The 56960-nt window shown below is 59.6% G+C and carries 54 protein-coding genes (1 of these 54 running past the window's edge); 24 read left to right on the plus strand and 30 right to left on the minus strand.

Annotation, left to right across the window (positions count from 1 at the left end; all coding sequences use genetic code 11):
• Positions 1-198 precede the first annotated feature (198 nt).
• From Q1A75_RS08670 to Q1A75_RS08680, 3 genes are all read left to right on the plus strand, one after another.
• Complete coding sequence (locus Q1A75_RS08670) at positions 199-423, plus strand: hypothetical protein (protein ID WP_299547727.1); 225 nt, start codon at positions 199-201, stop codon at positions 421-423.
• 63 nt (positions 424-486) lie between these two features.
• Entirely contained in the window at positions 487-1650 is a 1164-nt protein-coding gene (locus Q1A75_RS08675) for a radical SAM protein (RefSeq protein WP_299547723.1), read from the plus strand.
• Positions 1647-2768: an HEXXH motif-containing putative peptide modification protein gene (locus Q1A75_RS08680; protein ID WP_299547720.1), complete on the plus strand. Its 1122-nt coding sequence runs from the start codon at positions 1647-1649 to the stop codon at positions 2766-2768. The genes Q1A75_RS08675 and Q1A75_RS08680 overlap by 4 nt, the downstream gene beginning before the upstream one ends.
• 74 nt (positions 2769-2842) lie before the next feature.
• On the opposite strand, the gene Q1A75_RS08685 is transcribed toward Q1A75_RS08680, so the two are convergent.
• From Q1A75_RS08685 to Q1A75_RS08730, 10 genes are all read right to left on the minus strand, one after another.
• A complete protein-coding gene (locus Q1A75_RS08685; RefSeq protein ID WP_299592082.1) occupies positions 2843-3802 on the minus strand; it encodes a polysaccharide deacetylase family protein in 960 nt (319 codons plus the stop codon).
• Positions 3803-4177: 375 nt separating this feature from the next.
• Positions 4178-4441, minus strand: a complete 264-nt coding sequence (locus Q1A75_RS08690) for a hypothetical protein (protein ID WP_299547714.1) — start codon at positions 4439-4441, stop codon at positions 4178-4180.
• Positions 4442-4559: 118 nt separating this feature from the next.
• Entirely contained in the window at positions 4560-5546 is a 987-nt protein-coding gene (locus Q1A75_RS08695) for an ABC transporter substrate-binding protein (protein WP_299547712.1), read from the minus strand.
• 27 nt (positions 5547-5573) lie between these two features.
• Positions 5574-6413, minus strand: coding sequence for an ABC transporter permease (locus Q1A75_RS08700; RefSeq protein ID WP_299547709.1), 840 nt, complete (start codon positions 6411-6413; stop codon positions 5574-5576).
• Positions 6410-7342 (minus strand): ABC transporter permease subunit, encoded by a 933-nt coding sequence (locus tag Q1A75_RS08705; protein WP_299547706.1) that lies wholly within the window; start codon positions 7340-7342, stop codon positions 6410-6412. The genes Q1A75_RS08700 and Q1A75_RS08705 overlap by 4 nt, the downstream gene beginning before the upstream one ends.
• Positions 7343-7411: 69 nt before the next feature.
• Positions 7412-8194 (minus strand): ABC transporter ATP-binding protein, encoded by a 783-nt coding sequence (locus Q1A75_RS08710; RefSeq protein WP_299547703.1) that lies wholly within the window; start codon positions 8192-8194, stop codon positions 7412-7414.
• The gene (locus Q1A75_RS08715; RefSeq protein WP_299547700.1) at positions 8191-8835 is read right to left on the minus strand and encodes a DUF2268 domain-containing putative Zn-dependent protease; all 645 of its coding nucleotides are present in this window, start codon (positions 8833-8835) and stop codon (positions 8191-8193) included. The genes Q1A75_RS08710 and Q1A75_RS08715 overlap by 4 nt, the downstream gene beginning before the upstream one ends.
• On the minus strand, positions 8835-10295 hold the full coding sequence (gene hydA / locus Q1A75_RS08720) for a dihydropyrimidinase (protein WP_299547697.1): 1461 nt from the start codon (positions 10293-10295) through the stop codon (positions 8835-8837). The genes Q1A75_RS08715 and hydA overlap by 1 nt, the downstream gene beginning before the upstream one ends.
• Positions 10296-10362: 67 nt before the next feature.
• The gene (locus Q1A75_RS08725; RefSeq protein ID WP_299547694.1) at positions 10363-10683 is read right to left on the minus strand and encodes a hypothetical protein; all 321 of its coding nucleotides are present in this window, start codon (positions 10681-10683) and stop codon (positions 10363-10365) included.
• Complete coding sequence (locus Q1A75_RS08730) at positions 10680-11930, minus strand: Zn-dependent hydrolase (protein ID WP_299547745.1); 1251 nt, start codon at positions 11928-11930, stop codon at positions 10680-10682. The genes Q1A75_RS08725 and Q1A75_RS08730 overlap by 4 nt, the downstream gene beginning before the upstream one ends.
• A 159-nt stretch (positions 11931-12089) precedes the next feature.
• Between Q1A75_RS08730 and Q1A75_RS08735 the strand changes: the two genes are divergently transcribed.
• Complete coding sequence (locus tag Q1A75_RS08735; protein WP_299547691.1) at positions 12090-12701, plus strand: TetR family transcriptional regulator C-terminal domain-containing protein; 612 nt, start codon at positions 12090-12092, stop codon at positions 12699-12701.
• Positions 12702-12730: 29 nt separating this feature from the next.
• Here Q1A75_RS08735 and preA read toward each other — a convergent pair whose 3' ends face one another.
• Together preA and Q1A75_RS08745 are read right to left on the minus strand one after the other, a co-directional pair.
• Positions 12731-14035, minus strand: a complete 1305-nt coding sequence (gene preA / locus Q1A75_RS08740) for an NAD-dependent dihydropyrimidine dehydrogenase subunit PreA (RefSeq protein WP_299547688.1) — start codon at positions 14033-14035, stop codon at positions 12731-12733.
• 15 nt (positions 14036-14050) lie between these two features.
• The gene (locus tag Q1A75_RS08745; RefSeq protein ID WP_299547685.1) at positions 14051-15373 is read right to left on the minus strand and encodes an NAD(P)-dependent oxidoreductase; all 1323 of its coding nucleotides are present in this window, start codon (positions 15371-15373) and stop codon (positions 14051-14053) included.
• 292 nt (positions 15374-15665) lie between these two features.
• On the opposite strand from Q1A75_RS08745, the gene Q1A75_RS08750 reads away from it, so the two are divergent.
• Entirely contained in the window at positions 15666-15872 is a 207-nt protein-coding gene (locus tag Q1A75_RS08750) for a cold-shock protein (protein ID WP_299152221.1), read from the plus strand.
• A gap of 209 nt (positions 15873-16081) precedes the next feature.
• On the opposite strand, the gene Q1A75_RS08755 is transcribed toward Q1A75_RS08750, so the two are convergent.
• Both Q1A75_RS08755 and Q1A75_RS08760 read right to left on the minus strand, forming a co-directional pair.
• Positions 16082-16696 carry an SOS response-associated peptidase gene (locus tag Q1A75_RS08755; RefSeq protein ID WP_299547680.1) on the minus strand — a complete coding sequence of 205 codons (615 nt, stop codon included), beginning with the start codon at positions 16694-16696 and terminating at the stop codon, positions 16082-16084.
• A 2-nt stretch (positions 16697-16698) separates the two neighbouring features.
• The gene (locus Q1A75_RS08760) at positions 16699-17334 is read right to left on the minus strand and encodes an arylesterase (RefSeq protein WP_299547677.1); all 636 of its coding nucleotides are present in this window, start codon (positions 17332-17334) and stop codon (positions 16699-16701) included.
• Positions 17335-17384: 50 nt separating this feature from the next.
• Between Q1A75_RS08760 and Q1A75_RS08765 the strand changes: the two genes are divergently transcribed.
• The 4 genes from Q1A75_RS08765 to Q1A75_RS08780 all read left to right on the plus strand — a co-directional run bounded on the left by Q1A75_RS08765 (position 17385) and on the right by Q1A75_RS08780 (position 22075).
• A complete protein-coding gene (locus Q1A75_RS08765) occupies positions 17385-18077 on the plus strand; it encodes an ABC transporter ATP-binding protein (RefSeq protein WP_299547674.1) in 693 nt (230 codons plus the stop codon).
• On the plus strand, positions 18074-20602 hold the full coding sequence (locus tag Q1A75_RS08770; RefSeq protein WP_299547671.1) for an FtsX-like permease family protein: 2529 nt from the start codon (positions 18074-18076) through the stop codon (positions 20600-20602). The genes Q1A75_RS08765 and Q1A75_RS08770 overlap by 4 nt, the downstream gene beginning before the upstream one ends.
• A 67-nt stretch (positions 20603-20669) precedes the next feature.
• Positions 20670-21539 (plus strand): inositol monophosphatase, encoded by an 870-nt coding sequence (locus Q1A75_RS08775; RefSeq protein WP_299547668.1) that lies wholly within the window; start codon positions 20670-20672, stop codon positions 21537-21539.
• Positions 21536-22075, plus strand: coding sequence for a gamma-glutamylcyclotransferase family protein (locus tag Q1A75_RS08780; RefSeq protein WP_299547665.1), 540 nt, complete (start codon positions 21536-21538; stop codon positions 22073-22075). Before Q1A75_RS08775 ends, Q1A75_RS08780 begins: the two co-directional genes overlap by 4 nt.
• Here Q1A75_RS08780 and Q1A75_RS08785 read toward each other — a convergent pair.
• The 3 genes from Q1A75_RS08785 to Q1A75_RS08795 all read right to left on the minus strand — a co-directional run bounded on the left by Q1A75_RS08785 (position 22055) and on the right by Q1A75_RS08795 (position 25331).
• Positions 22055-23389 (minus strand): MATE family efflux transporter, encoded by a 1335-nt coding sequence (locus Q1A75_RS08785; protein WP_299547742.1) that lies wholly within the window; start codon positions 23387-23389, stop codon positions 22055-22057. The genes Q1A75_RS08780 and Q1A75_RS08785 overlap by 21 nt on opposite strands.
• A 129-nt stretch (positions 23390-23518) precedes the next feature.
• Positions 23519-24844 carry a glutamate--tRNA ligase gene (gene gltX, locus Q1A75_RS08790; protein WP_299547662.1) on the minus strand — a complete coding sequence of 442 codons (1326 nt, stop codon included), beginning with the start codon at positions 24842-24844 and terminating at the stop codon, positions 23519-23521.
• Between the two features lie 31 nt (positions 24845-24875).
• On the minus strand, positions 24876-25331 hold the full coding sequence (locus Q1A75_RS08795) for a DUF1801 domain-containing protein (protein ID WP_299547659.1): 456 nt from the start codon (positions 25329-25331) through the stop codon (positions 24876-24878).
• A 100-nt stretch (positions 25332-25431) separates the two neighbouring features.
• On the opposite strand from Q1A75_RS08795, the gene Q1A75_RS08800 reads away from it, so the two are divergent.
• A complete protein-coding gene (locus Q1A75_RS08800; protein ID WP_299547656.1) occupies positions 25432-26361 on the plus strand; it encodes an MBL fold metallo-hydrolase in 930 nt (309 codons plus the stop codon).
• 67 nt (positions 26362-26428) lie between these two features.
• On the opposite strand, the gene Q1A75_RS08805 is transcribed toward Q1A75_RS08800, so the two are convergent.
• From Q1A75_RS08805 to Q1A75_RS08815, 3 genes are all read right to left on the minus strand, one after another.
• A complete protein-coding gene (locus Q1A75_RS08805; protein WP_299547652.1) occupies positions 26429-27238 on the minus strand; it encodes a PHB depolymerase family esterase in 810 nt (269 codons plus the stop codon).
• Positions 27239-27321: 83 nt separating this feature from the next.
• Positions 27322-28353, minus strand: a complete 1032-nt coding sequence (locus tag Q1A75_RS08810) for a Hint domain-containing protein (RefSeq protein ID WP_299547649.1) — start codon at positions 28351-28353, stop codon at positions 27322-27324.
• A gap of 101 nt (positions 28354-28454) precedes the next feature.
• Positions 28455-30113 (minus strand): NAD+ synthase, encoded by a 1659-nt coding sequence (locus Q1A75_RS08815; protein WP_299547646.1) that lies wholly within the window; start codon positions 30111-30113, stop codon positions 28455-28457.
• Positions 30114-30341: 228 nt separating this feature from the next.
• Here Q1A75_RS08815 and Q1A75_RS08820 point away from each other — a divergent pair, with 228 nt between their 5' ends.
• Positions 30342-31730 carry a 2-isopropylmalate synthase gene (locus Q1A75_RS08820; protein ID WP_299547739.1) on the plus strand — a complete coding sequence of 463 codons (1389 nt, stop codon included), beginning with the start codon at positions 30342-30344 and terminating at the stop codon, positions 31728-31730.
• Complete coding sequence (locus Q1A75_RS08825; protein ID WP_299547643.1) at positions 31717-32415, plus strand: hypothetical protein; 699 nt, start codon at positions 31717-31719, stop codon at positions 32413-32415. The genes Q1A75_RS08820 and Q1A75_RS08825 overlap by 14 nt, the downstream gene beginning before the upstream one ends.
• A 10-nt stretch (positions 32416-32425) precedes the next feature.
• On the opposite strand, the gene Q1A75_RS08830 is transcribed toward Q1A75_RS08825, so the two are convergent.
• Genes Q1A75_RS08830 through Q1A75_RS08840 form a run of 3 tightly spaced genes read right to left on the minus strand, consistent with a single transcriptional unit; the run spans position 32426 to position 37367 of the window.
• Positions 32426-34618, minus strand: a complete 2193-nt coding sequence (locus tag Q1A75_RS08830) for a hypothetical protein (RefSeq protein WP_299547640.1) — start codon at positions 34616-34618, stop codon at positions 32426-32428.
• Positions 34615-35700, minus strand: a complete 1086-nt coding sequence (locus tag Q1A75_RS08835) for a phosphatase PAP2 family protein (RefSeq protein WP_299547637.1) — start codon at positions 35698-35700, stop codon at positions 34615-34617. The genes Q1A75_RS08830 and Q1A75_RS08835 overlap by 4 nt, the downstream gene beginning before the upstream one ends.
• A gap of 38 nt (positions 35701-35738) precedes the next feature.
• Positions 35739-37367 (minus strand): hypothetical protein, encoded by a 1629-nt coding sequence (locus tag Q1A75_RS08840; RefSeq protein WP_299547634.1) that lies wholly within the window; start codon positions 37365-37367, stop codon positions 35739-35741.
• Positions 37368-37537: 170 nt separating this feature from the next.
• Here Q1A75_RS08840 and Q1A75_RS08845 point away from each other — a divergent pair, with 170 nt between their 5' ends.
• Positions 37538-37747, plus strand: coding sequence for a hypothetical protein (locus Q1A75_RS08845; RefSeq protein ID WP_299547631.1), 210 nt, complete (start codon positions 37538-37540; stop codon positions 37745-37747).
• A 251-nt stretch (positions 37748-37998) separates the two neighbouring features.
• Here the strand turns inward: Q1A75_RS08845 and Q1A75_RS08850 are convergent, their stop codons facing one another.
• Together Q1A75_RS08850 and Q1A75_RS08855 are read right to left on the minus strand one after the other, a co-directional pair.
• A complete protein-coding gene (locus tag Q1A75_RS08850; protein ID WP_299547628.1) occupies positions 37999-39525 on the minus strand; it encodes a cryptochrome/photolyase family protein in 1527 nt (508 codons plus the stop codon).
• On the minus strand, positions 39522-40184 hold the full coding sequence (locus Q1A75_RS08855) for an SDR family NAD(P)-dependent oxidoreductase (RefSeq protein ID WP_299547625.1): 663 nt from the start codon (positions 40182-40184) through the stop codon (positions 39522-39524). Before Q1A75_RS08855 ends, Q1A75_RS08850 begins: the two co-directional genes overlap by 4 nt.
• Positions 40185-40477: 293 nt before the next feature.
• Here Q1A75_RS08855 and Q1A75_RS08860 point away from each other — a divergent pair, with 293 nt between their 5' ends.
• Both Q1A75_RS08860 and Q1A75_RS08865 read left to right on the plus strand, forming a co-directional pair.
• Positions 40478-42049, plus strand: a complete 1572-nt coding sequence (locus Q1A75_RS08860; RefSeq protein ID WP_299547622.1) for a 2-isopropylmalate synthase — start codon at positions 40478-40480, stop codon at positions 42047-42049.
• 96 nt (positions 42050-42145) lie between these two features.
• On the plus strand, positions 42146-43915 hold the full coding sequence (locus tag Q1A75_RS08865) for an FAD-dependent monooxygenase (protein ID WP_299547619.1): 1770 nt from the start codon (positions 42146-42148) through the stop codon (positions 43913-43915).
• Here Q1A75_RS08865 and Q1A75_RS08870 read toward each other — a convergent pair.
• Complete coding sequence (locus Q1A75_RS08870; protein ID WP_299547616.1) at positions 43912-44505, minus strand: YceI family protein; 594 nt, start codon at positions 44503-44505, stop codon at positions 43912-43914. The two genes, Q1A75_RS08865 and Q1A75_RS08870, sit on opposite strands and share 4 nt — an antisense overlap.
• Before the next feature lie 257 nt (positions 44506-44762).
• Here Q1A75_RS08870 and Q1A75_RS08875 point away from each other — a divergent pair, with 257 nt between their 5' ends.
• The 9 genes from Q1A75_RS08875 to Q1A75_RS08915 all read left to right on the plus strand — a co-directional run bounded on the left by Q1A75_RS08875 (position 44763) and on the right by Q1A75_RS08915 (position 53202).
• Complete coding sequence (locus Q1A75_RS08875; RefSeq protein WP_076629964.1) at positions 44763-45809, plus strand: rod shape-determining protein; 1047 nt, start codon at positions 44763-44765, stop codon at positions 45807-45809.
• Between the two features lie 147 nt (positions 45810-45956).
• Positions 45957-46847: a rod shape-determining protein MreC gene (gene mreC, locus Q1A75_RS08880; protein ID WP_299547613.1), complete on the plus strand. Its 891-nt coding sequence runs from the start codon at positions 45957-45959 to the stop codon at positions 46845-46847.
• On the plus strand, positions 46844-47386 hold the full coding sequence (locus tag Q1A75_RS08885) for a rod shape-determining protein MreD (protein ID WP_299547610.1): 543 nt from the start codon (positions 46844-46846) through the stop codon (positions 47384-47386). The genes mreC and Q1A75_RS08885 overlap by 4 nt, the downstream gene beginning before the upstream one ends.
• A complete protein-coding gene (gene mrdA, locus Q1A75_RS08890) occupies positions 47383-49326 on the plus strand; it encodes a penicillin-binding protein 2 (protein ID WP_299547607.1) in 1944 nt (647 codons plus the stop codon). The genes Q1A75_RS08885 and mrdA overlap by 4 nt, the downstream gene beginning before the upstream one ends.
• Positions 49323-50471, plus strand: a complete 1149-nt coding sequence (gene rodA / locus Q1A75_RS08895) for a rod shape-determining protein RodA (protein ID WP_299547604.1) — start codon at positions 49323-49325, stop codon at positions 50469-50471. The genes mrdA and rodA overlap by 4 nt, the downstream gene beginning before the upstream one ends.
• 2 nt (positions 50472-50473) lie before the next feature.
• The gene (locus Q1A75_RS08900; protein WP_299547601.1) at positions 50474-50947 is read left to right on the plus strand and encodes a hypothetical protein; all 474 of its coding nucleotides are present in this window, start codon (positions 50474-50476) and stop codon (positions 50945-50947) included.
• A gap of 106 nt (positions 50948-51053) precedes the next feature.
• A complete protein-coding gene (locus Q1A75_RS08905) occupies positions 51054-51464 on the plus strand; it encodes a VOC family protein (RefSeq protein WP_299547598.1) in 411 nt (136 codons plus the stop codon).
• On the plus strand, positions 51461-52393 hold the full coding sequence (locus Q1A75_RS08910) for a glyoxylate/hydroxypyruvate reductase A (RefSeq protein WP_299547595.1): 933 nt from the start codon (positions 51461-51463) through the stop codon (positions 52391-52393). The genes Q1A75_RS08905 and Q1A75_RS08910 overlap by 4 nt, the downstream gene beginning before the upstream one ends.
• Positions 52394-52485: 92 nt before the next feature.
• The gene (locus Q1A75_RS08915) at positions 52486-53202 is read left to right on the plus strand and encodes a class I SAM-dependent methyltransferase (protein ID WP_299547592.1); all 717 of its coding nucleotides are present in this window, start codon (positions 52486-52488) and stop codon (positions 53200-53202) included.
• Between the two features lie 8 nt (positions 53203-53210).
• Here Q1A75_RS08915 and Q1A75_RS08920 read toward each other — a convergent pair whose 3' ends face one another.
• The 4 genes in view from Q1A75_RS08920 to coaBC are tightly spaced (at most 52 nt apart) and all read right to left on the minus strand, a layout consistent with a single transcriptional unit that may run on beyond the window.
• Positions 53211-55223, minus strand: coding sequence for a M3 family metallopeptidase (locus tag Q1A75_RS08920; protein ID WP_299547590.1), 2013 nt, complete (start codon positions 55221-55223; stop codon positions 53211-53213).
• Positions 55224-55260: 37 nt separating this feature from the next.
• On the minus strand, positions 55261-56319 hold the full coding sequence (gene moeB / locus Q1A75_RS08925) for a molybdopterin-synthase adenylyltransferase MoeB (protein ID WP_299547588.1): 1059 nt from the start codon (positions 56317-56319) through the stop codon (positions 55261-55263).
• Positions 56319-56780, minus strand: a complete 462-nt coding sequence (gene dut, locus Q1A75_RS08930; protein ID WP_299547584.1) for a dUTP diphosphatase — start codon at positions 56778-56780, stop codon at positions 56319-56321. The genes moeB and dut overlap by 1 nt, the downstream gene beginning before the upstream one ends.
• Positions 56781-56832: 52 nt before the next feature.
• On the minus strand, positions 56833-56960 hold the 3' end of the coding sequence (gene coaBC / locus Q1A75_RS08935; protein ID WP_299547581.1) for a bifunctional phosphopantothenoylcysteine decarboxylase/phosphopantothenate--cysteine ligase CoaBC. It continues 1066 nt past the right edge of the window; 128 of the gene's 1194 nt are visible here — the last part of the coding sequence; its start codon lies off the right edge, out of view; the stop codon is at positions 56833-56835.

The following is a 56960-nucleotide window of genomic DNA, read 5'->3' on the forward strand; positions in this document are numbered from 1 at the left end:
TGAGAATAGCAGCCTAAATGAACCCCTGATCCATCTTAAACCGGCTGCAAATTGGTCGAAAATCTAGGACCACCTCTCAAAGCCCCAACCGGTTGGGTTGTCTCACAAATCCAATCTTGCGGCCGCAGCCTACGAAAAGAGCCAAAAATATGTTAGAATACGCTTATTGAAACAACGAATATTAAAGGAACTGATGACATGGCCGACCTTGATCGTAAGAACCTAAAATTTGATGTTGATACCGCTTCTTTGGCTGACCTTCAAAAAATTCAAAGCATGATTATGGGCCGTATTGTGCAGGACATTCAGGCAAAGGCTGATCCCACCGCGATGTATGACAGCCACGGCTCCAATCATACAAATCACTCGGACGCAGTTGCAGCGGCCGCCTTGGCGGCGCGAGTGAACCCCGGAAACCGCTAACCGGATTGGTCGGGCCAGATAGCTGATCTGGTTCGGCCCAAATTTTTTTAAAGGTTGATCGATATGAATAGCACGTCCTTTCGGGCAGTGCCTGATCGCGCGCCGTTGCGTTGGATAATTTTGAAGATCCATCAGCGTTGTAATCTCAATTGCTCTTATTGCTACGTGTACAACCGAGGCGATGATAGCTGGAAATCGCGTCCCAAGCAGATGGGAAACGATGTTATTGATCAGGTCTGCAAACTCATCGTCGAGCATTGCGCACGATACACAATTGACGAGTTTGTCATAGAGCTTCACGGTGGCGAACCCATGCTCGTGGGCAAGACCAGGTTTGTCGAGATCATCAATCGGATCCGCACTGCCTGCGCGCCCCTGTCCATCAAATTCCTGATGCAGACCAATGGCACACTGCTGGATCAGGAGTGGAGCGATATTCTGGCAGAACACGCGGTTGCCGTAGGTATCAGTGTTGATGGCCCTGCCGAATTCGCGGACCAGAAGCGGTTCTACCACAATGGCAAAGGCTCAACCAACGATGTGTTGCGTCGCCTTTCGTCGGTGAAGTCCCATCCGGATAGGCCGTTTACGCATGGCTGCCTGGCCGTGATCGACCCGACGATCCCGGGCGCAGATATGATAGACTGGTTGGTGGAAAACGACATAATGTTTGCCGACCTGTTGCTTCCTCTTGGCAACCGAGCCAACCCGCCTGACGGATGGACCGGCCCCGAGCCCTATACAAAGTATATGCTGGACGCGTTCGAGCGTTGGTGGGCGCTGGACGGAGATGCACCGCATATCCGTTTCTTCGAGATGATGATCCGCGCGCATCTGGGGTACAAACCTGAACTTGATGCATTGGGCGGAGACCTTGGTGCCTTATGTGTCGTGGAAACCAACGGAGCCATCGGCATCTCGGATGTGATCAGCGTGTGCGGTGGGTATAGCGGCACTGATCTCATCACCATCTGGGACACCAGTCTGGATCAGCATGTTGACAAGCTTGACGTCGACCTTGTTCAGGCGCCGTGCGCCGCTTGCAAATCATGCCCGGAGTTCACGGCCTGTAACGGAGGCTACCTACCTCATCGCTGGGATGGGACAGGTTTCGACAACACCTCGCTCTACTGCGAGACACTTTCTGCCCTATCTGCGCGCATCAGGGAGGCAATCACCTCTTCCCTGCCTGCCAGCATGATCAAAACAAAAGAGGTTGCAGCATGACCTCCCCGAACTTCTCGGCTTTTGAATGCTTTGCCTGCGCCGACAATGCCCGTTCTGACCCTTTGTTCGGTCTGGTCGTCCAAGGCTATGCAAACTCTGTAATATCCAGAATGATCGAGGATCCAAATCACAACAGTCTGGCCCCCGCACTTGAGGGTTGGATGAACCGGTTGCAGCCATTGAGCGCAACATGGCACGCCAGTATCTCAAAACTTGGAAGGCGTATCTTTGACGAAGGCCGAGGTTGCGATCAAGAGCGCGTGGGAAGGTTGCTGCTGGATCTGAGCGACAGATTGGACAAGGTAGACTTTGCTTTTGAACTGAAGAGCGGGCTGCCCATTGTGCATCACGGTCGGATACACAAGGCGAAAGGTCCGGTGCGTCTGGTCAAAGAGAATGGACAGGTTGCGGTCCATGGTCTGGATGCAGGTTTGCCACTCTCCTCAGACGGGTCAATCGCAATGGTCGAAACCAGACAAACGGTAGAGTCATTGTGCCGCGATGGTGCGCCGGCCGTGCCGCTGAATCTATCAAAGATTGCCGATTACGGATGGGCAGCCGAGGTGTCCGAGGGGATAAGCCTGATGTCTAAGGTCAACCCAAGTTATGAGATTTGGGTTCGGCGCCTTCTCAGCACATTAATCCTGACAGAACGGCTGGAAAACCGCACCTGTTCGGGCAGTTGGTCCGACACATCAGGAACGGTCTACATGTCCCAACCCAATTCGTTGCTCGAAGTAGGAGAGGTGCTGATCCACGAATGCGCTCACCAACACTTTCACCTTGCCTGCCGGGTTTTCCCCATGAAAACCGATACGGAAAACGGTCGATATTTCTCGCCTCCCGTTGGTCGTGAACGACCGCTTGATATGATACTGATCGCCTATCATGCGTTTGCCAACGTACTGACCTATTACGAATGCGCGTTCGACATGTCACTCGGCGACCAACTTTCTCACAATAGGTACAGGAGTTTTAGTCAAGAGGTCGCCGTGCTTGAAAGCTATCTCGACAATAACAAGGGCCTATCGGAATTGGGGCGCACCATTTTCTCAACGCTTCGCACGTGCAGACAAGAGCGCATCTGCGCGATGCCGGGCGTAGCCGCGGATGCCTAAGTGGGAAGTTATCTGTTGTCGGCCATGCGCGCTAGGCCGGGTTTCACTTTGCGAGTGATCGGTCAGCGATCCGCTTATGGCACAAGCCCGCGTTCTTCAAACAAGGCGCGAAGATAAGACTCGTCCTCCGCAATATGAACCAACTCCCTCGGGGCGCGACCCGCCGCATGCGCCAAGGCGCTGACGCGACCTTGTCCACGAAACAGTGTGTTGGGCACCTTGTCCGCGATCTCATCCTGGTAGGCTGCGTCCAGTGGTATGATATCCCACCCGGCGTCCCGCAGCCCTAAGACGAGATCATATATGAACAGGGCCGCAATATCATTTTCATGAAGCAACAGAACGTGGCGGGGTGATCGAGCTAATGTTTCCTGTGCAATTGAATCATAGAATTCAACAGTGTCCACCAGCAGTTCAACATATGTCTGGCCCAGAACACTCAGGTCCAATGGGTGGTTCGCCGCAACGGCTTCATCTACCAAAGCCTGAAGATACCAATCATAGTTGTCGACGGTGATGTAACCGTTTCGCAGGCCTCTCTCGGCCAAGCCATCTTCGACAGCAGCCTGCTTTATTCTGTCGTCACCTTCTTGCAAGTACGGGTAACGGAAGAGGTCCAAAGTGTTTTCAAAGCTGGCCAAGGCTTCCGACGCCACATCAACATCCGCCAAAAATTCTTCTGCGCTTGTTCGACTCAGTGAGGGATGCGTATCGGTATGATTGGCCAGAAAATGACCTGCGGCCTGATACGCGCGGAGACGCTCGGCACCATTTTCCGCTTTCGTGATGTTACCTGCTAGAACAAAGAATCCTGCGCCTTCAACACCTGCACGGGCCAGCTCAGCGATCAACCGCGATGTCCTATCCGTCCCACTGAGCAGTGTCCCGTCCAATCGTGGTGCATCATCAAAACTAAGGGCGATCTCGCGTCGTTCCTCATTAGCTTGACTGGTTTCCTGAGAAGCCGCTGCCCCGATTGCCGTAACGTGCATGACAACAATGATGGCACCCAACGCACCGGCGAGTCTGTGCAAAGCTTCGTTTCTTATTTGACAGTGAAACATTGATATGGCTCCACTGCGCTTGAACCGATCTATTTCTCCGGAGGGGAGTTTTTCATATTAGCGCGATGACAAGTCCAGAAATTGAACATGGCGAGCAGGAATGCGTTGGCAATAGGCAAATGGAAATCCCGGTTACCTGCTACAAGGGGACAGACTGCCCATTTCGAGCAGCGGGGATTAGTTTTCGGTTCGCAAGGCGCACTGCACTAGCGACCCCAAGCCGCCAGGTCACTTAGAATGAGTGAGCGGAGTGGATGTTCGGACAAAACGTAGCCCGATAGATTCTTGTGTCAGAGCCACATCACCGCATTTCACCATCGAAACGCAAGGGAGCCCGGGCGTGAACTACAGCAAGTAGGCCCAGACAAAAACTACAGGCAACATGCATGTAAACGCGATCATAAATAGCTTCGCCGCATGGCTAACCTTGGCGAACCGACCATTGCCAAGTGCACTTTCGCCGTAGTTCATGGCGGCCGCCATCACGACATATCCTTGGCGTTCCCGTCCCATCTTGGCGCGATTGATCGACGCCATTGCCGCGTGATAGCGGGCGTCCTGGCGTGCTTGTTCATCAAGGCTCGGTTGCAGATTTTCCATATGTGTCATGTGATGCGCACTCCTGTTGTCGGATCACGACATGGAGCGTGCAACGATCAAGTCCACATTCTGCGACAAAAAAGGCCAGCCCATAGGCTGGCCTTTGCTTGCAAGGTAAAAACGGATTCTATTTCAGTGCCTTATCGGTGATCTGGTGCGTCCACGCGCCCTCGGGTGCAGCAGAAATCACAGGGTCCGACCCGCCAGACAGCAGCGATTGCACTGTCCGCTCGTAGTCCGCAGGCAACAACGCCCCGTTTGATCCGGCTGTCAGCTTGGCAACCTCGCCCATCATACGCTTCTGGTGCTTTTCGGTCTGCGCTCCGGTCTCGTCGTACTCCAGCACGATATCGGCAGCTTCGTCCGGGTTTTCCTCGGCATATTTCCAGCCCTTCATCGAGGCGCGGACAAAGCGCACCATCTTGTCCTCAAAAGCCGGGTCGGTCAGGTTTTCTTCAAGCACATAGAGCCCGTCTTCCAGCGTGGCGACGCCATTGTCTTCGTACTTGAAGACAGTCAGGTCGTCGGGCGACAAGCCCGCGTCGATCACCTGCCAGTATTCGTTGTAGGTCATGGTTGATACACAAGCCGCCTGTCCGTTCAGTATCGGGTCGACGTTGAAGCCCTGCTTCAGCACTTCGACACCCGCATCCGAGCCGTCGGTGGGGATCTCAAGCTGGCTCATCCAGGACAGGAACGGGAATTCGTTGCCAAAGAACCAGACACCCAGCGTCTTGCCCGGGAAGTCTGCCGTTGTCTCAACGCCCGCGTCCTTGCGGCAGGTCAGCATCATGCCGGACGACTTGAACGGTTGCGCAATATTGACCATCGGCAGGCCCTTTTCACGGGCAGCCAAGGCGGCTGGCATCCACTCGACCGTCACATCGGCACCACCACCGGCCAGCACCTGCGTAGGCGCGATGTCAGGACCGCCAGGCTTGACGGTGACGTTCAAGTCTTCCTCACCATAGAACCCTTTTTCCAGCGCCACATAGTAGCCCGCGAACTGGGCTTGTGTGACCCACTTCAGTTGCAGCGTGACATCATCTGCCGCCATGGCCGCACTGGCAACGAGCGATAGTGCCGCGGCTCCGAATGTTGCTTTGATCTTCATGATACCCTCCAAGGTGATTGCAGTTTTTTATGCGCGTTGTGACGGGTGCCAGAAGGTCACCCGCTTTTCGATCCAGGCCACGATGCCATAGAATGCCGTGCCCGCCAAAGCTGCCACCGCGATCTCAGCCCAGACAAGGTCAATGCTCAAGCTTCCCACGCCGGTCGAGATGCGGAAACCCATACCGCGTGTGGGGGAGCCGAAATATTCGGCAACAATGGCCCCGATCAGGGCCAGCGTGGTGGCGATTTTCAGGCCGTTGAAAACGAACGGCATTGCCGCGGGCAATCTCAGGCGGAACAGGGTTTGCCAGTATCCGGCTGCATATGTCCGCATCAGATCGCGTTGCATGGCCGAGGCTTCGTTCAAACCCTGCACCTTGTTCACGAGGATCGGAAAGAAGACCATGACCACCACAACCGCTGCCTTCGACTGCCAATCGAAGCCGAACCAGTTCACCATGATCGGCGCGATGCCGACGATGGGCAAGGCCGCGACAAAGTTGCCAATGGGCAGAAGCCCCCTTGTCAGGAAAGCTGACCTGTCGATCAGGATTGCCGCGACAAAGGCAGCGATGGCCCCGATGGCAAACCCGCGCAACGCTCCCTTGACTACAGTCTGCCGGAAGTCGATCAACAATATATCGGTGGACCCGGCAAATGTCTGTGCCACGGTCGACGGCGCGGGCAGGATCACAGGCGAGATGCCAAAGCCGCGCACCAGCGCCTCCCAAACGACCAAAAGGGTCACGCCAAAGATCACCGGGACAGCAATGCGGACGACCCTGTTGTCGCTTCGGCGCGCAAGCCAAGTGTTCAGTGCCCAACCACCCAGCCAGACCAGCAATGCAAGGACAAGCCAACTCATGTCGCCATCCCCATGCGTTTAAGGGTCAGCCGCTGGATCAGATCAAGCAGTGTCACTAGCGCGCCCGCCAGCACGGCCGCCGCGAACAACGCTGACCAGATAGCAAGCGGTGTCCCAAACTGGTCCCCGATCAGGATACGGGCGCCTAGACCGCTGATGGCGCCCGTGGGCAACTCGCCTACAATGGTGCCGACCAATGCGGCCGCGATCCCGACTTTGAGAGAGGTAAAGAGATAGGGCACCGAAGCCGGTAGTCGCAAGCGCAGGAAACTTTGCAAGCTATTGGCGTTGTAGGTCCGGAGCAAGTCAAGCTGGGACGATTGGGGCGCACGCAGCCCTTTTACCATTCCGACCAACACCGGGAAGAAACACAAATAGGCCGAGATAATCGCCTTGGGCACCCCGCGACCCTCGATCCCCAACTGGGACGACAGCACGATGATCATGGGGGCCAAAGCCACAATGGGAATGGTCTGGCTGATGATGGCCCAGGGCATCAGGCTAAGTTGCGCGGTACGGGAATAGACGATTGCCACAGCTCCCACGATACCCAGAAGTGTGCCAAGCGCAAAGCCCCACAGCGTTGATTGCAAGGTGATCCAGCCATGGTAGATCAGCCCGCGTTTGGACCATGGCCGCCCCTTGGCAATCATGGCACCTGTGGTCTTCCACAACTCCTGACCCACCTGTGCCGGTGTCGGCAACCGCGGGCGCTCAAGCGCATAGCCCAGTCCAACATGCTTGGAATTGTCCAGCATCAGGCGCCACACCGAGATCTCACGCCGCGGCACGGATCCTTCGGGCACAATAGCGTCCCCGGCCCGCTCGGCCTGATCCAGCGCCACCCGCACGTTCATGGGCGCCACAGCCAGATACCAGATGCCAACAATCACGGTCAAAACAGTCAAGACAGGCAGCAATGATCGCATCAAGACATCCCCTGCTTCATCTCGCCAAACAGACTTTCCCCGTGGAGTGGCTGTCCACCAGGCCGACGCTCAGTCATAGGCATGGCCCGCCCGCAAACCATCTCGCACCCTGTGCGCGATTTCCAGAAATTCGGGGCTTTCCCTGATATCCAGCGGTCTTTCTTTTGGCAGCGTGCTTTCAATAACATCCGTGATGCGGCCCGGTCGTGGCGACATCACCACGATCTTTGTCGACAGATATACCGCCTCGGGGATCGAGTGGGTGACAAAGGCGATGGTCTTCTCCGTCCGGGCCCAAAGCTGCAACAGCTGCTCATTCAAATGATCCCGCACAATCTCATCGAGCGCACCAAAGGGTTCGTCCATCAGCAGAATGTCGGCATCAAAGGCCAAGGCACGGGCTATCGATGCACGTTGCTGCATCCCGCCTGACAACTGCCACGGAAACTTCTTCTCGAAGCCTGATAGCTCTACCAACTCCAATGTTCGCGCCACGCGTTCGGCTTGCTCGACCTTCGAATATCCCATGATCTCAAGCGGCAGCGAGATATTCCGCCCGATCGTCCGCCAAGGATACAGCCCCGCCGCCTGAAACACATAGCCATAAGCCCGCGCCTTGCGCGCCTCTTCGGGCGTGGTGCCGTTCACGGTGATGCCGCCGCCTGTTGGTTGTTCCAGATCGGCCATGCAGCGCAGAAAGGTGGTCTTGCCACAACCCGACGGGCCGATGAACGATACAAAATCGCCCTTCCCGATATCCAGCGACACACCTTTCAAAGCGTGAACCGGGCCATCATTTGTTTGAAAGGTCAGATCGAGCGCGTTGGCTTGAATTACGGATTTTTCAGTCACTGTAGAGCCAGTCGTGCAGACGTTTTGAAATGTGGTGCGGGCGCTTGAGTCAAAGCAACGATGTCCTCGTCCATATGATCAATGTGGTAAGTGACAATACGATATCCTAAGCGATAGCCTGTCCAAGCCGGGTAGCGCCCAGCTCCAAAGAACCACGCGGCATGGTCATAACTCTTGTCCCAGCCTTCAAGCACATCATCAACCGGCGTGACATCGCCGTCGCGTGACATTTCCCAGGGTTCGGGTGGAGAGCCAAAGAGCTCACGGACAAATACGCCAGCAAGACCTTCGCTGGTCAGCGCTTCACCTAATGTTGACCCATAACCAGGGCCACGCCCGCGCAACACGTGATTGATTTCATGGGCCAATGTACGCTCAAGCGGTTCGCCAAGGTTGTCTTCGAACGCTGCACACTCTGGATCGAAGGTCAGGTGGATCAACCACCCGGTTGGCGCGTACCCCACATGGCCACGTTCTCGGATCACGCGCGCGCCATCCTGAACCACAATGTCGACAGCACCGACATCTACATGTGCTGACACGCGGCTATGTGTCCGATCTATTGCGGCTTCGATTGTGCTGCGCCATGGCTCCAACCTTCCGCGCGCATCCGCAACATGGATATGCCAAGGTGACCCCATCAAATCCCCGCCGGAATATTCAGTGGATCGCGCTCGATCATCTTGGGTGCGGTCAGCGCCTTCCACTTCGACAGCGCCACTGAAGCGCTCGGGAACGCAGGGCGCGGCACGAATTTACCCCGTCCTGGTGCGGGTTGCGAGTTCTGCCCCCAGGCCCAGATCACCTCGCCCCGGCTCAGCGTATAGCGCGACTGCGCTTTCACTTCGAACCCCTCAAACACGTTATAGTCCAGAACCGAATGGTGGTTGGTGGGCGAGATGGTCTTTCTAATCTTTGGATCCCAAACCACGATATCTGCGTCCGCACCTTCGACAATCGCGCCCTTCTTGGGATAGATATTCAGAATCTTCGCAACGTTCGTGGATGTGGTTGCAACAAATTCGTTTGGCGTCAGACGCCCTGTTTCCACACCTTCGGTCCACAGCACCGCCAGCCGCTCCTCCAACCCGTTCGACCCGTTAGGAATGATGCGGAAGTCATCGCGACCCGCGCGCTTCTGCTCGGTGTTGAACGCCGCATGGTCTGTCGCCACAACCTGCAGCGACCCCGCCTGCAAACCGGCCCAGAGCGAATCCTGATGTTCCTTCGACCGGAAGGGCGGCGACATTACGCGACGGGCAGCGTGGTCCCAATCGGTGTTGAAATACTCGCTCTCATCCAGCGTCAGAAACTGGATCAGCGGCTCGCCATAGACACGCATCCCTTTCTGCCGGGCGCGCCGGATCGCCTCGTGCGCCTGCTCGCAAGACACGTGTACGATGTAAAGCGGCACGCCCGCCGCGTCGGCGATCGTAATGGCGCGGTTGGCCGCCTCACCCTCAAACTCGGGTGGGCGAGAATAGGCGTGGCCCTCCGGCCCCGTGATCCCCTGATCGAAATACTTCTGCTGCATCTCGGCCACCAAATCGCCGTTCTCGGCATGGACCATGGGTAGCGCACCCAACTCGGCGCAGCGCTTGAAGGACGCGAACATCTCGTCATCCTCGATCATCAAGGCGCCTTTGTAGGCCATGAAGTGCTTGAAGGAATTGACGCCCATGTCGACGGCATCCTTCATCTCGTTGAAGATGCTCTCGTCCCAGCCGGTGATGGCCATGTGATAACCAACATCAGAACAGATCTGCGGCGCGGACTTGCGGTGCCACTCATTGATGGCGTTCTTGATCGACCCATCGGCACCCGGCAGGCAGAAATCGACGATCATCGTGGTCCCGCCAACGGCGGCGGCCCATGTGCCAGACTCAAAGGTCTCGGCTGCGGTGGTGCCCATAAACGGCATTTCCAGATGGGTGTGCGGGTCTATCCCGCCGGGGATGACATAGGCACCTTCAGCGTCGATATACTCGTCACCCACCAAATCCTCGCCAATCTGCTTGATGGTCTCACCTTCGACCAGCACATCCGCTTTCCACGTCCGGTCCGCCGTACAGACCATCCCGCCCTTGATCACCTTGGTCATGTCATCTCTCCTCTGTCAGCCGTTTCTTCTGACTGAAAATACCACGGGGTCTGGGGCAGCGCCCCAGTCAAACAGAAGCAAAACACCCCAACGCCGGCCCATGCACCCCAATATCCAAAGGCCCGAAATCACTCTCCACACATAGCGAAAAGTACCCTGCGCGGGGCAAGTATACCACGCGATAGGCGCCATCGCTGCGCGTCACGGTCCAGCAGCGCTGCGTGATGCCACCGCTAAAATTCACCGTCGTCTCAAACGGCTGCACCAGAGCGTCCGCAAAGGCCTGAACAAGCGTTCGCTCCGCCTCCGTCCCGCGCGGCGCATCCAGCGATTCCGCGGCCACCAGATCGGCGATGCGGTCGGCAAGGCTGAGGTCCGGGTCTATCACCCGACGATCTCCGCCGTTTCCACAACTGCATGCATCAGAACGTCGGCACCGGCTGAGGCCCACTCCTTGGATATCTCTTCCGCTTCATTGTGGCTGAGGCCATCCACGCAAGGGCACATGACCATTGCGGTGGGTGCCACCTGATTGATCCAGCACGCATCATGCCCGGCCCCCGAAATGATGTTCTGGTGGCTGTAGCCCAACCGCTCGGCGGCGTCGCGCACGGCAGTCACACACCCATCGTCAAAGGCCACGGGATCGAAGCCGCCGACCTTCTCAAAGGTAATCTCGAGCCCCATCTCGGCCGCAATCCTCTTGCCTTCGAGGCGCAGCCGCGTCTCCATATCCTCGATCACCTCAAGCTCGGGTGAACGGAAATCGACGGTGAACACAACCTTGCCTGGGATCACGTTGCGCGAGTTCGGATAGACGTCGATATGACCCGCGGCGCCCACCGCATGGGGTTTGTGCGACCACGCGATCTCATCAACCTTCTCTAGCACGCGCGCCATGCCGAGCCCCGCATTCCTACGCATCGGCATCGGCGTCGAGCCGGTGTGGCTGTCCTTGCCGGTGATCGTGACCTCAGTCCAGCTCAGCCCCTGGCCGTGGGTGACAACGCCAATGTCCTTGTTTTCGGACTCCAGAATGGGCCCTTGTTCGATATGCAGCTCGAAAAACGCGTGCATCTTGCGGGCGCCAACCTCTTCGTCACCGCGCCAGCCGATGCGCTTCAACTCATCACCAAACTTCTTGCCCTCCGCATCCGCGCGGTCATAGGCCCAGTCCTGTGTGTGGATGCCGGCGAACACCCCGGACGACAACATCGCGGGGGCGTAGCGCGTGCCTTCTTCGTTGGTGAAGTTGGTAACAACGATCGGATGCTTCGTCTTAACGTCCAAGTCGTTGAGCGTTCGAATAATCTCCAGTCCGCCAAGCACACCAAGCACGCCGTCATATTTGCCACCGGTGGGCTGTGTATCGAGGTGGCTGCCCACATAGACCGGCAGCGCATCCGGGTCTGCGCCCTCACGTCGTGCGAACATGTTGCCCATCTGGTCCAGGCCCATGGTACACCCTGCCGCCTCGCACCACGACTGAAACAGCGCGCGGCCCTCAGCATCTTCATCCGTAAGAGTCTGGCGGTTGTTGCCACCGGCCACCCCCGGTCCGATCTTGGCCATCTCCATCAAGCTATCCCACAGCCGATCTCCGTTGATCCGAAGATTTTCGCCCGGTGCCGCCATGTGATGTCCCCTTTTGCCGATGGTCATCCACTTTTTGACCAATTGGTAAAGCTACGATTGCCAGCCAACGCTTTTCTGTCAAGAACTGCTTTGAACAGAATTGCCCAAGCGACACGCATCTGCCTAGACTTGCAGCAGACCTAGACACTAGGATCAACCATGCCCGACGGTACGTCGAAAAAACCCAGCCGCATTCAGATGCGCAACCGCAGCCTGATCCTTGATGCTGCACTAGATGTCTTTTCGGCCCATGGGTATCGCGGCGCAACGCTTGACCAGATTGCGGAAGCGGCAGGTCTTTCGAAGCCCAACATCCTTTACTACTTCACCGGTAAAGAAGAGATACACGTCACCCTGCTGAACCAGTTGATGGAGACGTGGCTGGACCCTCTGGTCGAGATGGATGCCGCCGGCGATCCGCTGACCGAGCTTTTGGACTACGTACAACGTAAGCTCGACATGTCCCGTGATCTGCCCCGCGAAAGCCGCCTTTTCGCGGGCGAGATCCTGCAAGGCGCACCAAGGATGCTGCCACATTTGCGCGCAGATCTGAAACCACTCTTGAACGAGAAATGCGCCGTCATTCAGACTTGGATGAATGATGGTAAACTCGCACAGGTCGACCCGCGCCATCTTGTGTTTTCGATCTGGGCCACCACACAGCACTACGCCGATTTCGACACACAAGTCCGCGTACTTTTAGATGACGATCCACATGACAGCGCCGCGCAGTTTCTGGATCAAATGTATCGCAGTCTGCTCACGCCTTGAAAACGTCCCGAGATTTGTGGTCCGAAGTATTACTCCGCCGCAGTGGCTGATGGATTGTTGGGGTGTGTGGTCCAGTTGGCATAGTCTGGCTCAACCAACTTGCCCGTACGGGGGTCAGTAAGGCCCGGCTCCATCGCTTCCATAGTGATACAGTGCTCGACCGGGCACACGTTGACACACAAGTTGCACGCCACGCATTCATCGTCGATCACTTCGAACACGCGATCCTCCGACATCGAAATCGCCTGGTGCGAGGTGTCTTCGCACGCCGCATAACAGCGGCCACAAGACATGCAAAGATCCTGGTCGATCTTCGCTTTACTCACGTAGTTTAGGTTCAGATACTGCCAGTCCGTCACGTTCGGGACAGCACGGCCTACCAGTTCATCCACAGATGCGAAGCCCTTGTCGTCCATGTAGTCAGACAGGCCCGAAATCATCTCTTGCACGATCTTGAAACCGTAAGTCATGGCCGCCGTGCAGACCTGAACATTGCCAGCGCCAAGGGCAAGAAACTCCGCCGCGTCCTTCCAAGTGGTCACCCCTCCAATGCCGCTGATAGGCACATCACGCAGCGAAGGATCACGCGCGATCTCGGCCACCATATTCAGGGCGATAGGCTTCACCGCCGGACCACAATAGCCTCCGTGCGCACCTTTGCCATCAATCGTGGGTTCCGGCGAAAACAGATCCAGATCTACAGATGTGATCGAGTTGATCGTGTTGATCAGCGACACGGCGTCGGCGCCGCCCGATTTAGCGGCAGAAGCTGGCTTGCGAACATCGGTAATGTTTGGTGTCAGCTTGACTATCACGGGCATGCGCGTGTGTTTCTTCACCCACCGCGTCACCATCTCGATGTATTCAGGCACCTGCCCCACAGCAGACCCCATACCCCGTTCAGACATCCCGTGCGGGCACCCGAAGTTCAGCTCAACACCGTCCGCACCTGTCTCCTCGACGAGCGGCAGAATGCGAGCCCAGGGATCTTCCTCGCACGGAACCATCAGCGACACGATCATAGCCCGGTCAGGGTAATCCCGTTTGACCGCTTTGATTTCCTGAAGGTTCACCTCAAGGGGGCGATCCGTGATCAGTTCGATGTTGTTCAGACCTAAAAGCCGCCGATCCGCGCCATAGATGGCTCCATATCGCGGGCCATTGACGTTGACGACGGGCGGTCCCGCCTCGCCCAGCGTTTTCCAGACAACACCGCCCCACCCAGCCTCGAATGCGCGACGGACATTGTATTCCTTGTCGGTCGGCGGAGCCGAAGCCAGCCAGAACGGGTTGGGGGACTTGATCCCGATGAAATTGCTTTGAAGGTTTGCCATCTATCTCTCCTCCGGTCAGCCCATCAGGCTTGCATGAATATCCATCGCCGCATCGCGCCCTTCGGCCACGGCCGTCACTGTCAGGTCATCACCACCCAAGGCGCAGTCGCCCCCGGCCCAGACACCGTCGACCGACGTGCGGCCGGAACCCGTCACGGCAATCTTACCCATTTCCAGATCGGGCAGCCCGTTGCTTTCCAACGTCTGGCCAATGGCACGCAACACCTGATCCGCAGGAATGCGCACGGTTTCACCAGTGCCAGCCATGTCGTCAGTCACGTACTCGAATTCGATCTCTCGCACCGCGCCATTGCCGTGCACAGCCTTGGGCACCACGTTTGTCATAATCCGCACCCCCTTGGAGGCCGCAAGATCCTGCTCAAAAACGCTCGCGTTCATCCGGTCGCGGCCACGCCGGTAGGCGAGCGTCACATTCAACGCGCCCAACAGCTTGGATTGGACGGCAGCGTCGACAGCCGTCATGCCCCCGCCGATGACCACAACATCGCGTCCAACGGGCAGCGCGCCCAGATCGGATGACTGCCGCACATCGGCAATGAAGTCGACGGCGTCCGAAACACCCGCCTTGTCACCACCTTCTACATCCAGCGCATTCACGCCCCCCAACCCCATCCCAAGGAAAACCGCGTCGAAATCCGATTGTAACTGATCAAGGGTTACATCCGCCCCCAGTGCCTTGCCATGCTCAAGCGTGATGCCACCGATCTGAAGCAGCCAGTCGACTTCTGCCTGCGCGAAGCCCTCGGGCGTCTTGTAAGCCGCGATGCCATATTCATTCAGCCCCCCGGGCTTGGGCCGTGCATCATGGACAGTCACGTCATGACCCAGTATCGCGAGCCTGTGCGCACAAGAGAGGCCTGCCGGACCCGCTCCCACCACGGCCACCGTCTTGCCGGTGACCGTAGCGCGGGAGAACGGGTGGATGCCCTGTTGTTGCAAATGATCCGTCGCATACCGCTGCAGTTGACCGATCTTGACCGGTTTGCCCTCGGCCATCTCGCGCACACATGCTTCCTCGCACAGCGTTTCGGTCGGGCATACGCGGGCGCACATACCACCCATGATGTTCTGGCTCAGGATCGTCTTGGCGGCAGCGTCAGGCGTGCCGGTCGCGATCTGACGGATGAAAAGCGGAATGTCGATGTCGGTTGGGCACGCCGTGATGCAGGGGGCATCATGACAGAAGTAGCAGCGATCGGCCGCGACAAGCGCCTCATGCGGATCAAGGGCCGGATGCAGTTCCGAAAAATTCTCGGAATATGCTGCATCATCCAGACGGCCCGCCGCCACACCCGGTGAGAAAGGAGATTGCGTCATGTCCGCTCCATCGCAACAATCATTTGCCTGAAACGGTCTCACAGGTTCAAAATTTTATCAACTGGTAAAAAAGTGAACTCCGCCCGTAATGCACACGTTTGCACAAAGAAGCGGCACTTTGCCGGAATCCGAAAAGCCTTGGGGAAAGCCTTGCAATGCAGCAAAACGGTGCCATATGTCGCCGTGCTACATCATCTATCGACCCACTGCTCCTATCGGCTCAGTCACTCGATCTCATGACAACGCCACGGCTGCCGCATGTCGCGGGCAGCACCACATAGGAGTAACGACGATGGCCAACGGCACCGTCAAATGGTTCAACACCACCAAAGGTTACGGCTTTATTGCACCCGAAGATGGCGGCAAAGACATCTTTGTTCACATCTCGGCAGTCGAGCGTTCGGGTCTCACTGGCCTGGCCGACAACCAAAAGGTCACCTTTGACCTCGAAGCTGGTCGTGACGGCCGCGAGAGCGCGGTGAACATCGCTCTGGCCTGATTGGCCGCGCGATACGGGAATTTTCGGGCGGTGCATCCCCATGGTGCGCCGCCCTTTGTTTTGGGACCGAAGACACTTCGAGCAGGGGCTTGAAGACGCACTGCGCCTGTGCCTGTCGCCCAGTTTCTTCTGGTGGAAAATACCGCGGGGAGTCGCGACAGCGACGGGGCAGAGCCCCTAAAGAATGGCGTCGCGCAGCGGCAATCGGATCATGGTTCGCCCCAGTTCACTCCAACTGCCTCTTCGATACTCAACCGCCCAGCTGGCCATGGCACCATCAACGCCTTTGCAGCACCCAGATCGTCCCCCAGCCACACATCCATATCCTCACGTCTCAACAATACGCCCATGCGATGATGGATCGGGGCCACATCGGCATTCGGCTCACAGGTCACGGCGGCCACCTGCGGCACCTGCAAGCCACCCGGCGCTGTCCAGACATCCGTGATCGCTGCAAAATACAGGAACCCGCCCCCTTTGGGCGCAATCCGCCAAGCCGTCTTCTTCCGCTTCTCTCCGGTCCATTCGTACCAACCATTGACCGGGATCACGGCGCGGCCGACGCCATCAAACGCCGACTTGTCAAAAACTGTCTCTGACCGTGCGTTGATAATCTGCTCCATCACCGGGCGGCCGCGGGCATTCACACGCCCAACCGGCACGATACCCCACCGCATCCGTTTCAATACACCGTCAAATACAATGATCTCCTGGCTGGGCGCGATGTTCTGGCGGGCGGGTTCATTGTCGACTGTCCCCGCGGGGACACCAAGCGTGTCACTCAAATCTGACACGGGATCCGTGAAGAAAAACCGCCCCGGCATGTCTATTCAACCCGCGCAATAAGGGCCTGTACGCTTGGTCCCAGCCCCTCGACGATCTGTGCAACACCTTCGGCATTCGGGTGGACACCGTCGGACTGCATGAAAGAGCGCGCATCAGCCGGATCGATCTCTGAACCTCCGAGACCTGTAAAGAAGCTGTCGACATAAAGCGTATCGAACTCCTCGGCGATTTCCGGGTACATAGCGTCAAACGCCTGTTTGTAATCGGGGCCATAGTTGCCCGGCGCTTGCATCCCCACAACCAATACTTCCACCCCGGCATCACGTGCGGTTTGCACGATGCCTTCCAGGTTGGCGCGGCTGACCTCTGGCCCGATCCCGCGCAACAGATCGTTGCCTCCAAGCGTGACAATCATCGCGTCCACCTCTGGCGTCAGCGTCCACGCAACCCGGCTGAACCCGCCTTGGGTCGTATCGCCAGACACGCCAGCATTGATCAGGGTGACATCATGGCCGGCATTCGCCAACCATGCCTCGAGCTGCGGTACAAAACCCTGTTCGATCGGCAGACCATAGCCTTGGGTCAGGCTATCGCCCAACGCTGCAATGGTCACCGGTTCGGCCCACACCATCCCAGCCAACAGACTTACGACAATTGCACCTGTCACCTTGCCCATGTTGATCCGATCTCCATATGACCCCGTAGACGATATAAAGGCGACCGAGCATGTCCGATCCAGCCCTATCACTAAAAAATGCAGCACTCAGCCTCGATGGCAATGCCGGTCGGGTCGATATCCTGCACGGCATAACCATAGAAATAGGCAAGGGCGAAACAGTCGGGCTGGTGGGCCCGTCAGGGTCCGGCAAATCATCCTTGCTCATGGTTATGGGTGGGTTGGAGCGTGCGACCGGCGGCTCCGTCTCCGCACTTGGCCAGGACCTGACACACATGAACGAAGACGCACTTGCCCGTTTTCGCCGCGGTCATATGGGCGTTGTCTTTCAAAGCTTTCACCTGATCCCGACCATGACCGCTCTTGAAAACGTGGCAACACCGTTGGAACTGGCTGGTGCTCGCGACGCATTCGACCGGGCCGAGGCAGAGCTGGAAGCCGTGGGTCTTGCCCATCGCAGCGGTCATTATCCCAGCCAGATGTCTGGTGGCGAACAACAGCGCGTTGCACTGGCACGCGCCCTGGTCACGCGACCGGAAATCCTGCTGGCAGATGAACCCACCGGGAACCTTGACGGTGCCAATGGACAAGCCATCATGGACCTTCTTTTTGCCCTGCGCGACCGGCACGGTGCAACGCTGGTGCTGGTTACCCACGCGCCCGAGCTTGCATCACGCTGCGACCGCGTGATCCGCCTGGCCGATGGCCGGATCGAAGGGCCGGTGAAGGCCGCCGCGGAATGAGCATCGCAACATCTGCCCGCTTTGCCCGCCGCGAATTGCGCGGGGGCCTGCGCGGCTTTCGCATCTTCCTGGCCTGCCTCTCCCTTGGCGTGGCTGCCATCGCAGCCGTCGGATCTGTCCGCTCCGCCATTGAGGCCGGGCTGGAGCGCGAAGGCGCAGCCTTGCTGGGTGGCGATGCCGAACTGGACTTCACCTACCGCTTTGCCACGGACGTCGAACGCGCGTGGATGGAAAATGTCGCGGACAACGTTTCAGAGATCGCCGATTTCCGTTCCATGGCAGTCGTCGACCAGAACGGGGATACGGAACGCGGGCTGACGCAGATCAAGGCGGTCGATGGCGCCTATCCAGTGGTCGGCACTGTGGACCTGGACCCTGAAATTGAACTGCCCGACGCGCTTGCTGGCGCAGATGGCCTGCCTGGCGCTGTTATGGAGCGCGCGCTGATTGATCGACTGGGCCTGACGACTGGGGATTCTTTCCGCCTTGGCACGCAAGACTTCGTGCTGATGGCGACGCTGGTCCGCGAACCTGACAGCGCGGCTGGTGGCTTTGGTCTAGGACCGCGCACCATCGTGCTGCGCAGCGCGCTTGAGAACGCGCAACTGCTCGCACCCGGGACGCTGTTCAACTCCAAGTACCGTCTTGATCTGTCCGACAACACAGACCTTGCCACGCTCGAAGAAGAGGCGCGCGATCAATTCGAAGCCACCGGCATGCGGTGGACAGACGCGCGCAACGGCGCCCCCGGAGTGGCCGAGTTCGTGGACAGGCTGGGTGCCTTCCTCGTCCTCGTGGGGCTTTCGGGCCTGGCTGTAGGCGGAGTGGGTGTATCGGCGGCGGTGCGTGCCTATCTGGCGGGCAAGACATCCGTCATCGCGACGCTGCGCACGCTCGGAGCTGAGCGACGGACCATCTTCCAAACCTATTTTATACAGATCGGTGTGCTGTCCTTGCTGGGCATCGCCATCGGCCTTGCCTTGGGCGCACTTACTCCCCTCGCCCTTGCCCCTATTATCGAAGCGCGGCTGCCGATCCCTGCCAGTTTTACGGTCTACCCAGCTCCACTGATCGAAGCGGCGATCTACGGACTTCTGACAGCCTTTGTTTTTACCTTGTGGCCGCTGGCCCGGGCTGAAGATGTGCGGGCCGCCACCCTGTTTCGCGATGCGCTGGACAAGACCCGGTTACTGCCCCGGCTGGGGTACCTGCTTTGGATGGGGCTTGGCCTTGGTGCGCTGATTGGTCTTGCCGGTGTGTTCTCGGGCACGTGGCGGCTGACCCTTTGGACTGCAGGCGGCATCGCATTTGCGCTTTTCCTACTCGCCCTTGCGGCCACCCTGATCCGCTGGCTGTCGCGCAAGATCGCGCCCCGGGCCAAGGGACGCCCAGCCCTGCGATGGGCGCTTGGTGCCATCTCGGGAACTCGCGAAGGTGCCGCCTCTGTCGTCTTGTCCCTGGGCCTTGGCCTGTCAGTCCTTGCCGCGGTTGGGCAGATCGATGGCAACCTGCGCAACGCCATCACCGGAAACCTGCCCGAGGTCGCGCCCAGCTACTTCTTCGTCGACATCCAGCGCGACCAGATGCTGGGCTATACTGAGCGTTTGGAAAGTGACCCAGCCGTCAGCCGTATAGACAGTGCACCGATGCTGCGGGGGATCATCACGCAGATCAATGGACAGCGGGCCGCCGATGTCGCAGGCGATCACTGGGTGCTGTCTGGCGATCGGGGCATCACATATTCCGAAGCACCTTCTGAAAACACGCGTATCACGGCGGGCGAATGGTGGCCCGAAGGCTACACCGGCGCGCCGCAAATCAGCTTTGCCGCCGAGGAAGCCGAAGAGATGGGCCTGTCCATCGGAGACAGTATGACCATCAACATCCTTGGCAGAGATATCATGGGCACGATCACATCGTTCCGCGAGGTCGACTTTTCGACCGCTGGCATCGGGTTCATTCTGTCCATGAACCCATCCGCTTTGCAGGGCGCGCCCCACACCTTCATCTCGACCGTTTATGCCGAGGACACCGCCGAAACCCAGATTCTGCGCGATATCGCAAATGCTTATCCCAACGTGACCGCCATCCGCGTCCGTGACGCCATCGACCGTGTAAGCGAAGTCCTCTCCGGCCTCGCGGCCGCGACGTCCTATGGCGCTGCGGCCACGCTGCTGACCGGGTTCCTCGTCCTGATCGGGGCGGCTGCGGCAGGCACGCAGGCACGTACCTACGAGGCGGCGGTACTGAAGACGCTGGGGGCCACCCGCCAAAGCATCCTGATCAGCTTCGCCACACGCGCCGCACTTTTGGGCCTTGGAGCGGGCACAGTGGCCCTGGCTGCCGGGATCGCAGGAGGTTGGGCGGTCAGCACTTACGTAATGGAAACCGATTTCACGGTGATCTGGCCGTCTGCCCTTGCGATCATCATTGGGGGCATCGCAGCAACGCTCGTGGCTGGCCTTGCCTTCGCTTGGGGCCCGCTGGCGGCACGCCCGGCACACGTGTTGCGGGGACGTGAATGAGTCACGTTGCGGCACCGCAGCAAAGCATGGCAAACCAAGCACAAGTATTGGAATCGAGGACGTTGTCATGACTGATCAGTTGCCCATGCCCGTGACCGCCCCCCTGTCTCAGGCCCAGAAAACACAGATCATCAACCTGATCCGTCGCGCCGCGCGTGCAGAAATCATGCCGCGCTTCCGCCGCCTCGATGCGGGAGAGATCGACACCAAACGGGATGAAACAGACCTTGTGACCCAAGCCGACACGGCAGCCGAGGCCATGATTACCCGCGGCCTCCAAATGGCGTTCCCCCACGCATTGGTGATCGGGGAAGAGGCGGTGTCAGCAAAGCCTGATCTACTAGACGGTGTAGGGGAGGCGGAGCTAAGTTTTATCATCGATCCGGTCGATGGCACCTGGAACTTTGCCAAAGGCATGCCGTTGTTCGGCACGATGGTGTCGGTGTGCCGGTTCGGGCAGCCTGTGTTCGGCCTGATCTATGACCCGGTCGGTGACGATCTGATCCTTGCCGACAACACGTCGCCCGCGCAATGGCAGACCCAGACTGGACGTATGCGGGCGATCCAAACGGCCATGACCAAACCTCTGAACCAGTTGGCGGGCTACGCCCACATCCGTCTTATGCCGCCCGCGGATCGCGCTCTGATGTGGACCAAGGTCGGCGCGATTGCCTTTATCGGATCGTTGCGCTGCTCGGCCCATGAATACCGTTTGTTGGCGACCGGTGCCGTGGACTTTGTCCTGTCTGGCCACCTCAACAGCTGGGACCACGCGGCTGGCGTGTTGATCTGTCAGCAAGCAGGCGGCAAGGCCGCGATGCTGGATGGATCGGACTACAATGCGACGGTCAAAACGGGTTACCTGCTTGCGGCTTCGTCACCAGAAGTCTGGGGCGTAGCTGCGGCGCATTTTGCCGACCTGATGTCTGACACATGACACCTTGGTTTTTTGGTTATGGCAGCCTCGTCAACCGTGCCACGCATGACTATCCGCACGCCCAGCATGCAACCTTGGAAGGCTGGCGACGCATCTGGGTTCGCACCGCGTTGCGCGAGGTTGTTTTCCTGTCCGTGCACCCAGTGCAGGGGAACCGTATCGACGGATTGATCGCTTCTGTCCCTCGCGCGGATTGGGCCGCGTTGGATCAGCGCGAAACAGGCTATGACCGGATCGATGCAACCCGCTCCGTTCAACACAAGGCCGCGGCCAGCGACATCGCGGTATATCAGGTCCCAACCGCTGCCCAACGCAAGGATGGCGATCATCGCATTCTGCTGAGTTATCTGGACGTCGTCGTACAAGGGTTCCATCGCGAGTTCGGAGAAGCGGGCGCAGAGCACTTCTTTGCCACGACCGATGGGTGGGACACACCCTTGCATGATGACCGCGCTGCACCACTGTACCCTCGCGCACAACAGCTGACGGTGGCGGAACGTGCACTCACTGACAAGCTACTTGCGCAGGTTCAATAGGGACAAAAGCCGACCCTCGCGGCCAAAACTGTCACGGGTAACCGCCTCACCGTCGGCTGCGATCACTCGCGAAGCCAGCACCCACGAAACAGCGCCAAAGACGACACCCGCCAACGCCTGCCCGATCAGCACACCCGGCGCTCCGAAAAGCTGCGCACCCAGCCAGACCAGCGGGATCATCGCAACGGTGTTGCGGCCCCAATTCATCCCTGTGGAATAGAACGGGTGCCCGAGGTTGTTGAACGCGGCATTGGACACGAACAGCACTCCGTTGAAGAAGAAGAGCAGCGCCAATGGTCCACAAAACAGAAACAACAGCTCGCGCGTCAAGCCGGTTGCGGTAAAGAGATCAGCGATCGGGCCACGCAATACGAACAGAACGCCTGCAATCACGAAAATCATGACCCCGGCAAAGATAAGCGCCGCATTGAATCCGGTCTGCACCCTGTCATGTCGCCCAGCACCATAGTTCTGCCCCAGTATCGGGCCGACAGCCCCCGATAAGGCAAAGATCACGGCAAAGGAGAGGGGCATAAGACGACCTATAATGGCCATGCCCGCCACCGCTTCCACACCATATTGCGCCATGGATCGGGTTACGATGGCCTGCCCTACGGGTGTCGCGAACTGGGTCAGGATGGCTGGAAACCCAATTGTGACAAGCGGCCAAAGATCGCGCGCCATCCCGCGCAGATTGGGGCGGGGCAATCCGCCGTGATGGCGTAAGATCGGCAACAGCGCGGCTATGCCAATGGCGACACGCGCCGCGACGGATGCCAGCGCCGCGCCGGTCAGGTCCAGCCCCAAACCAAAGATCAGGATCGGGTCCAGAACGGCATTTACCCCACCACCCCAGATCGTCGCCATCATGGCTCTGCGTGCATCGCCATGCGCCCGCAAGATCGCGCTGCCCATCATGCCAGCCACCAGAAACGGCAGGGAAGGGACGATGATGCGCAGATATCCTTCAGCCAATGTCGTCGTCTCACCCGTTGCTCCGATCCAAGCTACGAAGGCTGGAATGTTCCACCAGACGAACACCGAAAACAGCACGCTAAAACCAATGCCATAGGTCAGGCCATGCGCACTCCGCGCCCTTGCACGGCCTATATCCCCCGACCCCAGATCGCGCGCCACCAGCGCGCCTACCGCAATTGCCATGCCGATGGAAAACGAGGTGGTAAAAAACAGGATCGACCCGGCATAGCCAACGGCCGCAGCAAGTTCGGCCTTGCCCAGCATCGAAATGAAAACCATATCGATGAAGTCGACCAGGAAAACAGCCATCAACCCGATGGTCGAGGTCAAAGACATCAATGTCACATGCCGTAACAGCGATCCGGACAGGAACTTGGCCTGAGTCTCAGCTACAAGCCCGTCTCTTCTCTGTTCCCCAAAAATCTCCCTCGGAGGGTCGCTTTTTCAAAGCGCCCTCCGCCGGGATCATGCGCGGGCCTTCACAACCTGCAAAAGCGGCATGAGTGAGCCCATGTCAGGCCCATGTCGTTGCCCGGTCAGGGCAAGGCGTAAGGGCATGAACAGGCCACGCCCCTTGCGACCCGTCGCCGCTTTTACCGCTCCGGTCCACGCGCTCCATGTGCCATCGTCAAATGGGCCCTCGGGCAGAAGGGTCATGGCCTCAGCGACGAAATCCTTGTCCTCATCTTCGATCACCGGCTCAGCCCCGTTGCGGCACAGCGCCCACCATGTGGCAATGTCAGCTCGCGTGTCTATGTTTTCGCGGATCACGGACCAGAACGCCTCCTGCTGATCGGCAGGCACCCCCGCAGCATCAAGGTCGGCCTTCACCGCCTCAACCGAAAGGGTCTGCAAATAACGGCTTGTCAGTGGCGCAAGGTCAGCCACGTCGAATTTGGTTGGCGCGGTGCCGAAACGGCCAACATCAAAGCCTTCGATCAGACTTTCCATGTCGGTGCGCAACTCTATCGGGTCCGACGACCCAAGACGGGCCAGCAGGCTGAGGATCGCCATTGGCTCCATGCCGCCAGCACGCAGGTCGCGCAGCGCCAGTGTGCCCAGACGCTTCGACAACGCCTCGCCCTGCGGGCCTGTCAAAAGCGAATGGTGGGCAAAGCGCGGCGCGGTGCCGCCCAGCGCCTCGATGATCTGGATTTGCGTTGCTGTATTGGTCACATGGTCCGATCCGCGAACCACATCCGTCACACCCATTTCGGTGTCATCAACAACGGACGCGATGGTGTACAGCACCTGACCGTCCCCACGGATCAGCACCGGGTCGGATACGCTTGCAGCATCAATGCTGACATCCCCGATAATGCCGTCAGTCCATTCGATACGCTCATGATCCAGTTTGAAGCGCCACACGCCCTGCCCGCGCTCGGCACGCAGGGCGGCCTTTTCCTCATCGCTCAGCGCCAGGGCAGCCCGGTCGTACACCGGCGGCTTGCCCATGTTCAGTTGCTTCTTGCGCTTAAGGTCCAGCTCGGTTGGTGTCTCGAACGCCTCGTAGAAGCGCCCAATCTCGCGTAGCTTGTCAGCAGCGGCAGCATAGCGATCCAGACGGTCCGACTGCCGCTCAACTCGGTCCCAATGCAGACCCAGCCATTCCATGTCCTGTTTGATCGCATCGACATATTCTTCCTTTGACCGCTCGGGGTCGGTATCATCGATACGCAGGATGAATGTCCCACCGGCCTTGCGCGCGATCAGGTAGTTCATCAAGGCTGTCCGCAGGTTGCCGATATGTAGGTAACCGGTGGGGGACGGGGCAAAACGGGTGGTGGTCATGGCGATCTCCGGACTCTTGCCGCCTGCCTTGTCACAGGGGCCGCGCCTTGTCCAGTTCGGCCCGTGACCGCACCGGCCAGTGGGTTGCAAGATCGCGCAATCCCGCCGTAATCAGTTCGCCCAGAACATCCGGATCCACGCGTTCAAGTCGCGTGATGTAAAGACAGGACTTGCCTGTCGCATGCGGTCCGAGCCGATCAAGTATGGGGGTGAAATCCGCGTAGCCGGGCATGATGTAGATGCTGAGCCTCGCCTTGCGTGGGGCAAATCCGGTGGCCATCCACGTGCCTGACCGACCAGAGGCATAGGTGTAGTCATAAGCCCCATATCCCACGATGCCGCCGGTCCACACCTGCGGTTCAAACCCGGTAAAACGGCGAAACAGCCCATCCAGTTGGCGCGCCTCATTGCGTCGGTTGTCAGGCTCGACACCCGCCACCCACTGGGAAAAACTGACCGACAGAACCTTGGTTTTAGCGGCAGCCATGGCACCTCTCGCAAAAATGAACAGACCACCCTGCGTTGTGACGCGTGACTATGAGACATGCGCGCTATGTTGAGAGTCTCTGACAGGAAGGATAGCACCCATGTCCACATCCCCCAAATTCAACCGTCGCACCGCGCTGATGGGCGCGGCAGCCTTGCCATTGGCAGCGGCCACGGCCACGCAAAGTCGGGCCGCAGCGCCCATGCTGGGCGTGTCACAGGCCCCGTTCCGCCGCGTTAAAGTCGGCAATTTCGAGGTGACAACACTGCTGGCAGGCACGCGTTCGATTGACGGGCCGCACGATATCTTTGGCCTGAACGTGGACGCTGACACGTTCAACAGCATCTCGGCTGAGGCTGGTCTGTCCACGGATGCCGCACAGTTTTTCTTTACCCCCACGCTGGTCAACAACGGCTCGGAACTGGTGCTGTTCGACACCGGTCTGCAAGGCGCGGGCACCGTTGCGGCGATCGAGGCAGCAGGCTACACCGCCGATCAGGTGGACAAGGTGGTCATTACGCACATGCATGGCGACCATATCGGTGGGATCTCGACCGACGGCACGCCAACCTTTGCCAATGCCTCCTACATAACCGGCGCGGTCGAGTTTGACGCGTGGTCTGGCACGGACAACGAAAACTTCGATGGCAAGATCGCCCCTCTGGCCGAACAGTTCACCATGCTGGACGATGGTGGATCGGCGGCGTCTGGAATCACGGCCATGGCTGCCTTTGGGCACACGCCCGGGCACATGGTGTATATGGTCGAGGACGGCGGCACGCAGCTGGTTATCGGCGCAGATTTCGCCAACCACTATGTCTGGTCACTGGCACATCCCGATTGGGAAGTACGGTTCGACATGGACAAGGCTGCTGCTGCTGCTACGCGGAAACAGCTGTTGGACATGATGGCGACGGACCGCACGGCGTTCGTCGGCTATCACATGCCATGGCCCGGGATCGGCTACGTGGTGGGCAATGGCGACGGTGGTTACCGTTACGAGGCGCACAGCTATCAGCTTATGCTGTGAGCGGCGGGGCGGAGGACACCTCCGCCTTACAGTTTTTCCAGGTTAGAGGCGGACCAACAGGTCCGCCTTACACTTTTCCAGCGGCACTCAGACGATCCCAAGCATAGCTCAGAAAGCTGCGCCGAAAGGAATGTCCGCCAGGGAACGTGCAGAACTCCAGCACATTGCCATCCACATTGGACTGACGCTGGCAGGTCAGATCGTTCAATGCCTCCGCGCCATCGATGGTGCCAAAATCACCCTCTGCCCGGTACATAGAAAGGACTTCGGCCACATCTCCCTGCTTCGTGTCCGCGATCTCTCGACCCGCAAGGGGCACCGTATTGTCGGCAGTGCCGTGGATATGGATCACGCTCGCAGGCGCCACGCAACTCTTGGGCGGGCCTTGCCAGAACGTTCCCGAGACTGGCGCAAAACCCGCAAACAGATCTGGGCGCTTGCAGGCCAGTTCCCACGTCACCATGCCACCCGCTGAAAAGCCCGACATCATGATACGCGCTTGATCAACGGAAAAACGCGTCGTCACGTCAGACACAACCGCGTCGAAATAGGCCATCTCGGCCTCTCCGGTACTGTCCATGGCGCTGGGAACACCGGGAATGTCCCAATCCGGTCCAGCCGATTTCACTGCGACAAGGGCCAACCCCATGTCCGACACCATGCGGCGCATGTTCGTGTTGCGCATGATGCCCTGCGCCGACCCGCGATAGCCATGGGCGAAGATGATCGCGCCCACTGGCGTCGCACCATCATGGTTCTCGGGCATTGCGATGCGGTAATATCGGTCGCCCAGCAGGCAATCCGTATCAGGGCCACAGGCCAGCGCAGGGGATGCGCCCAACAAAGCGAGAAAAAGGACAGAAAACCGATTGATCATTGCATACACTCCCAGCGACAGCGGTCGCTGACACAATGGCAAGCCCACCAGCTTGCACAATTCACATGCGCGTGTTGGCGGGTTCAGGCCGCATAGAAGAAACTGGGAGGATGGGTCGTTTCATCGCGTAGCTTCAAACCAAGCCATTTGCGGATCAGCAATGCGTCACCCTTGCGCAACGCGCGGCGCGCCATGACTTGCGCCCGACGCGTGGGAAAGCGTCCGCCAACGTCATCCTTAAACTTGTCCTGCGCCGCCTTGGACATGACGCCACGCATATCATCGCCCAAAAGCAGGCTCTCACTGTACAGGCCATCCGCACAGATCACTTCGTGCCGCTCGAACAGAAGGTGATGATATGTGACCAGCTTTCGGCTTTCCCTGCGCACCTGCTGGCCGTCTACAAGATGGCCAGCCGCGACTAAGACCTCAGGCACGCCGAAATGTGCGTCGCATCGTGGATCGCTGATCAGCAAACGGTGCTGTGGCGACACAACAACCGGTGACTTGGCACCAAGAATACCCGCATCCAAGGTGACGGGCCCCGCCCGACCTAACCCCGGCACAGTCGACGCCGCCACCCAAAGAACCGGTTCGACGTCACCATCCTTTGTCGGTACAAGATCGCCCGGCACGATTTGTTCCACCGGTTTCGGACCCAGGTAGGTGTCAATCAGCGTACCAGCGGCAAAACACGCAAAACTGTAGTCCCCATCTACACGGTCATATGTGTAAAATCCCGGCGACTGACCGGAACTGGAATTGTCGTCATACCACTGCTCAAGATCAAAGTTGGGCGACCAGACAATCTGCACCAATTCGCCATCAGGGTTTGTCCCCTCGAACACGACGGCACCTTTGTTGCTGTAAAGCGTATCACTCCGGATAACGGTTGCATCTTCAAGCGTGGTGCCACCGTTGCCATCGAATGTAAGGGAATAAGTTTCGCCAACTTCAAACAGGCGTGGGTCATCATCATCCGCATGCGATGTGACCACCAAGTTCAGTGTCGATGACGGCGGGTAGTCAAACGTGCTTGTATCACCCCCAGCGTTCACGTTGCTACCGGTTGAAGCGGCAAACTCATTGTCTTCGGCATAGAATGTAAACGGCATCACGCACGATCCTTTCGCGCGCAACAAAACCCATTTGGTGCTTCGGTTGCGTTAAACCTGACGCCCGCTCAAATCGAATTCTTCCGACAATTCGTGCAAAATCAGCTGGGATCGCGCCAACGGTTCACGATGGGATAGCGGCGATCCAGCCAGAACGCCCGCTTTGTCAGGCGTGCGCCGGGTGCAGATTGGAAGCGTTTGTATTCGCTGAGGTAAATCAACCGCTCGACCTTGCGCGCGACATCGGCATCGAAACCTGCCGCCACACAATCCGCAATCGATCCGTCCTGATCCACCAGAATGTCCAATAGCCGATCCAGATCGGGGTAATCCGGCAGGCTGTCGCTGTCCTTCTGATCCTCACGCAGCTCTGCGCTGGGTGGTTTAGTGATGATGCGATCCGGGATTACCTCGCCCGCGCTGCCCATCATCCAGTCCCGGTGGTTGGCATTGCGCCAACGGCACGTTTCGAACACGCGGGTCTTGTACAGGTCCTTGATCGGGTTGTAGCCACCCGCCATGTCGCCATAGATCGTCGCATAGCCCACGGCCACTTCGGACTTGTTGCCGGTGGTCAACAGCATCTCGCCGAACTTGTTGGACAATGCCATGAGCAACAGGCCCCGGATGCGGCTCTGGATATTCTCCTCGGTCAACCCCTCGTCCAAACCTTCGAACAGGGGGGCTAGGGTCGACGTCACGGCTGCACGTGTATCAGCGATCGGCACGTAGTCGTAATGACAGCCCAACGCCTTGGCACAAGCCTCTGCATCCTCAAGGCTATGAGGCGATGTGTATTCAGACGGCAGCATCACGCAACGCACATTGTCGGGGCCCAAAGCATCGGCAGCGATGGTGGCGACCAGGGCGGAATCCACGCCACCCGAAAGACCCAGCAGCACCTTCCCGAACCCTGTCTTGGCACAATAGTCCCGCAAGGATGTGACCATGACACGGTAATCCTGCTCCCACTCATCCGGGTGGGTGGCAATTTCACCGGCCTGAACACGCCAACCGTCGGGGCCCCGTTCCAGATCGACATGGCTGACCATCTCATCAAAAATCGGCAGTTGCACCGCCAGCGCACCGCCGGGGTTCAGCGCGAAACTGCCCCCATCGAACACCTGATCATCCTGACCACCCACCATGTTGAGGTAGATCAGTGGCAAGCCTGTTTCGACCACGCGCGACACCATGTGATTCAGACGGGTCTCATATTTGCCGCGATAGTAGGGCGACCCGTTGGGCACCAACAGAAACTCGGCGCCCGTCTCCTGCAAAGTTTCAGCCACTTCAGGGTGCCATGCGTCCTCACAGATCGGGCTGCCCACCCGCGTGTTACCAACAGAGTAAGGGCCGCCCAAGGGACCGGCATCAAAAACGCGCACCTCGTCAAAAACCGTCTCGTTCGGCAGGTTGTGCTTGAGCAACCGGCTGACGATCTTGCCGCCGCGACAGATGAGATAGGCGTTGTACAGTTCTGTGCCTTCTGTCCACGGGCAACCAATGGCCAACGCTGGCCCATCAGCACAGTCCGTTGCCAATGCCTCGACTGCCGCCATTGCCGCCGTATGAAAGACGGGCTTCATCACAAGATCCTGCGCATTGTAGCCCGCTATGAACATCTCTGGCAAAGCGACCAGATCGGCACCCGCATCGCGGCCCGCATCCCATGCGGCGCGAGCCTTGGCCGCATTGCCGGGAATGTCCCCAACAACCGGGTTCAACTGTCCCAGGGTGATACGGAATGTGTCGGCCATCTTGGCGCTCCTTCAACGTTCTGGCTGATGTAGCAGAAAGCAGGACCGAGGGAACCCACCCGCGACATCGCAATCGGATGGCCAAGAAAATTCACAGAATTTTCTCTTTGCGCGCGAAGCGTGCACACGAAACCTTAAGCCCATTGCCCCTTGCGGCCCCCTGTCTTACCCTCGCCGCGCCTGCTCCGGATGGGGCGGGCCAACGAATCTGCGAGGTGAGCCATGTCCATGTCCGTACGCGGTCTGATCTTTTGCCTATGCCTTTTGCCCGGCGCGGCGCTGGCCCAATCGGGCACGGTGCTGACCAAGCAATACGATGATGGCGGCGTATACGAAGGCACGTTCCGCGGCGGTCTTCAACATGGGCAAGGCACCTACCGGTTGCCCAACGGGTACGAGTATTCCGGTGAATGGGTGGACGGAGAGATAAAGGGCGAAGGCACCGCACGCTTCCCCAACGGCTCGATCTACGAAGGCACGTTTGCCAAGGGCAAACCCGACGGGTTTGGCAAGATCACCTTTGCCGATGGCGGGACCTATGAGGGCGAATGGCAAACAGGTGCCATAGTCGGCGAAGGCGTGGCGCTTTATGCCAACGGCGTTCGCTACGAGGGCCAGTTCCGCAACGCCAAGCACCACGGCAAGGGGGTCATGCAATCCCCGGGCGGCTACGAATACAAGGGCGACTGGATCGACGGCATCAAACAGGGAATGGGGGTCATCACCTATCCTGACGGATCTGTTTACGATGGGCAGATCGAAACGGGCAAACGCCAAGGCGAGGGCAAGCTGACCACGCCAGACGGTCTGGTTTACGTAGGTCTTTGGGCAGAGGGGCAGATTGACGGCGTCGGAACACTCACCCAACCCAATGGGGATGTCTACGAAGGCGACCTCGTATCCGGCAAACGCGCCGGCAAGGGGCGTGTGACCTACGCGAATGGCGATGTCTACGAAGGGCAGTTCAGCGACGACCGGCGGCATGGGCAAGGCACGTTTATCGGCAATGATGGCTACACCTATATCGGCCAGTGGGCCGAGGGCCAGATCGAAGGCAGTGGCCGCGTCACCTATCCGGACGGGTCAGTCTACGAAGGTCAATTCGTCGACGACCTGCCCCAAGGCACCGGTAAGATCATGTATACCGACGGCTCGGTGTTCGAAGGGGACTGGATCGCGGGCGTAATCGAAGGCCAAGGCAAGATCACCTATGCCAACGGCATCACGTATGAGGGCGGCTTCAAGAATGCGCGCAATCACGGCACGGGCGTCATGACCTATGCCGACGGCTACCGCTACGACGGCAACTGGGTCGACGGGAAACGTCAGGGCACAGGCACCGCGACCTACCCTGACGGCACCGTCTATACCGGTGCGTTTCAGGACGGGCAGCGCCATGGCACAGGCAAGATCGTGATGGCCTCGGGCTTCACCTATGAAGGCGAATGGCAGCAAGGCGAAATCAACGGCAAGGGCATCGCCACCTACGCCAGCGGCGATGTGTACGAAGGGATGTTCAAGAACGGCAAGCGCCAGGGTGTCGGGACGATGCGCTACGCTACCGGCGAGGAAGCGACAGGCGAATGGGAAAGCGGAGCACTGAATGAGGACAGCTAAGGCTGCCGCAACCACGTTTCTGTTGCTCTGTACCCCGGCATGGGCCGAATGGACCTTTGTCGATCCCTGGACCGACCCAATCAACGGGTTCGACACCAAGGCCGCGGTAACCACCGCGGATGACGGAACCAGTCTGCATCTTTATCGGAATCCCGCCGGGCGGGTCTATGCACTCTTCACCCTGCCAGAGGGCAAAGGCGATATCGCCGTTGAAGGGCAGGTGGCAACCCTCACACCCGAAGGCTTCGACACCAAAGTGATCGAGGCACGTACGGAACGGGGTCGCGTTGTTGAATACGCCGCCAGCACGGGCCGCACCCTGCGTGACCGACTGTGGCATGGCGAAGGGACAGCCCCTGCATTCGGCACGTTGCACGACATGATCGAAGCGTCCAGCCTGACCGCAACCTTCACACTTTCGGATGGCAATGAACATGCCGCGACGTGGTCTATGGCGACCTCCGGCACCCCTATCGCTCAAGCCTTGGGTATTACTGTCCAAGGGGCCGCAGCTGGCGATGAATGGGATGACGCAGCAGCCCAAGCGTTGCTGGCGGCCATGACAACCTGCCAGTTCCCCAAACTGGATGTGACCTGCGTGCAAAAGGTCACGGCCTGTTCAGACAAGATCAGTCAGGACCGCGACATAGAAGCGTTCGACAGCTGCGTCGCGGCCCAGGATTAGCGCGCGGCCACTAAACCTCGGCCCGATGAGATGCTGATCGCACCTGAACCAATTGCTCGATCCGCATTTGCTCATCATCAACCCCGGACATACGTGGCTCGCGTAACACAAACAGACCCAGCCGATCAGGCCCTTTGGGATCGCCGGTGCCGGTCTTCAGATCGAGCTTCTCAAGGTAACCCGCGACCTTTTTCATCTCACCGTCGGACGTGTCCAGAAAGGCATCGGCCAACGCGCGCGCGACCTGTGGGGCCGCCGAAGACGTTCCGCTTTGCGCGATGTACGTCCCGCTGCGTGTCCCTGCACCGACTATGCCCGGCTGGATAAAGGATCGCTCGGACGCAGCCGAAAGCTGCACCTGCGCGCCTGCCGCCATCATGTCGCCTGAATCGCTTCCCTTGGTTCGCAAAGCCCCCGCGCAGCTATAACGCGCGGCGCGCAACGTGGTTTCGTCATAGCCACCAACGCGCAGCACGTGGCCGCCGGTCGCCATGCCGCTCATAGTGCCAAACCGCCGAACCATGGCACCCTGACTGTCCGTTTCCGCCAGTCGCCCGTCATCTGCGTAAGTCGCGTTATCCGGGTCGATGAAGTAGCTCTGGCGGGCACCGGACCGTGCGCCTCCGAAATCCTCATCCCGTTGGATCCAGAATTGCAGCCCCCCGGCCAAAGGTTGTCCATCAGGTCCCTGCGTGTGACCCGGCAATGGATCGGGCGTGTTTTTGGTCACGCGCAGCGTCCAGCGCCCCGCGGGCACGGGGGTCTGATCCTGCAAAACATCCGTCGGAGCCAAAGCCACCACGTGCCGCCACCGCCCGTCGCGATAGCGTTGGGTCGACAATTGCCCAACGGCCTGGCCCCCTTTCGTGATCGGGGCATGAGCAACCGTACCACCTGTGGGAAAGCCGTAGTCCTTGGCATCAAGCTGCCCATGGCCGGGCGGCACAAGTTCGACTGTCAGATCATCGGGCGTGACACCATCTGGAAACCAGATCTCGAGAAAACTCGACGTGCGATCGTCAGGCGGCAGGAACCAATCCAGCTGCACTAACCCATCTGCATCGACAAAGTGCTGTTCGGTCATCACGGCATGAATGCTCTGCATGAACATGTTGCCAGATGGCAGAACGACTGCCGTTGGGTGATGCGCACGGCGCGCTGCAATCATCTCGTCAAAGGCGGCCTCGATCAATCCATTGCCGTCATGAGGACCGGAAGAATGGCCATAGCTCAGATTGACAATCAGCGGCACGCGCGCGCCCGGTTTGGCGTGGGCCGCAGCAATACGCTCTGCACGGTCAAAGATGTAGTGCATGGCCGAGAGCATGAACATGTCCTTGCCAAAGCCCGATGTTTCAGCACTGACCATGGCAGGCAAATCCACCGCGATGATATGCACGCGGTCCTGCTTAGCCTCACCTTTGCCTGGGGTCTGACCAGCCAGGCTATCCAGCACATGCGCTCCGTGTGAAAACGCCTGATCCAGCGGGTTGCGGACGGTCGGATCGCCTCTGCCCGCCAAACCCGCGGCGTGATAGATGGCCCCCTCGTCACCTGCATACTCAAGATAGAGCGCATCGATCTCCGTGTTGTCATACTCCCGACCAAACAGCATCGACCGCCCGGCATGCGTCGCGGATTGAGACCAACAATAGTCGATGCGGGTGCCCTGCCCCGCAGCATCGGCAAAGTGGCGATGGGCAAACGGAATACAGTCATCGATGATCGCAACGATAACAATGCTTTCGCGGTCCTTTGCCGGGTCAGGCGTTCCACCATCGACCCAATCGCAAAACACGGTCTGCTCCCGCACGGGATAGTTCACATGGCTGACGATCTGGGGGGGCGGGGACACAGCCGTCAAGGTCGAAACAGCCGTTTGGCCGACACATGCGCCAAAGCACTGCCAGCGCGCGGAAGGCGTGTTGCCCCGCGCATCCACATTTTCATAAATCACGGCCGGTACAAACCGCGACTTGAAGTCCCGCGCTGTCCACAGGACGGGTGTCAGGACATCACCCTTGTCCGTGCTCCAACGGTGCGGGATGTCACACATCTCAATTGGGTCCGACGCTTCAAAGACGCACGTCAACGCATCAGACGCCCGATCAAGACCCGGGTGTTTGTAACCCTTGCCCGTCCCGTAGACCCACGCCTCATATGGGCCATCCGCGCATTCCACATGCGCCACGTCGAGGGTCATGTGGACGCACGCAGGTGGCGCACATCATCCAGTGCGCGGCTCCAGAGCCATGCAACCTTGCTGTCCGCCGATGGCATCTTGACTGTCTTTCGCTCAAGACTGGCGCCCGCAATCGGCTTGGCCGAATTTGGCTCGAACAACGTCTTTGCGTCACGCAGAATAAAGTCAGACCCCTGCGCCGCCGTATCATTTGGATCAAACGAAAACTTCAGCAGCTCTACGTCGGCGTTCTGTCCCAAGGCCGCGACGATACGACCGACATTGGTGCCGATCATGAAACCTGCTGCGCTGTCTATGGGATAGTGCACGCCTGCAACAGTACGGTTCACAGCGATCCGATGGCCCGTGGCATGGATCATGTCACGACGCTCGGCCAAGTGGCTGATGCCGGTACCGGCAGCTTCAAGCAATGCCACAAGCACGGTCGACACGGCAGCGGCCTGGGTCGCGTGACCGCTGGGCAGACTACCATGAGACGGTGTCGGGATCAGGGGCACCAATCGGCTATCCAATTCGTCAGGTCGGCGGCAGGCCAGTGCATGCTTGGCGGGCATCGAACACAGACCGGCAAGGTGCTGAACAAGCAGAAGCAGTTCCGTCAAATACTTTGAACGAGCGGCGGGCAAGGCAACAATGGGCGCAAAGAACTCGGTCACGCCGCCCGTTTGGCTTACGATCTCGGCTGCGCGGTCGCCCCGCTGATCCATGTAATAGCGGACCAGATTCACTTGCGTGCCCAATGTTTCTGCCGATGCGGGAACAATGCTGGCAAAGTCGGTGCCGGCCCAAGACAGCGCAACGCGCCCTGTGCCTGGTTCGGGGGTAAAGACTGACTTGAAGCCGTCCAGAAATTCCATGGTCAACAACATCGACCGGACATCCTGCCCGTAACGGTCCATATGATCCACCGCATTGGGGGTAAGCGTGCCTCCACCAAACGCAGGGAAGTCATCAGTGCCGGCCAGATGAACAACGGCCATTGTGCTGGCCTGAACCGCACCGCCCGCGGCGTAAACGCCCGCATGCCCAGCATGGCCGGCGTGACCAGCGTGGCAGGCGTGGAATGGACCAAATAATGACATCTCTTTTTCCTCTTTTGGTTCAAATATATTTAATAAAATCAGAAGCCTGCGGCCTTCAGAGCGGTAACCATACGATTACCCACTTCGTACTCGGCAGCAGGGTGGGACCTGCGGTATTCATCCAGATCGAAATACGGCAGTTGACGACGCAAACGTTCGCCAGTTTTTATCATCTGCTCCTGCTGGTCCAGATGATAATGAGCACATAATTTGGTGCGCAGGGTCGACACATGGCGCGCGTTCAGATCAAGCGACAAATCGGACAGCTCGACTGCCCGCGCATAGTCCCCCGCAGACACATGTGCAAAAGCCGCAAAGGAATGGAAAAGATATCCCAGCGGATCGATGGGCGACAGCCGGTGCGCTTTCTCGACATATTCAACCGCCACATCGGAACTATCGCGGAAAGCATGCATAACACCGCTGAACAACCAAGACATTGAATCGTTCGGGTTCACCTCGAGCGCCTTGCTGAACCGCTTTTCAGCCACACCCTGACTGTTGTTGAGGGCCGAGTGCACAACACCATCAACCGCAAGGCACAAAGAGTTGTCAGGATCAATGTCCAGCGCGCGCTGGGTGAGTTCAGAGGCCAGCAACGCATCAGATTTCGGATCGGAACTCCACCCGTTCCAAATGGACATGATATACCAATCCCCCAACCACGCCAAAGGCTCGGCAGCATAAGGGGCTCGGGCAACCGATTCTTCGATCAACTGGCGGGCTCGGGCAAAGCTGGACAGCTTCAACTCATGCATCATGCCGACACCGGCCAGAAGCAGACGGTGATCTTCAAGGTCAGCAATGTGGCGACCGCGCGCGTAACGCACGGTATCAGACGCAATCATGCGGCTTACGGCCGTGGTCAGTTCGGCAATCGCATCACTTTCTGATGACAGGAACTCTGTAATCGGCGCAGTAAAGGATCGTGTCCACAGAATGCGGCCGGTCGATGTGTCGATGAAGTCAGCATTCAGCGTCACGTTCATGTCCTGCGCGCGCAGCGACCCGGTCAGGCAATAGTGCGCGCCAAGTGTGTTATGCACCGCTTGAATGTCGATCTGTTGCTGGCTCAACTGACGGGCGGACATATGCGAAATAACGGACATCAGGCTGGACTTCGAAAGGGATCGGCAGACCTCCTCCGCCACGAAATCCCCCATCACACTCAGACTGCGATCACCCGACATAAGCCGAAACGGGACAACCGCGACCGTGGGCAGGATTGATGGCGGCGGCGGCTGGTGCGATGTGCTGAACAAGCCATAGATCTGGCTGGGGTTCTGGCGGATGTTCTGCACCCACTCCTCAAACCCCTGCTCGCGAATATCCAACCCTTCAAGAAAGGTTGCACCGCCCGGACGACCCAGGAAGCGCACATTCTGAAGGTTCAGCGCCAGCTCTGAATGGGTCGTGGTAATGAAGTGTTCGAAATCCTCACCCAGATGCGCCTTGATATCGGACACAGCACGCCGCAAGCTTTGCCGCCCGCTGTCAAAAGTAGACATGCCCCACAACGTGTTCTGCAGAAAGCTGCGCGTACGGCGACCAAACGGCGCCGTCGCCAGCAAAGCGAATAGCGCTTTGTGCTTCGTTCCTGTGATCTCATACCCATCCGCGCCCGCTTTGCGGACGACACAAGGGCCGAACAGATTGATCTCAAGCATTTTTTTGCCCACGGAGACTTCCCCAGCACCACAGGTTTACCTTAACGGAACTCAAATAGCCGAAAAAGCGACTTCACGCTTTATTCACACGCCTGACGACCCCAAACCTGACATATTCGCATCAGAACGACGATCTGCACCGGCAGAACACAACGTATGAGAGAAATGCGATGACAGTCACACCCAAATTCCTGCCAGAGTCGGTTACTGACTACGAACCTCTGACGGCGCGCGACGTCATCGACTTCCATATCCGCTGGGATGAATTTCGGCCGGTGGCCAAGTCGATCCATGGCATGCCGGACCTGTCCCAAGACCAGGCCGAAACACTTTACTGGCTGATTGAACTGTCGGATCGCGTACACAAGGACGACCTGTAACCGCCGCACGTGCTGTTTTGCGCGCCCGCGGTGGATGAACGACAAATCTGTTTCTTTAAGGCTATTACACCCGATCAAGCCGCGGCGGCGCCTCAGATCTTGTCGGTATTAACGATTACAACACAGTTTCGGGCCACATTTCACATGTGGCCCGGGATGGCCGGAATCCACCTGCGTATCTTATAGGTGGAAGCGTAAAGTATCCGGCCACATATGTGATCCTGACCGCACAGCACCCGGTCAATGAGGATTCAAACCACTTCGCCCGCCGACATTCTATCCAGAAATTCGTCGGCCTCGCGCAACACTGTCTCGCGCCGATCTTCGTCCATGCGGTCCCAGGTCCTGTACATGTTGCCCATGCGCGCGTTGTTCGAAAACTGCGCCCGATGCCGATCCAGGAAATGCCAGTAAAGCAGGTTGAACGGGCACGCCTCGTTTCCCGTCTTGGCACTGACCTTGTAATGGCACCCTTTGCAATAGTCCGACATCCGATTGATGTAGGCCCCCGACGACACATACGGCTTGGACGCGATCACACCGCCATCGGCAAAAAGCGACATGCCAACCACATTCGGCGCCTCGACCCATTCGAACGCATCGGCATAAACCGCCAGATACCATTCCGACACCTCCGCCGGATCCAGCCCTGCCAACAGCGCAAAGTTCCCCGTCACCATCAGCCGCTGGATATGGTGGGCATAAGCCTCGGCCCCCGTCTGCTCCACCGCCTTCGACACGCAGCGCATCCGCGTCTCAGCGCCCCAATAGAAGTCGGGCAACTTGCGCTGATGGTTCAGCCCATTGCGGCGCGGATAATCCGGCCCCTCCAGAAAATAGATGCCGCGCACATATTCGCGCCACCCGATGATCTGGCGAATGAACCCTTCGGCCGCGTTGATCGGCGCATCACCGTCCCTCCACGCCTGTTCAACTGCATGACAGACCTCCAGCGGGTCCAGCAGGCCAATGTTGATATAAAGCCCCACCACAGCGTGATAGAGGAACCGATTGTCCGCCAGCATCGCGTCTTGGAAATCGCCAAACCTGGGCAAGGCATGCTGGACGAAATGGGTCAGCGCCTGATGCGCCTGCTCGTGATCCGTCGCAAACCAGAACGGGCGAAGATCGCCAAAGTGGTTGCCAAAGCGGCGCTCGACCAGTTCCAACACCTCTTCGACCACCGGGTCGGGCCAGAACTGCATCGGTCCGCCAAAATCCACATCATCCGGCGCGGGCTTGCGATTGTCATGATCGTAATTCCACTTGTCCCCGGCAGGCTTACCACCCTCCATCAAGAGGCCAGTCTTGCGCCGCATCTCGCGGTAGAAATACTCCATCCGCAGCGCCTTGCGCCCCTCGGCCCAATCCTCGAACTCCTTGTGAGACGCGATGAACCGATCATCCTCCAGCAATGTCACCTTCAGCGGACAGCCCTCAAGCGCTGCAATTAACCGATACTCCCCGGGCCGTATCGCAATGACCTCGGACGCACCGAACTGCTCGGCCCGGCGCAATAGCTCTCCGCAAATCGACTGGCTGTTCCCGGTGTCGTCCAACTCGGAATAGGCAACGGTCCACCCATCCCCCCGCAACCGCGCCGCAAACTTGCGCATGGCGGCCAGGATCAACGCAATCTTCTTGGGGTGATGAGGAACATAAGACCCCTCCTCCGCCACCTCGGCCATCACGACAACATCGCTGGACTTATCTGCCGCCTTCAACGCCGCCACGCCCTCGGTCAGCTGATCACCCAGAACCAAAATCAACCGACTCACCACGGCACCTCCGCACCCGAATAGTCAAAGAATTTGCCGGTCTGCCCAGGCCCCAACGCGTCCATGACGGCAATCAACTCCGCCGCTGCCTGCGCAGGCTCCACCGCAGGATGTCGCCCTAGATACTTCTCGGTAAAGGCCGTCGCCACAGTCCCCGGATGCAGCGCCACAACTGCCGCCCGCTTATGCGTCCGCGCCAGCTCAATCGATGCCGTGCGGACCACTTGGTTCACCGCAGCCTTGGCCGCCCGATAACTGATCCAGCCACCAATCTTGTTGTCCCCAATCGATCCCACGCGGGCGGACAACACAGCCACAAGCCCCGGCGCATCCCGGTCCAAAAGACTATGGGCATGAGACAGAACAAGCGCAGGGCCCACAGCATTCAGCGCGAACTGGTCCAGCATGGCCTGCGCGCTCAATCCCTTGATTGTCTTCTCTGGCGCAGCCGCGCCAATTTCCAACGCGCCAGTGGCAACAACCACCCGATCATAGGGGCCCTTGCCGGACAGATGCGCCGCTACCGCGCCTTGATCCGTCACATCAAAACCATCCTCTGACCGCGAGAGCCGATGCACATCCGCCCCACGCGCCTCGAACCCATCCGCCAAAGCGGCGCCGATGCCGCCAGACGCACCCAATATCAAAACCTTGTCCATGGAAGCACGAGCTAGCAGCCAAACCCGATCCATCAACTTCATCTTGCCAAATAAACTCCCCCCGGAGGGTCGGGCAGCAATAGATCCTATCCGGAAATCCCTACTTCCCATTCACCAAAAGCGCGGTATAACTAGCGCCATGTCACATGCTACGCATATCCCGACTGCACGCCGTTCCGGCGCGTCGCTGCGTGGCCTCCTGCTCCTAATCCGCCTCTGAGCGTGCCCAACGGCGCGACCGCTCAGAGGATGCCTCTCGCGCCAAGGCTTTAGGACAGAAAAAGAGAATTCAAATGACCCAAGACAAGACATCTCAGGATCGCGTTGTCATCTTTGACACAACCCTCCGCGACGGCGAACAATCCCCCGGCGCAACCATGACCCATGCCGAAAAGCTGGAGATTGCTGGCCTGCTCGACGAGATGGGCGTCGACATCATCGAGGCTGGATTTCCCATCGCATCCGAAGGCGACTTCAACGCGGTGAGCGAGATCGCGAAAAACGCTCAAAACTCGGTCATCTGCGGCCTTGCGCGCGCCCAGATCGGGGATATCGATCGCTGTTGGGAGGCGGTGAAACACGCCACGCAGCCCCGCATCCACACCTTTATCGGCACGTCGCCGCTGCACCGTGCCATTCCGAACCTGACGCAGGACGAAATGGCCGAACGGATCGAACAGACGGTCACCCACGCCCGCAACCTCTGCGACAACGTGCAATGGTCGCCCATGGACGCCACGCGGACCGAACTCGACTACCTCTACCGCGTGGTCGAAATCGCGATCAAAGCGGGCGCGACCACGATCAACATCCCCGACACGGTCGGATACACCGCTCCGCGCGAAAGCGCTGACCTGATCCGCAAGCTGATAGAAAACGTGCCCGGTGCTGACGAGATCACCTTCGCCACCCACTGCCACAACGATCTGGGCATGGCGACAGCGAACAGCCTCGCAGCCGTCGAAGCAGGCGCACGCCAGATCGAATGCACGATCAACGGTCTTGGCGAACGTGCAGGCAACACCGCGCTGGAAGAGGTCGTGATGGCCCTCAAGGTCCGCAATGATATCATGCCGTTCCAGACGGGTATCGACTCGACCAAGATCATGAACATTTCCCGCCGCGTCGCGGCTGTGTCCGGCTTCCCCGTCCAGTTCAACAAGGCTATCGTCGGCAAGAACGCCTTTGCCCATGAATCCGGCATCCACCAGGATGGCATGCTCAAAAACGCCGAAACGTTCGAGATCATGCGCCCCGAGGACGTAGGCCTGAGCGAGACCAACCTCGTCATGGGCAAGCACTCGGGCCGCGCGGCGCTGCGCGACAAGCTCGAACAACTGGGCTTCGAGGTGGGCGACAACCAGCTCAAGGACGTCTTTGTCCGGTTCAAGGCGCTCGCCGACCGCAAGAAAGAAATCTTCGACGACGACCTGATCGCGCTCATGCGCACGTCCTCCGACCCCGAAGACGAACGGCTGAAGATCGAAAAGCTGGCCGTGCGCTGCGGCACCGAAGGGCCGCAGGTGGCCGATCTGGTGATGAAGATCGACGGCGAGCGGCACATGACCACCCAAACCGGCGATGGCCCGGTCGATGCGACCTTCAACGCCGTCAAAGCGCTGTTCCCACACGAGGCAAAGCTGCAGCTTTATCAGGTCCACGCCGTGACCGAGGGCACGGATGCGCAAGCCACGGTGTCGGTCCGGATGGAAGAAGCGGGGCGCATCGTGACCGGCCAGTCAGCAGACACCGACACGGTTGTGGCCTCGGCCAAGGCCTATGTCCACGCGCTCAACCGCCTGCTGGTCCGGCGCGAAAAGGCGGGCACGGACAAGGCCGAGATCAGCTACAAAGACGTGAGCTGAACAGAGGCGGGCGACACGCTCGCCTTACAATCTCTTCATTGCAAAAAGCCGTCAGGCGGACGTATCGTCCGCCTGACTTGGGACTATACTGCCCTCATGCAATACCACCTCAACGGCTTCCGCCCCGTCGATCCGACCCATCACCCGCAAGCCGACACCAAAACAGACACCGACGTCTTGATCGTTGGCACCGGGCCTGCGGGCCCCACCCTCGCCGCCTACCTCGCGCAATTCTCCCGTATCCGCACCCGCATCGTTGAACAGCGCGACGGGCCGCTGGTCATGGGGCAAGCCGACGGCATCGCCTGCCGCACGATGGAGATGTTCGAGGCGTTCGGCTTTGCGCACCTGGTCAACCGCGAAGCCTACCACGTCAACGAAACCACCTTCTGGAACCCCGACGCGAGCGGAAACATCACCCGCACAGGCCGCATCGACGATGTTGAAGAGGGCCTCTCCGAACAGCCCCACGTGATCCTCAGCCAGGCGCGGGTGCACGACTTCTACCTCGACCTGATGCGCAACGCCCCGACCCGCCTCGAACCCGAATACGGCACCCAAGTCACAGGTCTGACCATCCATGACGAAGGCCCTGTTGCGGTCGACACGAACCACGGCACGATCAATGCCCGCTATGTCATCGGCTGTGACGGCGCCCGCAGCGCAGTACGAAAAGCGCTCCAAATCCAGCTCAAGGGCGAAGCCGAAAACGCCGCCTGGGGCGTCATGGACATCCTCGCCACCACCGACTTCCCCGACATCCGGCTCAAAACGGCCATCCAATCCAAGGACCAAGGCAGCCTCCTGATCATCCCGCGCGAAGGCGGGTACATGGTCCGCTTCTACATCGAACTGGCGAAACTCAACCCGGATGAACGGGTGGCAGACCGGGACCTGACACCAGATGACCTGATCGCGGCGGCAAAACGCATCCTCGCGCCCTACACGCTCGACGTAAAAGACATCGTCTGGTGGTCTGTCTACGAAATCGGGCAGCGCGTGACCGACCAGTTCGCCGACACGGGCCCCGATGACGCCACACCGCCAAGGGTCTTCATCGCAGGCGACGCCTGCCACACCCACAGCCCCAAGGCGGGGCAAGGGATGAACGTGTCGATGCAGGACGCGTTCAACCTTGGTTGGAAACTGCAATCGGTGCTGGAAGGGCGGGCCTCACCTGACCTCCTGCACACATACTCCGCCGAACGGCAGGCCATCGCACAGGACCTGATCGACTTCGACCGCGACTTTGCCCGGGCCTTTGCCGCACGGGGGCAAGACCCGCAAACCTTCCAAAACCACTTCCAGAAACACGCGCGCTACACCGCCGGGGTCGAAACGCGCTACGCCCCGGGCCGCCTCACCGGTCCAAACGATCACCAGGCACTCGCCACCGGGTTCACGATCGGCAAAAGGTTTCACTCGGCCCCGGTCATCCGCTGGGCAGACGCCAAATCCATACAGCTTGGCCACACCATCATGGCTGACGGACGATGGCAGCTGTTTCACTTTGCAGGCGACACTGACCATACGGGTACGCTGGCAAAGATCATCGCCAGCCATACCCCGGAAAACCACGACCCCGACAGCATCATCGATATGCGCACCATCGTCCAAACCGGACACAGGGAAACCCATACGGACATTGCACGCTTTCCGACCAAGGGCGCGCTGAACCTGCGCGACATGGAAAAGCTGTTTTGCCCCGATCCCGATGCCGACATCTTCGATATGCGCGGGATCGACCGCAAGACCGGGGCGCTCGTCCTCGTGCGCCCCGGTCAGTACGTGTCACATGTCCTGCCACCGGGGCAGCAAGACGCACTCGTCAATTGGTTCACTCAAATCTTCGGCAGCCGGACTTAGCCGCCCGTCCCATCGGCATCGAACATCAGGCGCATGGTCACCGGCACGGTACGCACGATGTTGGGCAAGCTTGCCAGTTCCATCAACTTGTCCACGGCAGGATCAATTTCAGCATCGGCAGTGGAGAGGAACATCATGCTGTCGGTCGTGACCATCACCTTGTCCTCCGTCACGCGCATCACGAACATGTCGCCATACATCGGCACCTCGACGCCCAACAGGTCAAGGGTGCCCTCAACCTCCATCACCGCGCTGTCACCCACGGCCACGGCCTCCATCGCGGCCATTTCGATCTGGGCCGAGACCGCGGCGCGCGGCGCATTCTTGAACACATGCTCGACCATACGTTCGTTGCGGATGTCGATATTCGTTTCCACTGACGACAAATCGATGCCAAGTGTCACGCTGCCATCTTCAGCCACGCCACCATTGATGGATGAAAAGCTGTGCACCTCGCCCGTGTCGTTGAACTTGATCGACCCAAATGCCAGCTGCGATGCGCTGCCATCCAGCGTCCAGCTGTCGGCCTGTGCAGCGGTTGCGGCCAGCGCCAATCCAAGGCCAAGTGCTGCGGTACGAAGTGAAAACATGTGTTCCTCCCGAATTGAATTTAATCCGGACGAACATGTCCGGTTCAAATGACAACACGGCACACCACAGCTTTATTCACGCCCCCCGGGAAAAAATGTGGCGACATCAAAACAGCTTGGCAGGACCTTGCCGATTGCTCCTTGTTTTCGGCCCTTTCGTCCTAATGCCCACGCCCTTATAAAGCGGTCGGTCCGCGCCTCGTCCTGAGTCGCGGACCCAACATCATTGGGGCCACGCAAAGGCAGGGTGCACGGGCATGTCAGTATTCGGAAATCTGGGTGGGCTCTTTTCGTCCGACATGGCGATTGACCTCGGTACCGCCAACACGCTGGTCTATGTCAAAGGGCGCGGCGTGATCCTGTCGGAACCGTCGGTCGTGGCCTACCACGTCAAGGACGGGGTCAAGAAGGTGCTCGCCGTGGGCGAAGACGCCAAGCTGATGCTGGGCCGGACCCCCGGCAGCATCGAAGCCATCCGTCCCATGCGCGAAGGCGTGATCGCCGACTTCGACACCGCCGAAGAGATGATCAAGCACTTCATTCGCAAGGTGCACAAACGCTCGACTTTCTCGAAACCGAAAATCATCGTCTGCGTCCCACACGGCGCAACCCCCGTTGAAAAACGCGCGATCCGCCAATCGGTGCTGTCCGCCGGTGCCCGCCGCGCGGGCCTGATCGCCGAACCCATCGCGGCGGCCATTGGTGCGGGCATGCCCATCACCGACCCGACCGGCAACATGGTTGTCGACATCGGCGGCGGTACGACCGAGGTGGCCGTCCTGTCGCTTGGCGACATCGTCTATGCCCGCTCGGTCCGCGTCGGCGGCGACCGCATGGACGAAGCGATCATCAGCTACCTGCGCCGCCAGCAGAACCTTCTGGTGGGTGAAACCACCGCCGAACGGATCAAGACCAGCATTGGCACCGCCCGCATGCCCGACGATGGGCGCGGCACCTCCATGCAAATCCGGGGCCGTGACCTTCTGAATGGTGTGCCCAAGGAAATCGAAGTGACCCAAGCGCAGATTGCCGAGGCTCTGGCCGAACCAGTTCAGCAGATCTGCGAAGCCGTGATGACAGCCCTTGAAACCACGCCGCCCGACCTTGCGGCGGACATCGTGGACCGGGGCGTGATGCTGACCGGCGGCGGCGCGCTTCTGGGCGATCTCGACCTCGCGCTGCGCGAACAGACGGGCCTTGCAGTGTCCATCGCTGACGAAAGCTTGAACTGCGTGGCGCTTGGCACCGGCAAGGCGCTGGAATACGAAAAACAACTCCGCCACGCCATCGATTATGATAGTTAACGCAAATTAACTTTTGCTCAAACCTAAGCCTCTGATAAGGTTTGGTAAAAGCAAAGTGTCCCCGCGGGGACAAAATTTGGCCGCTTGCTACGTCGTGGCAAATGTCGGACCATTCCGGGAACGGACCAGATTTGAGGTGACATCGCCTTGGCCAAGGACCGCGCACAGATAGATTATGGCGGCCCGCTGCGGCGGCTGGTTCTGGCTGTGCTGGTGCTGGTTTTGGCCGGCACATTTTTGGTCTGGCGCATCGACAGCCCGCGCGTCGAACGGTTCCGGGCGCAAGTGACGGACCGGATCGTGCCGAACATGGATTGGGCGATGGCCCCGGTCACAGGCACCATCAACCTGTTCCGCGATTTCCAAAGCTACCGCCGTATCGCCGAACAGAACACCGAACTGCGCCGCGAGTTGCGCCAGATGCAGGCGTGGAAAGAGGCGGCCCTCCAGCTTGAACAGGAAAACGCGCGGCTTCTTGACCTTAACAACGTCCGGCTGGACCCCCGCCTGACCTACATCACCGGCGTGGTGCTGGCGGACTCTGGCTCACCTTTCCGCCAGTCCGTGTTGCTGAACGTCGGCGCGCGCGACGGCATCGTCGAAGGCTGGGCCACCATGGACGGCATCGGTCTTGTAGGTCGCATCTCGGGCATGGCGCAGAATACCGCGCGCGTGATCATGGTCACCGACGCCTCCAGCCGCGTGCCCGCGATCATCCAGCCCTCCGGGCAGAACGCCATCGTGGCGGGCGACAACTCTGCCGCCCCGCCCATCGACTTTCTGGAAAATCCAGACCTTGTCCGCCCCGGTGACAGGGTGATCAGCAGTGGCGACGGCGGTGTCTTCCCCGCAGGTCTCCTCATTGGGCAGGTGGCTGCGGACCCCGGCGGGCGGTTGCGCGTGCGGCTGGCCGCGGACTACGAACGGCTCGAATTCCTGCGCGTCCTACGCCACTACGGCAACGAACCCGTCACGGATGACAGTAACGTGCTGGCCCCCGGCGGCGCCGCGCTTCTGGAAACAGAGGTCGCGGAATGATTGATACCGCCCCTTCCTCTCGCCTCTGGACCATGCGCATCGCCTTCTCGGCGCTGACACTGCTGATCCTGTTCCTGCATCTGCTGCCGCTTCAAACGGCGACAGGCGGGCTGATCTGGCCCGATTTTCTGCTGCTCTTTGCATTGGCCTGGTCGGTACGTCGCCCGGACTACGTGCCCGCCACCCTGCTGGCCGTGCTGTTCCTGATGGCCGATCTGCTGCTGCAACGCCCACCCGGCCTTTGGGCGCTGCTCGCACTCATTGCCTGCGAACAAATGAAGACACAGTCGCGGTCCCTGCGGGATGCGAGCCTCGCCACCGAATTGGTGTCGGCTGTGCTGTGGATCGTAGGCATCGGCATTGCCTATCGTTTGACGCTGGCCGTCCTGCTTGTCGAGGTGCCACAACTCGGCCCCACGCTGATCCAGATCGTGGTAACAGCCATTGCATACCCGGTGGTCGTGACGATCACCCACGTGCTAATGGGCGTGCGCAAACCAACGCCCGGCGATATTGACGGCAAGGGGGTACGATCATGAAACGACCCCGCGTCGATACCGAGGCAAACCACCGCTTGGTGACCCGCCGCGCGGCAATCCTGGGTGGGGTGCAGCTGGCCTTTGTCGGCGCGCTTGGCGCGCGTATGCAGTTCCTACAGGTCGATCAGGCCGACCAGTTCCGTCTGCTGGCCGAAGAAAACCGGATCAACATCCGACTTATCCCTCCATCGCGCGGTGAAATCTTTGACCGCAACGGCGTGCCCCTGGCCCGCAACGTGCCCAGCTATCGCATCGTCATCGTGCGCGAAGACGCAAACGACGTCGAAGAGGTGGTGCAGGAACTCAGCAAACTCGTGTCGCTTGACCCGGGCGAGGTTCAACGCGCCATGGCCGAGATGAAACGCTCTGCCCCTTTCCTGCCCATTACCTTCGCCGACGAAGTCAGCTGGGAAGACCTGAGCCGCGTCAGCGTCAACGCTCCGGCCCTGCCCGGCGTCACGCCCGAGGTGGGCCTGAGCCGCGTTTACCCGCTGGGATCGGACTATGCCCACGTGCTGGGCTATGTCGGACCGGTCAGCGACTACGATCTTGAGCGCATCGAGGACCCGGACCAGTTGCTGCGCATCCCCCGGTTCCAGATCGGTAAGGTTGGGGTCGAAGCAAAGGTCGAAGAGAATCTGCGCGGCAAGGCGGGTGCTCGCCGGGTCGAGGTCAACGCTGCGGGCCGGGTGATGCGCGAGTTGGACCGACAGGAAGGTATCGCCGGGTCCGATATGCAACTGACCATCGACGCCAAATTGCAAAGCTATGTGCAGGCACGTCTGAGTGGCGAAAGCGCCAGTGCAGTGGTCATGGACGTCCGATCTGGCGATCTGATGGCGATTGCATCAGCACCAACCTTTGACCCGAACCTGTTCGTGCGGGGCATTTCCAGCCGCGACTACAAGGCTCTGACCAAAAACAAGTACCGCCCTCTGGCGTCCAAGACAGTGCAGGGCACGTATCCGCCCGGCTCGACCTTCAAGATGATCACAGCCATGGCCGCGCTCGAAGCCGGGCTGATTGGTCCGGACGAAACAGTCTATTGCCCCGGTCACCTGACGGTCAGCGGCCGCCGCTTCCATTGCTGGAAACGCGCGGGGCATGGTTGGGTTGATCTGGAAACATCGCTGAAACGATCGTGCGACGTCTATTACTATGACCTTGCCGTCAAGGTCGGGATTGAAAAGATCACCGCCATGGCCAACCGGTTTGGGCTCGGCGAACGCCACGATATCCCCATGTCAGCGGTGGCCAGAGGTCTGACTCCGACCAAAGACTGGAAGCGAAGCGTGCATGATCAAAGCTGGGTCGTGGGTGACACCGTGAATGCCTCGATCGGCCAGGGCTTCATGCTTGCCTCGCCCCTGCAGCTGGCAGTGATGACGGCGCGGCTGGCATCGGGCATGGCCGTCAAGCCGCGCCTGATCAAGACCATCGACGGGATCGAACAGCCCTCGGGTGCGGGTGAAAGCTTGGGCATGAACGAAAACAACCTGCGCAAGATGCGCCGGGCCATGTATGCCGTGGTCAACGACAGGCGCGGCACGGCCTATGGCAGCCGCATCATCGAAGATGCGGTGCGCATGGCGGGCAAGACCGGCACCAGCCAGGTCCGCAACATCACCGCCGCCGAACGACGCGCGGGCGTGGTCCGGAACGAGGACCTGCCATGGGAACGCCGCGACCACGCGCTGTTCGTGAACTTCGCGCCCTATGACGAACCGAAATACGCGGTGGCCGTGGTGGTCGAGCATGGCGGCGGCGGATCCAAGGCCGCGGCCCCCATCGCCCGTGACGTGACCTTGCAGGCGCTCTATGATGGTGAGCCCCCGCTTGATGCCTACCCGACCAAGGATCGGGGCCGGATCGAGACCCAGCAACAGGTCCTGCGCGGTATACAACCGGTCGCCAACATCTCGGGGCGCGATCAGGCATGAGTTATCTTGAGTATACGGTCAAACACGTCCCCACAGGGCCGCGCAAGATCCTGTTCCTGAACTGGCCCCTCGCCCTTTTGCTGGCTGCCGTAGCCGGGGTCGGGTTCCTGATGCTGTATTCTGTGGCAGGCGGGTCATTCAGCCCGTGGGCCGAGCCGCAAATGAAACGATTTGCCTTGGGCTTTGTGCTGATGCTGATCGTGGCGATGGTCCCTATCTGGTTTTGGCGCAGCATGGCCGGGGTGGCCTATTTGACGTCGCTGTTGTTGCTGGTGGCCGTTGAGTTCTTCGGCTCTGTCGGTATGGGTGCGCAGCGGTGGATTGACTTGGGTTTTATGCGGCTGCAGCCCTCCGAGTTGATGAAAATCACACTCGTCATGATGTTGGCGGCCTACTACGACTGGCTGCCAATCGCACGCAAATCACGGCCCTTCTGGGTGCTGTTGCCTGTGGTGCTGATCCTGATCCCCGTGGCCCTGGTGCTGCGTCAACCGGACCTTGGCACATCCATCCTGCTGCTGGCGGCCGGGGGCGGGTTGATGTTTCTGGCGGGGGTGCACTGGGCGTATTTTGCTGCCGTGATTGCAGCCGCTGCTGGGCTGATCACAACCGTGTTCCAGTCGCGTGGCACCGAGTGGCAGCTGCTTAAAGACTATCAGTACCGCCGCATCGATACGTTTCTTGATCCGGCCTCGGATCCGCTGGGCGCGGGCTACCACATCACGCAATCCAAGATCGCGTTGGGATCTGGCGGCTGGACGGGCCGTGGGTTCATGCAAGGCACACAGTCGCGGCTGAACTTCCTGCCCGAAAAGCACACCGACTTCATCTTTACCACGCTGGCCGAAGAGTTCGGGTTCATCGGAGCGTTTTCCCTGCTGGCCCTTTATGCACTTATCATCTTGTTCTGTGTGGCCTCAGCCCTGACCAACAAGGACCGGTTTTCATCGCTTCTGACCCTTGGCATCGCGCTAAACTTTTTTCTGTTCTTTGCGGTCAACATGTCGATGGTCATGGGGCTTGCCCCGGTTGTCGGTGTCCCTCTGCCCCTTGTCAGCTATGGCGGGTCCGCGATGCTGGTTGTCATGCTGGCCTTTGGTTTTGCCCAAAGCGCGCATGTGCATCGGCCGCGGCAGGGACACTGATCGTGAGCCATCTGGATCCATTTCGCGCGCGGACCGTGTTATCGTTGCCTGCGGAGCGTTCGGCAGGGTGGCAGCTGAAGCGCTACGCCATTCTGGCGGATGGCCGTGCCTTTTCCGAAGAGGTTGCGACCGCAGCAACCGCAGCTGCCATCCAACGTTTGCCGCAAGCCCGTCCACTGTCCGAGGTGGATGGCAATCACGGCATGGGTTTTCAGTTGATCCATTTTGCAGAAACCGCGGTGGTATCGCCGGCGTTCTATTGGCAATGGGGCAGCGTTCTGGCTCATATCGACCAACTGCGCGCCCCTTGGGATGACCCCACCCGCTTTGACACCGGCAGTCCCGAGGTCTTTGGCTGCGTCTGGGAGATGGAGATCGTGACCTTTGAAGTGGGTGCATGGACCTCAACCATGCTGTCGGATCACGGCGCACCGGCTGACAGGCTGCAGGCATACACGCAGAAAGTGGCTGCCTGAACGGACCCATCGCCTAACCATGTGGGCAGCATCACAAGACGCGGTTTTGCATTCGTGACCCTCAACGCTACACCAACACCCAGCTGACTTAGACGCGGAGATGCTTATGGCCCTGTTTCACCTTGCCTTCAACGTAACTGATCTGGATGCGACCCGCGCGTTCTATGGCAACCTACTGGGCTGCGCAGAGGGGCGCAGCACCGACACCTGGGTGGATTTTGATTTCTTCGGGCACCAGTTGAGCTGCCATCTGGGCAAGCCGTTCGACAGTGCACCAACAGGGAAGGTAGGGGACCACGATGTGCCAATGCCCCATTTCGGGGCCGTCCTGCCCATGTCCGACTGGCGCGCGCTGGCGGACAAGCTGCAAGCCAAGGGCATGGATTTCATCCTGTCCCCGCAGATACGGTTCGAAGGCGAACCGGGTGAGCAGAGTACGATGTTCTTCACCGATCCCTCGGGCAATCCGATCGAGATCAAGGGCATGGCTGATCTGGACGGAGCCTTTGCCACATGAGCGTGAATGTCCTGTTTGCCGCAACCGAGGACCGTTGGGCCGAGTACGAAGCGCCCTTGCGCAAAGAGATCGCTGCCGTGGGCGTCAATGCGCATCTCGCCACCGATATCCCCGCTGATCAGGTCGACTACATCGTCTATGCACCCAATTCCGCGGTCAAGGATTTCACCCCCTTCACCCGCGCCAAGGCGGTGCTGAACCTGTGGGCAGGGGTCGAGGCCATCGTGGGCAACCCCACCCTGCACCTGCCGCTGGCACGCATGGTCGATCCGGCGCTGACGCAAGGGATGGTAGAATGGGTGACCGGACATATCCTGAGGCTTCATCTGGGGTTGGACGCGCATATCAATGCCACGCCGGGAACGTGGGAACCGAAGGCGCCGCCCCTGTCGTTCGACACGCGCGTGACGGTTTTGGGATTGGGAGAGTTGGGCACGGCCTGTGCCACCGCACTGGCGGGTCTCGGGTTTCAGGTGACCGGGTGGAGCCGGTCGCAGAAAGAGGTGGATGGCATCACCTGTCTGTCTGGCGCTGAGGGTCTGGATCAAGCTCTGAGCGTTGCCGACTACTGCGTACTGATTCTGCCCAAGACCCAAGCAACTGAGAACACCCTGAATGCCCGCACATTGTCACTGATGCCAAAGAACGCGCGCATCCTGAACCCCGGACGCGGGCCGCTGATCGATGACAACGCGCTGCTGGCCGCGCTCGACACGGGCCACATCGACCACGCCACGCTAGACGTCTTTCGGGTAGAGCCACTGCCTGCGGATCATCCCTACTGGGCCCATCCGCGCGTCACGGTCACACCCCATATCGCGTCGGAAACCCGTGCCGCCTATTCCAGCAAAACCGTTGCCGAGAACATCCGCCGGGGCGAGGCGGGCGCGCCGTTTCTGTATCTTGTCGACCGCGGCGCGGGGTACTGAAGCAATTACCGCACGTTTGTGCCGCGATGCGAATGCATTTGTGAACCTCAGCCCGCTTGTCGACAGTGACATCGCCCGGTTACCATCGGTGCATGGACCTTTTTGGCAACGCCCTCCGCGACCGATACGCTGGTCGACGGGGTCGGATGCTTACCATCCGGCGCGACGACGGTCATGTGGACAGGCACGACCCCGATCTTTACTTCGCGCCCGCGCCCTTCGCGCATGAGATTCCTTTGCTTGAGAAAGTCGACGGGCCCGTCCTTGATGTTGGCTGTGGGGCCGGGCGAACGCTTTTATGGCTCGAAAAGCGGGGCGTATCCGCTACCGGTGTCGATCTATCCCGCGGAGCGGTCGAGGTCGCGCGGATGCGCGGATGCCAAGACGTAAGGTTCGGCGACATCATGGATCCCGAACTGCCGTTCCAAGGCAATACATTCAGGACGGCCGTCGTTTTTGGCAATAATATTGGTATCGGCGGCACCTATGCGGGTGCTGAAACGTTATTGCGTCGCCTCGCTCACGTTGTCGCGCCGGGCGGGCAACTTCTTGTCACCGGGTTGGACATCGCAAATACTGATCAAGAACATCACCTTGCCTACCACCAGCACAACATTGAAAGGGGACGCCCGCGGGGCGAGATTGCGATGCGCTTCGAATACCGGGGGGCAGTGGAGGACTGGATACAGTGGTTCCATCCCGAGCCTGACGAACTTGAACGCATGGCAAAGGCCACCGGATGGATCGTCGAAGACATCGGGCCTGCCGTCGGGCCGTTTTACACTGGCGTTTTCTACAGGGTTGAGTGAGGCCAGCTTTAGGCCGCCAACCCCCGCCCCTTCAGAAGCGCGTCTACACCGGGCAAACGTCCACGGAACGCTGTATAAAGCTCTGCCGCATCCACACTGCCGCCCGTGCTGAGGATATGTTCCTCAAGTGCAGCAGCCTTTTCCGGGTCAAAGGGCCCGCCGGCTTCCTCGAACGCAGCAAAAGCGTCGGCATCCATAACCTCGGACCACATGTAGCTGTAATAGCCGGAGGAGTATCCATCACCGGCAAAGACATGGGCGAAGTGCGGGGTTGCGTGACGCATCCCGATGGCGTGGGGCATTTCGAGACGCTCAAGCACCTCGGCCTGTTTCTGCATCGGATCGGCGGGGGCATCGCCATCATGGAACTCAAGGTCGACAAGGGCCGAGGCGACGTATTCCACTGTCTGAAACCCCATGTCATAGGTCGCCGCCGCCAACACATTGTCGAGCAGGGTTTGCGGCATTGCCTCACCCGTCTCGGCGTGGGTGGCGAATTCCTGCAGAACCTCAGGCACGTCGAGCCAGTGTTCATAAAGCTGGCTGGGCAGCTCCACAAAGTCACGGGCCACAGAGGTGCCACTAATCGACTCGTAGGTCACGTTTGACAGCATCTGGTGCAATGCGTGGCCAAACTCGTGGAACAGCGTGCGCGCGTCATCATAGGACAAAAGCGCCGGTTCGCTCTTGGCGAAATTGCACACGTTGATGACGATGGGCGTTTGCGGTTTGGGGTGTTTGGCCTGTGATCGCATAGCCGAACACCACGCCCCGGACCGTTTCGAACCTCGCGCAAAATAGTCACCGATGAACACGGCCACATGCTCACCTTCCCGCGTGACCTCCCAAGCGCGGCAATCGGGGTGGTAGAGCGGGATGTCGAGCGGTTTGAATGCGAGGCCAAACAGGCGGCTCGCGCAATCAAAGGATGCGTCGATCATGTGATCGAGCTGGAAATATGGTTTGACCTCAGCCTCATCCAGATCGTGTAGTTCCTTGCGCCGCTTTTCCGCATAGAAACGCCAGTCCCAGGGTTCCAGCGGGCCGTCGACTCCGTCCGCCTTGAGCAACTGTTCCAACACCCACGCATCTGCATTGGCCTGAGACTTGGCCGGTTCCCAAACGGCCATCAGCAGGTCGCGCACGGCCTCGGGCGTCTTGGCCATCTCGGTTTCCAGCTTGAAGTTGGCAAAGTTGTCGTAGCCCAGAAGTTTCGCCCGTTCTTCCCGCAGCTTCAGCGTCTCGGCTGCAATGGCACGGTTGTCCGTTTTGCCGCCATTGGCCCCTCGTGCTGCCCAGGCCCGGTATGCTTTTTCGCGCAGATCGCGGCGCGTCGAAAACTGCAGAAAAGGTACGATGATCGAGCGGGACAGGGTGACAACCGGGCCACCGGCCTCTTTCTCTTCCCCGGCCGCATGCGCCGCATCGACAACAAAGGCAGGCAGTCCAGCCATGTCGCCGCCGCCCAGTGTCATGTACCAGTCCCGCTCATCCGCCAGCAGGTTCTGGGTAAAGGCGGTGCCAAGTTCGGCAAGCCGTCCCTTGATTTCTTTCATTCGGGCATCGTCCGCCCCCTCAAGCGCCGCGCCCGACCGGACGTAGTTTCGGTGGGTCAGCATCAGCACGCGGGCCTGTTCGTCCGTCAGGTCCAGATCGTCGCGGGCGTCCCACACGGCTGCGATGCGGGCAAACAGGGCCTTGTTGCTGGAAATCTCGGCAAAATGCGCGGCCAGTTTGGGAGAAAAGTCACGTTGCAGCGCCTCACGCTGCGGATTGCTGTCGGCCCCTGCCACGGTGAAGAACGTGCCCAGCACCTTTTCCAGGCCATCGCCCGCCGCCTCGAGCGCCTCGATCACATTGGCGAATGTGGGCGCGTCAGCGCTGCCCGCAATCGCGTCGATTTCGGCCTTGTGGGCGTCAAGGGCGATGTCGAGCGCTGGGGCAAAATCATCATCTGAAATGGCGTCAAAGGGGGCGATCTGGAACGGGGTGTCCCAGTCTTGCAGCAGCACGTTGGTCATGGGCGGGTCTCCTTTGACTACCGATGTAGGGCGGGGTTCACCCCACCACCACCCCGGCGCAGGTTTCACAGTCCTTGCGGCGGTTCAGTGCGATCTTGCGGCTTTCACCGTAGAGCGCGTCGTAGATCACCATTTCGCCGCGCAGGGGGGTGCCTGCACCGGTGATCAGCTTGACAGCTTCCACCGCCATCATGGATCCAACCACGCCCGGCAACGGGCCAATCACACCGGCCTCTGCGCAATTGGGGGCCAGTTCAGCGGCGGGTGCCCCGGGAAAAATGCAACGGTAACAGGGGGCATCATGGGCCGGGTCAAACACGCTCACCTGCCCCTCCCATTGCGTCAGTGCACCCGAGATGAGGGGAACGCCTGCCCGCACGGCGGCAGCGTTGACGCGGTAGCGCGTGTCGAAATTGTCGGTCCCGTCGATTACCAGATCATATTCGGCCACCAGGTCGTCCACGACATCATCGGTCAGGCGACGGTGATAGGGGCGCACCGTGACAAATGGGTTCTGCGCCTCCATTGCGGCCTGGGCCGAAAAGACCTTGGGCATCCCGATCCGGTCATCGGTGTGGATCGTCTGGCGCTGCAGGTTGGTGTTTTCCACTGTGTCATCGTCGATCACACCGATGGTCCCAACCCCGGCCGCCGCGAGGTATTGCAGCACCGGCGCACCAAGCCCCCCTGCCCCAACCACAAGCACCTTGGCATCCTTGAGCCGTTTTTGCCCAAGGCCACCCACCTCGCGCAGTACGATGTGACGGGCGTAGCGGTTAAGCTCAGTATCGCTGAACGGTCCCTCCTGAGCTTCGGCTGGCGCAGCCTTGGCTTCCGCCACCTCGGCACGGTTGCGCAGCTTGCGCAAAACGGCCCGGTAGCCAACCGCGATCACGGCAAAGCCACCCACAATCAACCAGAGCGCAGGGCTTTCCCCGGTTGCCATGCGCAGCGGGTGCCCAGCGGGCAAGGCCACCTGAACGACAAGCACCACCACGTAGAGCAGCCCGATCATCAACCACCGCGCCTTGTGCGGCGTGTTCATCATGGCACCGATGCCCCACAACACCCCGGCCAGCAGGACAACCAGCAGCATCAGCCGCGCCCCGTGGAACCGAAGCCGCCAGTGCCGCGCGCAGTGTCATCAAGCGTATCCACCACTTCGAACGCAGCCTGGACGACGGGGGCCAGCACCATCTGCGCGATCCGCATGCCGTGGGTCACCTCGAACGGCTGATCCGAGGTGTTGAGAAGGATCACGCCCACCTGACCCCGATAGTCACTGTCGATGGTGCCGGGGCTGTTGACCAATGCAATGCCGTGTTTCAGCGCAAGGCCAGAGCGCGGGCGCACCTGCACCTCGAACCCATGTGGAATGGCCATGGCAAGCCCTGTGGGGATAAACGCGCGCGCGCCGGGTGCAAGTGTCACGGTCTGGCCATCCGGGAAATTGGAGCGCATATCCGCCCCCGCCGCGCCACCTGTCTCGTAAGAGGGCAAGGCAATGTCCGGGTCCGATCCGGCGACACGCATGATCTTCAATGCAACTCTGCTCATCTTCACCTTGCCAAATAAACTCAAATCCGGCGGCTGCAAGCGGGTGCAGCCCTCATGTCAGCGCGTCCGCGATGCGCTGGGCGAGGCGCAGGGCGACCTCGGCCTTGGGCATGCGCGGCCACGGATCGGCGCCATCCTCGGTGATCAGGATCACCGCATTTTCTGACCCGCCCATGATAC

The sequence above is a fragment of the uncultured Tateyamaria sp. genome (genome assembly GCF_947504105.1).
GTDB lineage: Bacteria > Pseudomonadota > Alphaproteobacteria > Rhodobacterales > Rhodobacteraceae > Tateyamaria.

What these genes read in the sequence shown, in the direction of transcription:
- Q1A75_RS08670 (WP_299547727.1), top strand. Translation starts at nt 199, where the DNA reads ATGGCCGACCTTGATCGTAAGAACCTAAAATTTGATGTTGATACCGCT.
- Q1A75_RS08675 (WP_299547723.1), top strand. Translation starts at nt 487, where the DNA reads ATGAATAGCACGTCCTTTCGGGCAGTGCCTGATCGCGCGCCGTTGCGT.
- Q1A75_RS08680 (WP_299547720.1), top strand. Translation starts at nt 1,647, where the DNA reads ATGACCTCCCCGAACTTCTCGGCTTTTGAATGCTTTGCCTGCGCCGAC.
- Q1A75_RS08690 (WP_299547714.1), bottom strand. Translation starts at nt 4,441, where the DNA reads ATGACACATATGGAAAATCTGCAACCGAGCCTTGATGAACAAGCACGC.
- Q1A75_RS08695 (WP_299547712.1), bottom strand. Translation starts at nt 5,546, where the DNA reads ATGAAGATCAAAGCAACATTCGGAGCCGCGGCACTATCGCTCGTTGCC.
- Q1A75_RS08700 (WP_299547709.1), bottom strand. Translation starts at nt 6,413, where the DNA reads ATGAGTTGGCTTGTCCTTGCATTGCTGGTCTGGCTGGGTGGTTGGGCA.
- Q1A75_RS08705 (WP_299547706.1), bottom strand. Translation starts at nt 7,342, where the DNA reads ATGCGATCATTGCTGCCTGTCTTGACTGTTTTGACCGTGATTGTTGGC.
- Q1A75_RS08715 (WP_299547700.1), bottom strand. Translation starts at nt 8,835, where the DNA reads ATGGGGTCACCTTGGCATATCCATGTTGCGGATGCGCGCGGAAGGTTG.
- hydA (WP_299547697.1), bottom strand. Translation starts at nt 10,295, where the DNA reads ATGACCAAGGTGATCAAGGGCGGGATGGTCTGTACGGCGGACCGGACG.
- Q1A75_RS08730 (WP_299547745.1), bottom strand. Translation starts at nt 11,930, where the DNA reads ATGGCGGCACCGGGCGAAAATCTTCGGATCAACGGAGATCGGCTGTGG.
- Q1A75_RS08735 (WP_299547691.1), top strand. Translation starts at nt 12,090, where the DNA reads ATGCCCGACGGTACGTCGAAAAAACCCAGCCGCATTCAGATGCGCAAC.
- preA (WP_299547688.1), bottom strand. Translation starts at nt 14,035, where the DNA reads ATGGCAAACCTTCAAAGCAATTTCATCGGGATCAAGTCCCCCAACCCG.
- Q1A75_RS08745 (WP_299547685.1), bottom strand. Translation starts at nt 15,373, where the DNA reads ATGACGCAATCTCCTTTCTCACCGGGTGTGGCGGCGGGCCGTCTGGAT.
- Q1A75_RS08750 (WP_299152221.1), top strand. Translation starts at nt 15,666, where the DNA reads ATGGCCAACGGCACCGTCAAATGGTTCAACACCACCAAAGGTTACGGC.
- Q1A75_RS08755 (WP_299547680.1), bottom strand. Translation starts at nt 16,696, where the DNA reads ATGCCGGGGCGGTTTTTCTTCACGGATCCCGTGTCAGATTTGAGTGAC.
- Q1A75_RS08760 (WP_299547677.1), bottom strand. Translation starts at nt 17,334, where the DNA reads ATGGGCAAGGTGACAGGTGCAATTGTCGTAAGTCTGTTGGCTGGGATG.
- Q1A75_RS08765 (WP_299547674.1), top strand. Translation starts at nt 17,385, where the DNA reads ATGTCCGATCCAGCCCTATCACTAAAAAATGCAGCACTCAGCCTCGAT.
- Q1A75_RS08770 (WP_299547671.1), top strand. Translation starts at nt 18,074, where the DNA reads ATGAGCATCGCAACATCTGCCCGCTTTGCCCGCCGCGAATTGCGCGGG.
- Q1A75_RS08775 (WP_299547668.1), top strand. Translation starts at nt 20,670, where the DNA reads ATGACTGATCAGTTGCCCATGCCCGTGACCGCCCCCCTGTCTCAGGCC.
- Q1A75_RS08780 (WP_299547665.1), top strand. Translation starts at nt 21,536, where the DNA reads ATGACACCTTGGTTTTTTGGTTATGGCAGCCTCGTCAACCGTGCCACG.
- Q1A75_RS08785 (WP_299547742.1), bottom strand. Translation starts at nt 23,389, where the DNA reads ATGTCTTTGACCTCGACCATCGGGTTGATGGCTGTTTTCCTGGTCGAC.
- gltX (WP_299547662.1), bottom strand. Translation starts at nt 24,844, where the DNA reads ATGACCACCACCCGTTTTGCCCCGTCCCCCACCGGTTACCTACATATC.
- Q1A75_RS08795 (WP_299547659.1), bottom strand. Translation starts at nt 25,331, where the DNA reads ATGGCTGCCGCTAAAACCAAGGTTCTGTCGGTCAGTTTTTCCCAGTGG.
- Q1A75_RS08800 (WP_299547656.1), top strand. Translation starts at nt 25,432, where the DNA reads ATGTCCACATCCCCCAAATTCAACCGTCGCACCGCGCTGATGGGCGCG.
- Q1A75_RS08805 (WP_299547652.1), bottom strand. Translation starts at nt 27,238, where the DNA reads ATGATCAATCGGTTTTCTGTCCTTTTTCTCGCTTTGTTGGGCGCATCC.
- Q1A75_RS08810 (WP_299547649.1), bottom strand. Translation starts at nt 28,353, where the DNA reads ATGCCGTTTACATTCTATGCCGAAGACAATGAGTTTGCCGCTTCAACC.
- Q1A75_RS08815 (WP_299547646.1), bottom strand. Translation starts at nt 30,113, where the DNA reads ATGGCCGACACATTCCGTATCACCCTGGGACAGTTGAACCCGGTTGTT.
- Q1A75_RS08820 (WP_299547739.1), top strand. Translation starts at nt 30,342, where the DNA reads ATGTCCGTACGCGGTCTGATCTTTTGCCTATGCCTTTTGCCCGGCGCG.
- Q1A75_RS08825 (WP_299547643.1), top strand. Translation starts at nt 31,717, where the DNA reads ATGAGGACAGCTAAGGCTGCCGCAACCACGTTTCTGTTGCTCTGTACC.
- Q1A75_RS08830 (WP_299547640.1), bottom strand. Translation starts at nt 34,618, where the DNA reads ATGACCCTCGACGTGGCGCATGTGGAATGCGCGGATGGCCCATATGAG.
- Q1A75_RS08835 (WP_299547637.1), bottom strand. Translation starts at nt 35,700, where the DNA reads ATGTCATTATTTGGTCCATTCCACGCCTGCCACGCTGGTCACGCCGGC.
- Q1A75_RS08840 (WP_299547634.1), bottom strand. Translation starts at nt 37,367, where the DNA reads ATGCTTGAGATCAATCTGTTCGGCCCTTGTGTCGTCCGCAAAGCGGGC.
- Q1A75_RS08845 (WP_299547631.1), top strand. Translation starts at nt 37,538, where the DNA reads ATGACAGTCACACCCAAATTCCTGCCAGAGTCGGTTACTGACTACGAA.
- Q1A75_RS08855 (WP_299547625.1), bottom strand. Translation starts at nt 40,184, where the DNA reads ATGGACAAGGTTTTGATATTGGGTGCGTCTGGCGGCATCGGCGCCGCT.
- Q1A75_RS08860 (WP_299547622.1), top strand. Translation starts at nt 40,478, where the DNA reads ATGACCCAAGACAAGACATCTCAGGATCGCGTTGTCATCTTTGACACA.
- Q1A75_RS08865 (WP_299547619.1), top strand. Translation starts at nt 42,146, where the DNA reads ATGCAATACCACCTCAACGGCTTCCGCCCCGTCGATCCGACCCATCAC.
- Q1A75_RS08870 (WP_299547616.1), bottom strand. Translation starts at nt 44,505, where the DNA reads ATGTTTTCACTTCGTACCGCAGCACTTGGCCTTGGATTGGCGCTGGCC.
- Q1A75_RS08875 (WP_076629964.1), top strand. Translation starts at nt 44,763, where the DNA reads ATGTCAGTATTCGGAAATCTGGGTGGGCTCTTTTCGTCCGACATGGCG.
- Q1A75_RS08885 (WP_299547610.1), top strand. Translation starts at nt 46,844, where the DNA reads ATGATTGATACCGCCCCTTCCTCTCGCCTCTGGACCATGCGCATCGCC.
- mrdA (WP_299547607.1), top strand. Translation starts at nt 47,383, where the DNA reads ATGAAACGACCCCGCGTCGATACCGAGGCAAACCACCGCTTGGTGACC.
- rodA (WP_299547604.1), top strand. Translation starts at nt 49,323, where the DNA reads ATGAGTTATCTTGAGTATACGGTCAAACACGTCCCCACAGGGCCGCGC.
- Q1A75_RS08905 (WP_299547598.1), top strand. Translation starts at nt 51,054, where the DNA reads ATGGCCCTGTTTCACCTTGCCTTCAACGTAACTGATCTGGATGCGACC.
- Q1A75_RS08910 (WP_299547595.1), top strand. Translation starts at nt 51,461, where the DNA reads ATGAGCGTGAATGTCCTGTTTGCCGCAACCGAGGACCGTTGGGCCGAG.
- Q1A75_RS08915 (WP_299547592.1), top strand. Translation starts at nt 52,486, where the DNA reads ATGGACCTTTTTGGCAACGCCCTCCGCGACCGATACGCTGGTCGACGG.
- Q1A75_RS08920 (WP_299547590.1), bottom strand. Translation starts at nt 55,223, where the DNA reads ATGACCAACGTGCTGCTGCAAGACTGGGACACCCCGTTCCAGATCGCC.
- moeB (WP_299547588.1), bottom strand. Translation starts at nt 56,319, where the DNA reads ATGCTGCTGGTTGTCCTGCTGGCCGGGGTGTTGTGGGGCATCGGTGCC.
- dut (WP_299547584.1), bottom strand. Translation starts at nt 56,780, where the DNA reads ATGAGCAGAGTTGCATTGAAGATCATGCGTGTCGCCGGATCGGACCCG.